The organism is Aeromonas sp. FDAARGOS 1409 (genome assembly GCF_019048705.1).
Taxonomy (GTDB): Bacteria; Pseudomonadota; Gammaproteobacteria; order Enterobacterales; family Aeromonadaceae; genus Aeromonas; species Aeromonas sanarellii.
In genome coordinates, this window is record NZ_CP077395.1 from 1,822,666 (window position 1) to 1,877,424 (window position 54,759).

Annotated in this window: 54 protein-coding genes, 7 tRNA genes and 2 pseudogenes (2 of these 63 cut by a window edge); 32 read left to right on the forward strand and 31 right to left on the reverse strand. The window is 62.4% G+C overall.

Annotation, left to right across the window (positions count from 1 at the left end; translation table 11 throughout):
• Positions 1-932, forward strand: partial view of a DNA topoisomerase IV subunit A gene (parC, locus tag I6L39_RS08665; RefSeq protein ID WP_216991563.1) — the 3' end only. The gene continues 1,363 nt to the left of window position 1, outside the view; 932 of the gene's 2,295 nt are visible here — the last part of the coding sequence; its start codon lies off the left edge, out of view; its stop codon occupies positions 930-932.
• 169 nt (positions 933-1,101) lie between these two features.
• Here parC and I6L39_RS08670 read toward each other — a convergent pair whose 3' ends face one another.
• On the reverse strand, positions 1,102-1,794 hold the full coding sequence (locus tag I6L39_RS08670) for a hypothetical protein (protein ID WP_216991564.1): 693 nt from the start codon (positions 1,792-1,794) through the stop codon (positions 1,102-1,104).
• A gap of 250 nt (positions 1,795-2,044) precedes the next feature.
• Here I6L39_RS08670 and I6L39_RS08675 point away from each other — a divergent pair, with 250 nt between their 5' ends.
• On the forward strand, positions 2,045-2,257 hold the full coding sequence (locus I6L39_RS08675) for a hypothetical protein (protein WP_216991565.1): 213 nt from the start codon (positions 2,045-2,047) through the stop codon (positions 2,255-2,257).
• A gap of 117 nt (positions 2,258-2,374) precedes the next feature.
• Here the strand turns inward: I6L39_RS08675 and I6L39_RS08680 are convergent, their stop codons facing one another.
• The 6 genes from I6L39_RS08680 to I6L39_RS08705 form a co-directional block, all read right to left on the reverse strand.
• Entirely contained in the window at positions 2,375-2,749 is a 375-nt protein-coding gene (locus I6L39_RS08680; protein WP_216991566.1) for a hypothetical protein, read from the reverse strand.
• 55 nt (positions 2,750-2,804) lie between these two features.
• Entirely contained in the window at positions 2,805-3,056 is a 252-nt protein-coding gene (locus tag I6L39_RS08685) for a hypothetical protein (RefSeq protein WP_216991773.1), read from the reverse strand.
• 179 nt (positions 3,057-3,235) lie between these two features.
• Entirely contained in the window at positions 3,236-4,138 is a 903-nt protein-coding gene (locus I6L39_RS08690) for a hypothetical protein (RefSeq protein WP_216991567.1), read from the reverse strand.
• An 11-nt stretch (positions 4,139-4,149) separates the two neighbouring features.
• Positions 4,150-4,917 (reverse strand): hypothetical protein, encoded by a 768-nt coding sequence (locus I6L39_RS08695; protein WP_026035107.1) that lies wholly within the window; start codon positions 4,915-4,917, stop codon positions 4,150-4,152.
• 12 nt (positions 4,918-4,929) lie between these two features.
• A complete protein-coding gene (locus tag I6L39_RS08700) occupies positions 4,930-5,460 on the reverse strand; it encodes a hypothetical protein (RefSeq protein WP_216991568.1) in 531 nt (176 codons plus the stop codon).
• A 23-nt stretch (positions 5,461-5,483) separates the two neighbouring features.
• On the reverse strand, positions 5,484-5,768 hold the full coding sequence (locus I6L39_RS08705; RefSeq protein WP_042079392.1) for a DnaJ domain-containing protein: 285 nt from the start codon (positions 5,766-5,768) through the stop codon (positions 5,484-5,486).
• Positions 5,769-6,041: 273 nt separating this feature from the next.
• Between I6L39_RS08705 and I6L39_RS08710 the strand changes: the two genes are divergently transcribed.
• Positions 6,042-6,473 carry an EF-hand domain-containing protein gene (locus tag I6L39_RS08710; protein WP_216991569.1) on the forward strand — a complete coding sequence of 144 codons (432 nt, stop codon included), beginning with the start codon at positions 6,042-6,044 and terminating at the stop codon, positions 6,471-6,473.
• 72 nt (positions 6,474-6,545) lie between these two features.
• Here the strand turns inward: I6L39_RS08710 and I6L39_RS08715 are convergent, their stop codons facing one another.
• The 6 genes and pseudogenes from I6L39_RS08715 to I6L39_RS08740 all read right to left on the reverse strand — a co-directional run bounded on the left by I6L39_RS08715 (position 6,546) and on the right by I6L39_RS08740 (position 10,626).
• A complete protein-coding gene (locus I6L39_RS08715; RefSeq protein ID WP_216991570.1) occupies positions 6,546-7,070 on the reverse strand; it encodes a protein disulfide oxidoreductase in 525 nt (174 codons plus the stop codon).
• A 3-nt stretch (positions 7,071-7,073) separates the two neighbouring features.
• Positions 7,074-7,223, reverse strand: a pseudogene (locus I6L39_RS08720) (DsbA family protein); the annotation flags it as partial.
• Positions 7,224-7,237: 14 nt separating this feature from the next.
• Positions 7,238-7,387: pseudogene (locus I6L39_RS08725) on the reverse strand (DsbA family protein); the annotation flags it as partial.
• A 14-nt stretch (positions 7,388-7,401) separates the two neighbouring features.
• On the reverse strand, positions 7,402-8,142 hold the full coding sequence (locus I6L39_RS08730; protein WP_216991573.1) for a DsbA family protein: 741 nt from the start codon (positions 8,140-8,142) through the stop codon (positions 7,402-7,404).
• Positions 8,143-8,152: 10 nt separating this feature from the next.
• Positions 8,153-10,192 carry a protein-disulfide reductase DsbD gene (locus I6L39_RS08735; RefSeq protein ID WP_216991574.1) on the reverse strand — a complete coding sequence of 680 codons (2,040 nt, stop codon included), beginning with the start codon at positions 10,190-10,192 and terminating at the stop codon, positions 8,153-8,155.
• A gap of 53 nt (positions 10,193-10,245) precedes the next feature.
• A complete protein-coding gene (locus tag I6L39_RS08740; protein ID WP_216991575.1) occupies positions 10,246-10,626 on the reverse strand; it encodes a hypothetical protein in 381 nt (126 codons plus the stop codon).
• Positions 10,627-10,790: 164 nt separating this feature from the next.
• On the opposite strand from I6L39_RS08740, the gene I6L39_RS08745 reads away from it, so the two are divergent.
• The 4 genes from I6L39_RS08745 to pspG all read left to right on the forward strand — a co-directional run bounded on the left by I6L39_RS08745 (position 10,791) and on the right by pspG (position 12,855).
• Positions 10,791-11,519: a 1-acylglycerol-3-phosphate O-acyltransferase gene (locus I6L39_RS08745; protein WP_119197261.1), complete on the forward strand. Its 729-nt coding sequence runs from the start codon at positions 10,791-10,793 to the stop codon at positions 11,517-11,519.
• A 203-nt stretch (positions 11,520-11,722) separates the two neighbouring features.
• Positions 11,723-12,385 carry a phage shock protein PspA gene (pspA, locus tag I6L39_RS08750; protein WP_216991576.1) on the forward strand — a complete coding sequence of 221 codons (663 nt, stop codon included), beginning with the start codon at positions 11,723-11,725 and terminating at the stop codon, positions 12,383-12,385.
• 2 nt (positions 12,386-12,387) lie between these two features.
• A complete protein-coding gene (locus I6L39_RS08755) occupies positions 12,388-12,594 on the forward strand; it encodes a PspC domain-containing protein (protein ID WP_119197263.1) in 207 nt (68 codons plus the stop codon).
• 42 nt (positions 12,595-12,636) lie between these two features.
• Positions 12,637-12,855 carry an envelope stress response protein PspG gene (gene pspG, locus I6L39_RS08760; RefSeq protein ID WP_216991577.1) on the forward strand — a complete coding sequence of 73 codons (219 nt, stop codon included), beginning with the start codon at positions 12,637-12,639 and terminating at the stop codon, positions 12,853-12,855.
• A gap of 50 nt (positions 12,856-12,905) precedes the next feature.
• Here pspG and I6L39_RS08765 read toward each other — a convergent pair whose 3' ends face one another.
• Positions 12,906-13,241 (reverse strand): GIY-YIG nuclease family protein, encoded by a 336-nt coding sequence (locus tag I6L39_RS08765; RefSeq protein ID WP_119197264.1) that lies wholly within the window; start codon positions 13,239-13,241, stop codon positions 12,906-12,908.
• Complete coding sequence (gene rarD, locus I6L39_RS08770) at positions 13,238-14,131, reverse strand: EamA family transporter RarD (protein ID WP_216991578.1); 894 nt, start codon at positions 14,129-14,131, stop codon at positions 13,238-13,240. The genes I6L39_RS08765 and rarD overlap by 4 nt, the downstream gene beginning before the upstream one ends.
• A gap of 102 nt (positions 14,132-14,233) precedes the next feature.
• On the opposite strand from rarD, the gene I6L39_RS08775 reads away from it, so the two are divergent.
• On the forward strand, positions 14,234-14,824 hold the full coding sequence (locus I6L39_RS08775) for a uracil-DNA glycosylase family protein (protein WP_216991579.1): 591 nt from the start codon (positions 14,234-14,236) through the stop codon (positions 14,822-14,824).
• Here I6L39_RS08775 and I6L39_RS08780 read toward each other — a convergent pair.
• Positions 14,821-15,678 (reverse strand): DMT family transporter, encoded by an 858-nt coding sequence (locus I6L39_RS08780; RefSeq protein WP_216991580.1) that lies wholly within the window; start codon positions 15,676-15,678, stop codon positions 14,821-14,823. The two genes, I6L39_RS08775 and I6L39_RS08780, sit on opposite strands and share 4 nt — an antisense overlap.
• A gap of 91 nt (positions 15,679-15,769) precedes the next feature.
• On the opposite strand from I6L39_RS08780, the gene I6L39_RS08785 reads away from it, so the two are divergent.
• Entirely contained in the window at positions 15,770-16,687 is a 918-nt protein-coding gene (locus I6L39_RS08785) for a LysR substrate-binding domain-containing protein (protein ID WP_216991581.1), read from the forward strand.
• 96 nt (positions 16,688-16,783) lie between these two features.
• Here I6L39_RS08785 and znuB read toward each other — a convergent pair whose 3' ends face one another.
• Together znuB and znuC are read right to left on the reverse strand one after the other, a co-directional pair.
• On the reverse strand, positions 16,784-17,563 hold the full coding sequence (gene znuB, locus I6L39_RS08790) for a zinc ABC transporter permease subunit ZnuB (protein WP_216991582.1): 780 nt from the start codon (positions 17,561-17,563) through the stop codon (positions 16,784-16,786).
• A 21-nt stretch (positions 17,564-17,584) separates the two neighbouring features.
• On the reverse strand, positions 17,585-18,349 hold the full coding sequence (gene znuC, locus I6L39_RS08795) for a zinc ABC transporter ATP-binding protein ZnuC (RefSeq protein WP_216991583.1): 765 nt from the start codon (positions 18,347-18,349) through the stop codon (positions 17,585-17,587).
• Between the two features lie 94 nt (positions 18,350-18,443).
• Here znuC and znuA point away from each other — a divergent pair, with 94 nt between their 5' ends.
• Together znuA and I6L39_RS08805 are read left to right on the forward strand one after the other, a co-directional pair.
• Positions 18,444-19,367, forward strand: coding sequence for a zinc ABC transporter substrate-binding protein ZnuA (gene znuA, locus I6L39_RS08800; protein WP_216991584.1), 924 nt, complete (start codon positions 18,444-18,446; stop codon positions 19,365-19,367).
• 75 nt (positions 19,368-19,442) lie between these two features.
• Entirely contained in the window at positions 19,443-20,117 is a 675-nt protein-coding gene (locus I6L39_RS08805; protein WP_216991585.1) for a transglutaminase-like cysteine peptidase, read from the forward strand.
• Here the strand turns inward: I6L39_RS08805 and I6L39_RS08810 are convergent.
• A complete protein-coding gene (locus I6L39_RS08810; RefSeq protein ID WP_042079373.1) occupies positions 20,112-21,053 on the reverse strand; it encodes a TAXI family TRAP transporter solute-binding subunit in 942 nt (313 codons plus the stop codon). The genes I6L39_RS08805 and I6L39_RS08810 overlap by 6 nt on opposite strands.
• Positions 21,050-22,348, reverse strand: coding sequence for a LapD/MoxY N-terminal periplasmic domain-containing protein (locus I6L39_RS08815; protein ID WP_042079372.1), 1,299 nt, complete (start codon positions 22,346-22,348; stop codon positions 21,050-21,052). Before I6L39_RS08815 ends, I6L39_RS08810 begins: the two co-directional genes overlap by 4 nt.
• Before the next feature lie 270 nt (positions 22,349-22,618).
• On the opposite strand from I6L39_RS08815, the gene mepM reads away from it, so the two are divergent.
• Positions 22,619-23,956 (forward strand): murein DD-endopeptidase MepM, encoded by a 1,338-nt coding sequence (mepM, locus tag I6L39_RS08820; protein ID WP_042079371.1) that lies wholly within the window; start codon positions 22,619-22,621, stop codon positions 23,954-23,956.
• A gap of 66 nt (positions 23,957-24,022) precedes the next feature.
• Here the strand turns inward: mepM and I6L39_RS08825 are convergent, their stop codons facing one another.
• Positions 24,023-24,967 carry a D-2-hydroxyacid dehydrogenase gene (locus tag I6L39_RS08825; RefSeq protein WP_209793678.1) on the reverse strand — a complete coding sequence of 315 codons (945 nt, stop codon included), beginning with the start codon at positions 24,965-24,967 and terminating at the stop codon, positions 24,023-24,025.
• A 160-nt stretch (positions 24,968-25,127) separates the two neighbouring features.
• Between I6L39_RS08825 and I6L39_RS08830 the strand changes: the two genes are divergently transcribed.
• Entirely contained in the window at positions 25,128-25,709 is a 582-nt protein-coding gene (locus I6L39_RS08830) for a YjaG family protein (protein WP_042079369.1), read from the forward strand.
• 60 nt (positions 25,710-25,769) lie between these two features.
• Here I6L39_RS08830 and I6L39_RS08835 read toward each other — a convergent pair whose 3' ends face one another.
• On the reverse strand, positions 25,770-26,249 hold the full coding sequence (locus tag I6L39_RS08835; RefSeq protein WP_041212322.1) for a MarR family winged helix-turn-helix transcriptional regulator: 480 nt from the start codon (positions 26,247-26,249) through the stop codon (positions 25,770-25,772).
• A 163-nt stretch (positions 26,250-26,412) separates the two neighbouring features.
• On the opposite strand from I6L39_RS08835, the gene I6L39_RS08840 reads away from it, so the two are divergent.
• Together I6L39_RS08840 and I6L39_RS08845 are read left to right on the forward strand one after the other, a co-directional pair.
• A complete protein-coding gene (locus I6L39_RS08840; protein ID WP_209793677.1) occupies positions 26,413-26,940 on the forward strand; it encodes a hypothetical protein in 528 nt (175 codons plus the stop codon).
• A gap of 11 nt (positions 26,941-26,951) precedes the next feature.
• A complete protein-coding gene (locus I6L39_RS08845; protein ID WP_209793676.1) occupies positions 26,952-28,550 on the forward strand; it encodes a BCCT family transporter in 1,599 nt (532 codons plus the stop codon).
• Positions 28,551-28,628: 78 nt separating this feature from the next.
• On the opposite strand, the gene mutS is transcribed toward I6L39_RS08845, so the two are convergent.
• A complete protein-coding gene (gene mutS, locus I6L39_RS08850) occupies positions 28,629-31,199 on the reverse strand; it encodes a DNA mismatch repair protein MutS (protein WP_216991586.1) in 2,571 nt (856 codons plus the stop codon).
• Between the two features lie 248 nt (positions 31,200-31,447).
• A complete protein-coding gene (locus I6L39_RS08855; RefSeq protein WP_042079365.1) occupies positions 31,448-31,855 on the reverse strand; it encodes a Spy/CpxP family protein refolding chaperone in 408 nt (135 codons plus the stop codon).
• A gap of 198 nt (positions 31,856-32,053) precedes the next feature.
• Here I6L39_RS08855 and pncC point away from each other — a divergent pair, with 198 nt between their 5' ends.
• The 12 genes from pncC to I6L39_RS08915 all read left to right on the forward strand — a co-directional run bounded on the left by pncC (position 32,054) and on the right by I6L39_RS08915 (position 39,539).
• Entirely contained in the window at positions 32,054-32,545 is a 492-nt protein-coding gene (pncC, locus tag I6L39_RS08860; protein ID WP_216991774.1) for a nicotinamide-nucleotide amidase, read from the forward strand.
• Positions 32,546-32,625: 80 nt separating this feature from the next.
• Positions 32,626-33,690, forward strand: coding sequence for a recombinase RecA (gene recA, locus I6L39_RS08865; protein WP_042079364.1), 1,065 nt, complete (start codon positions 32,626-32,628; stop codon positions 33,688-33,690).
• Between the two features lie 40 nt (positions 33,691-33,730).
• On the forward strand, positions 33,731-34,231 hold the full coding sequence (locus tag I6L39_RS08870) for a regulatory protein RecX (protein WP_042079363.1): 501 nt from the start codon (positions 33,731-33,733) through the stop codon (positions 34,229-34,231).
• A gap of 268 nt (positions 34,232-34,499) precedes the next feature.
• Positions 34,500-37,124, forward strand: a complete 2,625-nt coding sequence (gene alaS / locus I6L39_RS08875; protein WP_216991587.1) for an alanine--tRNA ligase — start codon at positions 34,500-34,502, stop codon at positions 37,122-37,124.
• Positions 37,125-37,140: 16 nt separating this feature from the next.
• Positions 37,141-38,388 carry an aspartate kinase gene (locus tag I6L39_RS08880; RefSeq protein ID WP_216991588.1) on the forward strand — a complete coding sequence of 416 codons (1,248 nt, stop codon included), beginning with the start codon at positions 37,141-37,143 and terminating at the stop codon, positions 38,386-38,388.
• 93 nt (positions 38,389-38,481) lie between these two features.
• Positions 38,482-38,670, forward strand: a complete 189-nt coding sequence (csrA, locus tag I6L39_RS08885) for a carbon storage regulator CsrA (protein ID WP_005315760.1) — start codon at positions 38,482-38,484, stop codon at positions 38,668-38,670.
• A 214-nt stretch (positions 38,671-38,884) separates the two neighbouring features.
• Positions 38,885-38,977: transfer RNA gene (locus I6L39_RS08890), tRNA-Ser, on the forward strand.
• A 3-nt stretch (positions 38,978-38,980) separates the two neighbouring features.
• Positions 38,981-39,057 (forward strand) — tRNA-Arg (locus I6L39_RS08895).
• A 94-nt stretch (positions 39,058-39,151) separates the two neighbouring features.
• A tRNA-Arg gene (locus I6L39_RS08900) sits at positions 39,152-39,228 on the forward strand.
• Between the two features lie 26 nt (positions 39,229-39,254).
• Positions 39,255-39,331 (forward strand) — tRNA-Arg (locus I6L39_RS08905).
• A 27-nt stretch (positions 39,332-39,358) separates the two neighbouring features.
• A tRNA-Arg gene (locus I6L39_RS08910) sits at positions 39,359-39,435 on the forward strand.
• A gap of 27 nt (positions 39,436-39,462) precedes the next feature.
• A tRNA-Arg gene (locus I6L39_RS08915) sits at positions 39,463-39,539 on the forward strand.
• A 240-nt stretch (positions 39,540-39,779) separates the two neighbouring features.
• On the opposite strand, the gene pbpG is transcribed toward I6L39_RS08915, so the two are convergent.
• The 6 genes from pbpG to pepA form a co-directional block, all read right to left on the reverse strand.
• The gene (gene pbpG, locus I6L39_RS08920) at positions 39,780-40,607 is read right to left on the reverse strand and encodes a D-alanyl-D-alanine endopeptidase (RefSeq protein WP_216991589.1); all 828 of its coding nucleotides are present in this window, start codon (positions 40,605-40,607) and stop codon (positions 39,780-39,782) included.
• A 135-nt stretch (positions 40,608-40,742) separates the two neighbouring features.
• Entirely contained in the window at positions 40,743-41,408 is a 666-nt protein-coding gene (locus I6L39_RS08925) for a DedA family protein (RefSeq protein WP_042079359.1), read from the reverse strand.
• A gap of 18 nt (positions 41,409-41,426) precedes the next feature.
• Complete coding sequence (locus I6L39_RS08930; RefSeq protein ID WP_042079358.1) at positions 41,427-42,719, reverse strand: hemolysin family protein; 1,293 nt, start codon at positions 42,717-42,719, stop codon at positions 41,427-41,429.
• Between the two features lie 244 nt (positions 42,720-42,963).
• On the reverse strand, positions 42,964-45,816 hold the full coding sequence (locus I6L39_RS08935) for a valine--tRNA ligase (RefSeq protein ID WP_216991590.1): 2,853 nt from the start codon (positions 45,814-45,816) through the stop codon (positions 42,964-42,966).
• A gap of 65 nt (positions 45,817-45,881) precedes the next feature.
• Complete coding sequence (locus I6L39_RS08940; RefSeq protein WP_216991591.1) at positions 45,882-46,337, reverse strand: DNA polymerase III subunit chi; 456 nt, start codon at positions 46,335-46,337, stop codon at positions 45,882-45,884.
• A gap of 262 nt (positions 46,338-46,599) precedes the next feature.
• Positions 46,600-48,111: a leucyl aminopeptidase gene (gene pepA / locus I6L39_RS08945; RefSeq protein ID WP_216991592.1), complete on the reverse strand. Its 1,512-nt coding sequence runs from the start codon at positions 48,109-48,111 to the stop codon at positions 46,600-46,602.
• A 172-nt stretch (positions 48,112-48,283) separates the two neighbouring features.
• On the opposite strand from pepA, the gene lptF reads away from it, so the two are divergent.
• Positions 48,284-49,396 carry an LPS export ABC transporter permease LptF gene (gene lptF / locus I6L39_RS08950; protein WP_216991593.1) on the forward strand — a complete coding sequence of 371 codons (1,113 nt, stop codon included), beginning with the start codon at positions 48,284-48,286 and terminating at the stop codon, positions 49,394-49,396.
• Between the two features lie 25 nt (positions 49,397-49,421).
• A complete protein-coding gene (gene lptG, locus I6L39_RS08955) occupies positions 49,422-50,492 on the forward strand; it encodes an LPS export ABC transporter permease LptG (protein WP_209793667.1) in 1,071 nt (356 codons plus the stop codon).
• A gap of 180 nt (positions 50,493-50,672) precedes the next feature.
• Here the strand turns inward: lptG and I6L39_RS08960 are convergent, their stop codons facing one another.
• Positions 50,673-51,194, reverse strand: coding sequence for an RDD family protein (locus tag I6L39_RS08960; RefSeq protein WP_042079352.1), 522 nt, complete (start codon positions 51,192-51,194; stop codon positions 50,673-50,675).
• Between the two features lie 143 nt (positions 51,195-51,337).
• On the opposite strand from I6L39_RS08960, the gene I6L39_RS08965 reads away from it, so the two are divergent.
• From I6L39_RS08965 to rlmD, 3 genes are all read left to right on the forward strand, one after another.
• A tRNA-Leu gene (locus tag I6L39_RS08965) sits at positions 51,338-51,422 on the forward strand.
• Positions 51,423-52,023: 601 nt separating this feature from the next.
• Positions 52,024-53,451 (forward strand): ammonium transporter, encoded by a 1,428-nt coding sequence (gene amt / locus I6L39_RS08970; RefSeq protein ID WP_216991594.1) that lies wholly within the window; start codon positions 52,024-52,026, stop codon positions 53,449-53,451.
• A 210-nt stretch (positions 53,452-53,661) separates the two neighbouring features.
• Positions 53,662-54,759 carry the 5' portion of a 23S rRNA (uracil(1939)-C(5))-methyltransferase RlmD gene (gene rlmD, locus I6L39_RS08975; RefSeq protein ID WP_216991595.1) on the forward strand. The gene runs 255 nt beyond the window's last position, so only the first 1,098 of its 1,353 coding nucleotides appear in the window; it begins with the start codon at positions 53,662-53,664; its stop codon lies off the right edge, out of view.

Genomic DNA, 54,759 nt, shown 5'->3' on the forward strand with positions numbered 1-54,759 from the left:
AACAGATCCTGGGTTCCGAGCGTCGTCTCAGCACCCTGCTCAAGAAAGAGATCCTGGCGGACGCCGAGAAGTACGGCGACGATCGCCGCACCCCGCTGGTGGAGCGAGCCACCGCCGTGGCCCTGACTGAGAAGGAACTCACCCCGAGCGAGCCGGTCACCGTGATCCTCTCCGACAAGGGCTGGGTGCGCGCCGCCAAGGGCCACGACGTGGACGTGGAAGGCCTCTCCTACAAGGCGGGGGACGGCTATCTTGCCCACGCCCATGGCCGCAGCAACCAGCAGGCGGTGTTCCTCTCCACCCTGGGGAGAACCTACTCGCTGGAGGCGCACACCCTGCCCTCCGCCCGCAGTCAGGGCGAGCCGCTCACCGGCCGCTTTGCGCTGGGAGCCGGGGAAGAGGTACGCCATCTGGTGATGGGCAACGAAGGCGAGCCGTACCTGATCTGTTCCGACGCCGGTTACGGCTTCGTCTGCCAATACGACGACCTGACGGCCAAGAACAAGAACGGCAAGGCGCTGCTCACCGTGCCGGAAGGGGGCATCGTCATGGCGCCCCAGAGGATAGGGGCGCCGGACACGGATCTCTGCATGGCCATATCCAACGAGGGGCGCATGCTGCTGTTCCCGCTCAATACCCTGCCGGTACTCGGCAAGGGCAAGGGCAACAAGCTTATCAGCATCCCTTCGGCACGGGTGAAGGCGCGGGAGGAGTTTGTGGTGATGGCCGCCATCATCCCCCAGGGCCAGTCGGTGACCCTGTTCGCCGGCAAGCGCAAGCTGACCCTCAAGCCAGCTGACCTTGACTACTACCGCGGCGAGCGCGGTCGCCGCGGCGCCAAACTGCCCCGCGGTTTGCAGCGCGTCGATCGCATCGAGATTGAACCCGTCGCCGGCGCCGAGCCGGTAGCAGGGGAAAATCAGGAAGGGTAATTCATAAGAAGGGAGAGAACTATTTGCTCCCTTCTTTATTCACAACTTATATAGATAGTGATCTTATTGTCATTATTATTAGGCATTGCACACACCATCTGAATTTGCCGTTAAAATAAACCTTATTACATTAAGATAATACCTGCTATTTTTGATGGCGTTACTTTTATCATTTTAATAACGCGCATGAATCAACGGTTTTATAAGAACGTAAATCAGTGCTTATCTCCATGCTGTCTTTATACATGTCAATTATTTTTGCTATATCTTGATCACGGATATGTCGGTGTTTTTCATTGTATGATTTTTCTTCGCCACTGATAGAAAGTTGATCTATCCATGCCTGTTCCTTTTTATATAAAGCAGCATCTAACCTAAATTGTTCAACAATTTTTTGCAGATTTTCTCCTATGATCTTTTCGCTAATAAAATCAATCTGATGCTCGTATGGGACATATTCACCGCTTTTGATTTTATAAAAATATCTTCCGGCACTCCTTGTGATGCCAAAGTTATCATTATTAAAAATTGGTATTAGAGTATCAAAGTTGTACTCAGTCATCGGTAGTCCTCCTTCTCTACCTAGTCCATAAAGCACGACGCCGGTATCTTTAAAGTCAACCATATCTAACTCAACCCATTGAAGACCTGAACGCCAAAATAATTTAGGACTGCCTATTATCCCTGATGTTATTTTGAACATTGTGTCACCACATTGAAATGTTATCTCACCACCTAGAAATGATTCCGTAATACGCTGAAACTCTGTGTTTAGCGTTTTGTTATTAGCTGAGTCGGCGAAAATATAATTTCCATGCATAAGCATTATTAATGCAAGTAATAAAGTGAGTGCCTTTCCCATTTTGTACCCCATATTTTCCCTGTGTTTTTTTATTGTTTACCTATGTGTCATTGTAGAGCTGTTTGATTAGCGAATCGTAATCAGACGATCGCGTAAACCGGTTGCAGCTGTTTTGCAGGCAACCTCTCTTCTTGTCCCTTTTCCACTCACCACGGTGCCGATGGCACGGACTATTACGCTTCGCTAATCGACCCTACTCCTCCCCGCTCGCTAAGCTTAAAGGGAGCAGCACAGTGCCAGGAGGCCAATCATGGAGATCGACAAAGCCATCGATCTGATCGAGGCGCACGGAACCTTTCACGGGGATCACTACAGCTTCAACAGCGGTGAGTTTGTGCAGTGGTGCCGGGAGGACAGTCATCAGACCCTCAGCCTGGAGCAGGCCAACAGCGAGTTGGCCCCCTTCTGCACCAGAGTGGGTTATTCGGAGCCGATCAGGGCGTGGCGTTACTATCTGACCTGAGCGCCCGAGTGAGGCGAGCTGGGTCAAGGATGGGAAAGGGCAGGGGCCGGGCTCCTGCCCTTGTTGCATGGATCGCGGGGGCGTTGGCGGCCCGAGGCACCGACTCCCCCAATAGCCTTATTTATTGAAATTCCAGGCGATGGGCAGCTCGACGTCGAAGATCAGCAGATCCCCGTTCAGGCTGAAGGGCACCTCGATCCGGTGCCGCTCATAGACGTCGACGATCAGGCAATCCTCGAAGTAGTTGGATTCGTAACCGAGGCGAGCCAGGCCCCGGGTGCCGTCTTGCTCGAGCTCGATGCCCAGCACCCGGGGCGGGTGCTCCTGGCTGAGGTGGACGCCGGGATTGCCCTCATCCACCAGCCGCTCCAGCAAGGGGAAGAAGTCTGGCCTGTGGGCCTCTATCACCCGGGTGATGGCCTGTTCCAGCTCGGCGCGGCTGGCAAAGGGGCCACCTAGGGGGTAGCGGGTCTGGATCCTCTCCTGGTTCATGGTCTGCTCCTTGACGCTATTGCCGGCCTGGGGTGAGCGCCCCCTTGGTGGCCGCTCAGGCGGGGATGCGGCCGTTCTTCACCAGCGCCCGGCGGATGTTCCTGCACATCTTGCCAAAACTATAGAGCTCGTCGAAGGTGGGCGAGATGCCGCGCTGGATCTGGTATTGCCAGTAGCAGAGCTCGCTGTCGACCAGCTCCATCAGTTTCTTGGGGCAGCCGATGCAGCTGTTGTCCGGCCCGCACCTGAAGGTATCCGGCTGATAGAGTGGAAATTCCGCCTTCACGGCGTCGATGATCTGCTGCATCGCGGTAATGCGGTCCGGCTTTCTGCTCACGGCCTTGCTCCCCGGCTCTGGTATGGGGGAGTCATTATATCCCTGACAAAATGTGGGCCAATGACGCTTAGGGGGTAGTCAGGCCTGAATGGATAGCACAACGCCCGGCAAGCCGGGCGTTGGAATACGCAGAAGGGAAAGACCCGTCATCAGAAGTCGTGATAGAGCGGCCAGCCGAGCAGGGGGTGCTTGAGACCGGCGCGCATCTCCATGTTGTCGAGCTTCTCCGGGGAGGCGTCCTCTTTTTGCAGCAGCTGGTACTGGCGCACAAAGCCCAGGGTGTGCAGCAGGTTGGGCACGAAGCCCGGGCTCAGCTCCTGGCGCAGGGCGGCCGCCATGTCGGCGGGCAGTTCGCTCAGCATCAGGGCGAGCTGGGCGGCGAGGTAGTCGGTGTCGTACCAGCCCTCGTCGAGCTCAAGCTCCCGCGCAAGCCTGCGCTTGAGATCCTGCTTCACCTTGAGAGGGGCGGCGCCGCTGCCCTTGCCACAGAGGATGCGGTAGAGCAGAGCCTCGGCCAGCTTGTCCTCCATGGTGGGGTGGTCGCTCTCGCTGGCGAAGAAGTGCTGATCGATGAGCTCCATCAGGCGGCTCTTGTTGTGCTCGGCCAGCGCCTTTTCGTACTCCTGCCACCCTTGCCACTCCTCGATATCGGGCGGGCTCGAGATCTTGTCCAGCAGGCGGGCATCCACGTCACCGTAGAGGCTGTTGCCAGCCTGCTTGGGGCTGACGGTGATGAGCATGGACCAGCCCTTCTGGAACGGCTTGATGGGGCCTTCCTGTGCCTGCAACAGGGCCAGCGCCTTGGCCGGATCCCGCTGGGATAGCTCCTGCAACCCTAAGCTCACCACGCCGATGACGTCGTGGGCGGCCTGCTCCAGCAGGTGCATCTTGTACTTGTTGTAGTACTTGTCGGCGAATTTCAGGCTCATCAGCACCGCCTTGCCCTTGATGGCGGCCAGCTGTTGCTCGCTCAGCCGTTCATTGTCGCGGCCAAAGCGCAGCACCTGGGTCAGAAAGGGGCCCTGGTTGGCATCGCGAATGACTAACTGCATGAATGGGCTCCTTAATCCAGAAAGCTGAACATGTCGTCGACGTCGCCGTACTCGTCTTCCTCGACCTTGTTCTTCTCTTTGGCCTGCATCACCAGCTCGGCGGCAAACTTGTTGATGATGCCGTCCCAGGTCGAGTGCTCGTTGCGCAGCAGCGACTTGATGGACTTCTCCACCTCGGGGGCCAGCTCGCGAATAAGCATCAAGAGGCTGCGCGGGTCGTCCAGGGCGTAGTCGTGGCTGTCTTCGGCCTGCTGGCGCTCGCTGTAGCGCAGGGACTCTTCGAGATCCTCCTCCTCGGCGTGCAGCACGTCGCGATAGCCTTCGTCCTCTTCATAGCGATCGCCGCGATAGAACTCGATAAAGGGGATGGCGAGGTAGAAGAGGCCGGCCGGGTCTTCGGCCACGCATTCGAGGATCTCCCGCTGCTTGGCTTCGCTATCCTGGGTGCGGATCAGGTAGTTGAGGAAGTCGAAGGTGTGCTGCTGCAGCTCGTCGGCGTTGTTCTTGATCGCCTCTTCCCAGTAGAGCGGCTGCTGGCAGACGATGTCGCGGATCCGCTCCGGGGTCATCAGCTCGGAGATGATGGAGGGGAAGGAGATGTCGTGCTGGCCGTTGATCTGGGTCAGGGTAACGATATCAATGTTTTCAATCACTTCTGCCAGCTGGTCGTCAGACATGGTCTTGGCGATCAGCTCGAACTTCTCGCTGGCCTGCTTCGGCTCGATGACGGCCAGCTCTTTGATCTCGATGGCGGTAATTTCTATCAGACTGTTGCTCATGCCTTGCCCCAATTAGAAACGGACTTCGTCGTACATGTCCTGATCGTCTTCTTCGCCCTGACCGCCATGATAGTCGGCGTCGGCATCTTCCCCGTCATCTTCGTCCTCGTCCCGCAGCTCGTAGTCGTCATCGGCACTGTGGCTGCCGCGGGGCTGCGGGTTATCGAGCAGAAACAGCACGGCGCAGGCTTCCATCAGCTGATCTTCGCTCTGGGCCCGTACCGCCTTGACCAGCGGCAGGGCGGCGTTGTTGAAGCCGACGCTCACCTTGAACTCGTCCCAGGAGGGCTGCTCGCCGCTGGCGAGCCACTTGTTCCACTGCCCCTTGGCCTTGGGGGGGAACTGCACCCGGCCATAGAGGGCGAGCGGCAGGTATTCGGGCATGAACTCCAGCATGCTCATGTCGGCCAGCAGCAGGGCCTTCATCTGGTCGGTGAACTGCTCGAGCCCCTTGGGGTCGTCCTGATCCCGGTAGGATTCGATGTTCTCGCTGGCATCGCTTTGCAGGGCCTTGAGCCGTGCCTGGTCCCATTTTTTTTGCATAGTCGCTCTTCTTGCCTGGTGGCTCAGGGGTAGAACTGGTCCCACATCTCCTGCATGGCAGCAGCGGGATCGGTCACGATGACGTTGTTGAAATCCTTGATAAAGGCGGCCCGCTGTTTCGGATCGGACAGCACTTCATAAGCCTGCTTTACCTGGTGCAGCCTGAGGGCTGCCTGCTCTTTCTCTTCTTCGCTCGCCCCGTGCAGCTTGTCGGGATGGTACTGGTTCGACAGCCGACGATAGGCTTTTTTGATGTCGTTTTCACTGGCGTTGGACTTGACGCCCAGCACCCGGAAGTAGTTGTTCATGACGGATCCTGCCTCACTGGCATGGTGGAATTCATCCTGTGTCGGCCTGGTGGCGGAACGTCGGCAAACCAGGCTCGGCAAAAACCGGAGATTTTAACGGAAACCGCCCTCCATCGCCATGAATAGGAAGAAAAGTAACCAGAGGAATGCGCGGCGGGTGCGCCTTGGGATCCACCTTCCGGTGGGGGACGGCCCCGGGACTACACTACAGGAGGCGTCGGGCCGTCCCGGGGAGCGGGGCCCGGCTCAGACCATCACAAGGAGTAGACAGCCATGTTCAAACAGTATCTTCTGTCCCTGGCGTTGTTGAGCGGCGCCGCCCTGGCCGCCGAGGAGCCCCTCGACGAGCCCATGATGTTCATGAAGGGGGACATTACCAAGGCCCAGTTCATGGAAAGAGCCGAGCAGCGTTTCGCCCGGCAGGACACCGACAAGGATGGCACCCTGTCGGTGGCCGAGAGAGAGGCCGCCATGGCCAGGATGCACGAGGCGATGCAGGAGTCCGGCAAGGCCATGCCGGGCAAGATGGGGAACATGGGCAACATGAGGCCGATGCAGGACACCACCAAGGCACAGTTCATGGAGCGTCATGAGGCCGTCTTCACCAAGATGGACAAGAATGGCGATGGTGTGCTCGACGAGGCCGAGCGGGCCAGCGCCAGGGGGAGACTCGGGCAGGGGATGATGGCGCCCGCGCAACAATAGGCTTGCCAGCCTCAAGATGAAAAAAGAGCCCGGTAGCGACCGGGCTCTTTGCATTCCTTGCGTGGCGACGGCTTACCAGCGGGCCCACAGCAGCCGCAGCTTGAGCCCCCAGCGGCTGCTCCAGCCCGTGGTGCTGCTCACCAGCTCCCCATCCCTGATGATGAGAAAGTTGGGGGTGACTCCCACCTGCCAGCGGGCAGCCAGATCCCCCGACTCGTCGTTGTGGGTCGGGAAGGTCAGCCCCTTCTTGCCCATCCCCTGACTCAGCTGTTCAGCGTTGCCGGAGCGCAGGGCCACCGTCAGCACGTTCTCGCCTTCCTGCCAGAGCTGCTCAACCGTGGGGGTGGTGAAGCGGCACACGCCGCACCAGCTGGCCCAGTAGTAGACCAGCAGCGCCCTGCCCCGGCTCTGCTCGGCCAGGCTGGTGGTGGTGCCATCCTGCAGGGTGAGGGGGGCCTCCATGGCCCCCGCCGGCAGGCTGGGGCCGCGCCAGAGATCCAGCAGGGTGGAGACGACCAGCGCCATCAGCATCAGCCAGAGCGCCTCCTTGCCCCAGCGTCGCCAGCGCGGTGCCTTTACAGCGACATCCTCAACCATGGTTTAGCTCCGCCTGGCCAGCTCGGCCTTCACCAGCCGTTCCAGTTCGTCATACGAGATGGCGCCAGGCACCAGCTGGTTGCCGATCAGGGTCGCCGGGGTGCCCTGTACGCCCAGCAGGGTGCCGATGCGAAGTCGGTGTGGTCGCAGCTCCATCCATGGCCTCCTCATGCCCGTTTGGCCAGCTCGGCTTTTACCAGCCGTTCCAGCTCGTCATAGGGAATGGCACCAGGCACCAGCTGGTTGCCGATAAGCGTCGCCGGGGTGCCCTGTACGCCCAGCAGGGTGCCGATGCGCAGTCGGTGTGGTCGCAGCTCCATCCATGGCTTCCTCATGCCCGTTTGGCCAGCTCGGCCTTGACCAGCCGTTCCAGCTCGTCATACGAGATGGCGCCAGGCACCAGCTGGTTGCCGATCAGGGTCGCCGGGGTGCCCTGCACGCCCAGCAGGGTGCCGATGCGAAGGCTGTTGCGCAGCTCCTCGGTGGCCTTGCCTTCCGGCTTGAGGGTCAGGTTGTCGGTGGCAGCCAGCGCCTTGTTGATGTCCGCCTCGGTCAGCATCCCCTGCTTGCTCATCAGCTTGTCGTGCAGGGGGAGGAAGCGGGCCGGATCCTGCTGCCACAGGGTGAGGCTGTACTGGGCCGCCTTGGCGGAGGTCTGCCCCTTGAACGGCAGCAGCTTGATCACCAGCCCCAGATCGTCGGGATAGGCCTCGAGCAGCCGGGTCAGCTGGGGATCGAACTGCTTGCAGTAGGGGCAGTTGTAATCGGTGAACAGCACCAGGGTCAGTTTGGGGTTCCTGGCCCCGAGGCGCGGGCTGGTGGCGCTGTTGAACAGCACCTCCTGGTTGCTCTTGATGAAGTCGCCGAGCTGGGCCTCCTGGGCGGCGGCGTTCTGCTTCTCCCAGGACTCGGCGGCCTCGTCCAGGATCTTCGGGTTCTGCACCAGAGTCTCGCGAATGAGCTCCTTGATGCGGGCCTCCTGCTCCGGGGTGAAGGGGGCGGCGTGCAGCAATGGGGCGCTCAGGCCGCCGGCAACCAGGGCGGTACACAGGGTCAGGGTACGCAGGTTCATGGCATTCTCCTTAGAAATGGGGGCCGGGCTGGATGAGGCCGGCCTTGTTCAAGACGTTGAGCAGCTCGGCCTTGTCCAGCAGGGGGGAGAGGGTCTCCCCTTCGGGCAGGCCGGGCCCGTAGATCTGGTTGAAGGGGACGGCGGCGGCGCCGCGCTGGCGCAGGAAGGCGGCGATGGCATCGCTCGGCCGGCTCCAGTCGCCGCGCAGGGCCACCACGTCCGGGGCGGACAGGGCCTCCTGCACCTCGTCTCGCAGCAGCACGTTGTATTTGTTGGCTTTGCAGGTGACGCACCAGTCGGCGGTGACGTCCACGAAGACCCGCTTGTGCTGGGCCAGGGCCTCGACGATGGCCCGCTCGGAGAGGGGCTGCCAGGCGACTCTGTCTATGCTGCCCGACCCCTGCACCGTGAGGGCGCCCCCCAGCAGCAGGGCGCCGCCGATGAGTGCCGAGAGGGAGAGGGCCAGCGTGAAGCCGCGCATGCCATAGCGCCAGAGGATGCCAATCGGCAGCGCCAGCACCATGGCCACCATCAGCCAGCCGGTCGCCGTGCTGCCCAGATGGTTGCCGAGCAGGCTCGCCAGCCAGAGGCTGGAGCCCAGCATCATCAGCCCGAGCAGGATGCGCAGGTGCCCCATCCAGCGGCCCGGTTTGGGCAGCCAGAGGGCGAGGCGCGGCAGGGCCGCCACCAGCAGCCAGGGCAGGCTCATGCCAAGGCCGAGGGCCGTGAAGATGAGCCAGAGCTGGCCGAGGGGCGCCGCCAGTGCAAAGGCCACCGCGGTGCCGAGGAAGGGGGCCGAGCAGGGGGTCGCCAGCAGGGTGGCGAAGCTCCCCTGCAGGAAGTGGCCGCCCAATCCGTTACCGCCGCGGGTGGCGAGACGGGTGCTGAGACTGCTCGGCAGCCTTATCTCGAACAGCCCCAGCAGGTTGGCGCAAAACAGCAGGGTCACCGCCACCATGAAGCCGATGAAACCGGCGCTCTGGAACTGGATCCCCCAGCCCACAGCACCCTGGCTGGCGCGCAGCAGGCTGCTCATGGCCGCCAGCACCCAGAAGGAGGCGAGGATGCCGGCGCTGGCGGCCAGGAACTGCCTGCGCACCCGGCGTTGTTCGCTCTCCTGCCGTTGCAGCACAGAGCCGAGCTTCAGGGCCAGCACCGGCAGCACGCAGGGCATCAGGTTGAGGATGAGGCCGCCGAGCAGCGCCGCCCCCAGCAGCCAGAGGAGGGGCTGGTGCTGGGTCGGCAGGGCGATGGGCCCGGCGATGGGGGCGCGGGTCTGCCAGGCCTGATCGCCGCTGGTGAGCAGCAGGCCGAGGGACTGACCGCGCAAGTCGGGCGCATCCCCCTGCCAGCCGTCGCTCACCGGGACCCGGGCGATCAGGACATTGCCGTTTACCTCGAGCGCGGGCTTGCCAAACTCGGCCCCTTCCAGCGCATCGATGAAGAGGGTGGGCGACTGCCAGCCATCCGCCCGTTCGGCCCGCAGCTGCAGCTGGTTGTGCTGGTAGCCGAGCTCGACCCGGGTGTCGGCAGGCAGCGTCTGTGGCAGGGTGCTCATGGCCTGGGCCCAGCCGAAGTCGAAACCGGCCGGCGCCTGCCCATCCACCGCCAGGGTGAAGGGGTAGTCGGTCAGGATGCAGACGTTGCTGCAGGTGGAGAGGCGCAAGGTGCCCTTGAGCGTCAGCCCGGCCGGGTAGTCGAGGCTCAGGGGGAAGCGCACCTGCTCCTGATAGCCCTGGGTGCTGAGCCCGGCCACCTCGAAGGGGCGCGGCGTGGGCCAGTGCCACTGGAAGTCGCCGACCGGCTGATCCCACAGGATCCGGGGCGCTATGCCCCCTTCACCCGGACTGCGCCAGTAGGTTTTCCAGCCGGATTCGAGGGCCACCTCGAGCAGGATGCGGGTGTGGTCAGGGGCGCTACGGTCGGCTTGCAGCCGGACCCTGGCGTGATCGTTCCGGGGGCTGGTGAGCCACCCCGTATCGCTGGCCAATCCACTGGATTGCCACAGCAGGCAGCCCAGTAGCAGGACCGCCTTGAAGAGAGTTGACATGTTTTGGGTCTCGCAAAAAATGAGTGACAGCTAACGAAACAACGCGGCTGAACTCATTCCCGCCAGACACAGAGGGTGAGGTGGAGTCGTCGTTCCGGGGGCGAGACGGCCCGTGGCGGCGGCAGTGGCGGCGTGTAACGCCAGAGCGGCGCCAGCAGGGCGATGAGCAGCGCCACCGCGAAGAACAGCTGCTCGACGCAGAGCAGGCTGGCGGCACTCAGCCACTTGCCGTTGAGCTGGCAACCGTTGGGCTGGGGGCTGGAGGTGCTGGCCTTGTCGGCCTGGTCTTCGGCCGTCACGGAGGAGGGCAGGGCCTGGCAGCTGATGGCATGATCGAGCAGGGCGAGTCGGGCCAGCGGCTGGGCCGCGCAATTGAGCACCAGCAGGCAGACCAGCAGCAGGAGTCGTTTCGCCACGCGTTGTTGGTGAATCATGCTCGCCCCGTTCATCAAGATGGGCACATCCTAACGACCAACGGCGGGTGGGGCAAGCCGGAAGGCGAGGGGGACGTGCGAGGCTGGTCGGTTCTGTCTGGCGAACGCTTGTTCGCTAAAAGGGGGGCCAGTATACTGCGCCGAGTCAAATTCCGAGGTGTTCGATGCTCAAACTTGCCCGTGTGCTGCTGCTGGCCCTGCTGCTCGTCTTCTGGTTCGTCTTCGGCCTGTTGCTCTGCCTGGTGCGCCCGCGCCACCCCAACAACGTCTATGTCTTCGCCCGCATGTACCACGCGGTCTGCCCGCTGATTGGGCTCAAGGTACGGGTGATCATTCCGGAGGAGGTCAAGTCGGTGGGCCCGGCCGTCTACGTCTGCAACCATCAGAGCAACTACGACATCTTCACCGTGACCGGTGCCGTGCGCCCCGGCGTGGTGGCGGTGGGCAAGAAGAGCCTGCTGTGGCTGCCTTTCTTCGGCCTCATCTTCTGGCTCTCCGGCAACGTGCTGATCGACAGATCCAACCGCTCCCGCGCCATCGGCACCATAGGCCAGGTGGTGGATCGCATCAAGCATCGCGGCACCTCCATCTGGATGTTCCCGGAAGGGACCCGCTCCCAGGGTCGCGGCCTGCTGCCGTTCAAGGCCGGGGCCTTCCATACCGCAGTGCAGGCCGAGGTGCCCGTGGTGCCCATCGTCTGCTCCAGCTACTTCGGTCAGATCGATCTGAACCGCTGGGACAACGGCGAGGTGCTGCTGGAGATGCTGCCCCCCCTGTGCAGCAAGGAGCACGGCGCAGCCGGGATCCGCGAGTTGTCCGACACCTGCCGGGAGAAGATGGAAGCCAAGCTGGTGGAGCTGGATGGCAAGCTGGGCCATAGGCCGGCGGCTTGAACCCGGTTGCAGAGAGAGGGAGCCGCTGGCTCCCTTTTTTATTGGTGAAAATCACCATGTAGTTGGCTTTTTTCGCCATATCGCGTCCCTTCAATTCTCGTCATCAAGAGTCATCTATATGTAATAAAAGGAAAAAATATTCTGGCACGGCTCTTGTAATGTCATGGGAAGAGAGTGACACCCCATCAACAAGGAGCCAGACCATGAGCGTATTCAGCCGCCTGACCGACGTGATCAATGCCAACCTGCACAGCCTGCTCGACAAGAGCGAAGAGCCGGAGAAGATGCTGCGTCTGATGATCGAGGAGATGGAGCAGGTCCAGATCGAGATGAGGACCCAGGCCGCCCGCGTCATCGCCGAACAGAAACAGCTGGAGCGCCATCAGCAGGCGCTGCGCCACCGGATCCAGGAGTGGACAGCCAAGGCCGAACTCGCCATCCAGAAGGGCCGCGAAGATCTCGCCCGTGCCGCCCTCACCGAGAAGCTGGCGGAGATGAAGCAGTGCGAGCGGCTGGAAGAGGACAAGGCGCGGGTGGCCGAGGTGTTGGCCCAGCTCACCGCCGACAGCGAGCGACTGGCGGCCAAGCTGACCGAGGCGCGGGAGAAGCAGAAGATGCTGACCCTGCGCGAGCAGACCGCCCATAGCCGCATTCGTGCCCGTGCCCAGGTGGACAACCAGCGCATGCACGAGCTGGTGGCCCGCTTCGACGGCTTCCAGAACCGGGTGGATCAGCTGGAGGCCCAACTGGAGGCGGCGACCCTGGGGCAGAATCCCTCCCTCGAGGCCCAGTTCCGCGAGCTGGAGCTGAACGACGAGATTGAGCGGGAGCTGGCCCGTCTGAAAGGCCACAAGGCGGAGGCATAATCATGACACCCTGGCCCAAGGATCTCGCCCATCGCAAGCTGACCGGAGTCTGCGCCGGTCTTGCCAAGGGGCTGGGGGTGTCCAGGGTGACGGTGCGGGTCGCGGCCCTGCTGGCGCTGATCCTGATGCCGCCCCTGGCGCTGGCCGCCTATCTGCTGGCGGTGCTGATCATGCCGCCCCGCCGTGAATTGAAGCGCTGGCTGGATTGACCCCGGGTCACTCAGCGGCATTAACCCAGTGAGGAGCACAACATGCTGGAATTTATCGTCTTGATCCTGGTGCTGATCGGCATGGCGCTGACCGGATTCACCGTGTTGGCCATGCTGCTGGTGAGCGGGGTCTTCGTGCTGTTTGGCGCCCTGGCTGGCATGTTTGCCCTCATCATCAAGCTGGCGCCCTGGTTGCTGCTGGTGCTAGTGGTGTGCTGGCTGCTTGGCAACAGGCGCAGGCAGTCGAGCACCTACCGTTAAGCCTCCCTGATCTCGCATCCTTCCTTGGCCACTGCTTGCAGTGGCCCTTTTTATGGGCGCGACACGGGTTCGGTGTGCGGGGTGGCAAGCCAGGAAAGGCTCCAGTCGTGCCACAGCGCCGGCTCTTGCACCAGGCGCTCCTTGAACGCCTTGCTCTGCTGCTTGAGGCGGTACTCGAGGCGCAACGCCTCGCGTTTGCCGGGAACCTCCTGCTGCCACGCCAGCGTCAGGGGCCCCTTGCCGCGCAAGGCTCTGGCCCCCTTGCCGCTCTGGTGCTGACGCAGGCGCCGCTCGGGATCCGTGCTGATCCCCGCATAGAGTGCCCCGGCGCCGGTGCGCACCAGATAGACAAACCAGGGGGAGGGCGTGCCGGTGGCGAGGGTCACGAGGTGCGCCACCTTGCCCGCCGACCCCCGAGCCGGTGCAGGGGCAGCAGGCTCACCAGCAGGCCGGCCCAGACGAAGGCAAAGCCAACGGATTTCACCGGATCCGGTATCTCGCCAAACCAGAAGAGAGCGAGCAGGAAGGCGAGGCTGGGCTCTATGTATTGCAACAGGCCCACGGTGCTCATGGGGGTGCGCGCCACCGCGTAGCAGAACAGCCCCACCGGCAGCAGGGTGGCGGGCGCACTGCCCATCAGCAGCAGCTTGTCGGCCCAGTCTCCTGCCATAAACTGGCTGGTGCCTTGCAAGGTCAGCCAGCCGATGACGAGCAGGGCGACGGGCAACTGCACCAGGGACTCCAGATAGAGGCTGGTGCCGGCGTCCAGTCTCACCTTCTTCTTGATGAGGCCGTAGAGGGCAAAGTTGGCCCCCATCACGAGGGAGAACCAGGGCAGCTCGCCGTAGGAGAAGAGCATGTAGGCGAGCCCCGCCAGGGCGAGCGCCACCGCCAGGTGTTTCTGCGGGGTGAGCCTCTCTTTCAGGAAGAGCACCGCAAAGGCGATGTTGAAGAGCGGGGTCATGAAGAAGGCGAGGCTGGTGGCCAGCACCTGGCCCGTGGTCAGGCACCAGGTGAACATGCACCAACTGATGGACATCACGGGGCCCGCCAGCAGCACGAGGCCGAGCTGCCGGGGATCGCCGCGCAGGGCCGCCCAGGGTACCCGGTGGCCGAGCAGCAGCAACAGGCCCCCCAGCAGCACCACGGACCAGAGCACCCGGTGGGAGAGCAGTTCCCACATGTTGACCTCGGGCATGAACTGGTAATAGAGGGGCAGCATGCCCCACAGCACGAATGAGAGGGCTGCGCTGCCGGTGCCCATCCAGTTCTTCATCTCTCTCCGTTTATTAAACTAAACAATGACGGCTGCATGATAAGTATCCGCCGCCACTTTCACAAGCGGGAGCGGGGAGAAAACTCTGGTACTATCGGGTCCATGAACCGACTCGATATCCTGTTTGAACAGATCCGGGCCTGCCGCCTGTGCGAGGCCTACCTGCCGCTCGGCCCAAGGCCGGTGATCCGTGGCAACGAGCGCGCCCGTCTGCTCATCATCGGCCAGGCGCCGGGGACCCGGGTGCACGCCAGCGGCATCCCCTGGGACGACCCCTCCGGCGATCGGCTGCGCCAGTGGCTCGGGGTGGACAAGAGCGTCTTCTACGACGAATCCCGCATCGCCATCATGCCCATGGGGCTCTGTTACCCGGGCCGGGGCAAGTCGGGGGATCTGCCCCCCAGGCCGGAGTGCGCCCCCACCTGGCACGACAAGGTGCTGATGCTGTTGCCCAACATCGAGCTGACCCTGCTCATCGGCCAGTATGCACAGGCTTACTACCTGCGGGAGGTGGCGAAAGGATCCCTCACCGAGACGGTGCGACACTGGGCGGACTATGGCCCGGCCTGGTTGCCGCTGCCGCACCCGTCACCGCGCAACACCCTCTGGCTCAAGAAGAACCCCTGGTTCGAGCAGGCCGTGATCCCCCATCTGCAACAGAGGGTCGCCCCCCTGCTTGACCCTGCCGGCTAGAGTGCCGGCTCGGCCTGCGGCTTGGGCTTGCTGCGGGCCATGGCGACCAGCGGCAGTATGATGCACAGGCACCCCAGCAGCAGCGGCAGCCCTGGCTGCTCGTCAAACAGCCAGACCCCGATGGCGACTGCCATCAGCAGCCCGGTGTACTCCGCCGAGGCGATCTTGCTCGCCTCCGCCTTGCGATAGGCCATCACGCACAGCCCCGCATAGACCATGATGAGCGCCGAGGAGCCGAAGGCGGGCCACCACATCTGCCACTGCCACTCGCCCCCTTCCCACCAGGCCAGTGCCAGGATGAAGGGCATGCTCAGCACGTTGGTGAAGAACAGGGTCTGGGCGATGGGCTGCTGGAGCGGGATCCGCTTGATCAGCAGATTGTTGACCGCCAGGGAGAGCGCCACTCCCAGGGCCGCAAGGGCGGCCCAGTTCACCTCGGTGGGGCGCAGCACGATGAGCACGCCGACGAAGCCGAGCAGCGCCGTCAGCACCTTCTGGCGCGACAGCGCTTCCCCCGCCAGCCAGACCGCGAGCGGCACCATCAGGAGCGGCGCCGCATAGAAGAGGGCGTTGGCGGTGGCGAGCGGCAGCCGGGTGAGGGCGACCACCATCAGGCAGACGCCGATGGCCCAGATGTGGGCCCGCAGCAGGTGCCACTTGAGCGCCACCGGCGGGTTGCGCCGCCAGGACCAGAGCAGCCAGGGGGCGAGCAGCAGGGCAGCGGAGAGCTGGCGGAAGAAGACGAACTGGAAGAGGGGCTGGTCCGGCTCCAGCACCTTGACCAGTGCATCGGAGAAGACCGCCACCATGTTGCCCAGCACCAGATAGAGGATGCCTATTCCGACTGCATTCATACCACCTCCAGATTCAGATGAGGGGAGGGTAGCCCGCGGCCCGTTATCCAGTAAAATGATAAAAAGTCACCATGCATGAGAATTTTGGATAATGAAGCTGCCCCCCCTGCGTGCCGTTCGATATTTCGAGGTGGTGGCCCGCCTGCTGAGCTTTTCCCGTGCGGCCCTGGAGCTCAATGTCAGCCAGAGCGCGGTGAGCCACCAGATCCGCCTGCTGGAGGATTTCCTCGGGGAGCGGCTGCTGCTGCGCCAGGGTCGACTGCTCTCCCTGACGCCCCAGGGGGAGACCTATTTCGAGGGGATCTCCGCCGGGCTGGTCCAGATAGCCCAGAGCAGCGAGCAGCTGCGCGGCGGCGGCGAGATGCGGGTGCGGCTAGCTGTCTACAGCTCCTTTGCGGTGAAGTGGCTGATCCCCCGCCTGGCCGGGCTGCGCCAGCTCCATCCCGAGCTGGATCTCAGTCTGGAGATGGTGGCGGAAGACCCCGAGCTCTCCGACAGGGTGGCGGACGGCTTCATCACCGTCTCCCCCGAGGGGCCCGGGTACCTGCACGATCTGCTCTATCGGGAGCGGCTGATGCCCGTCTGCAGCCGGCGCCTGTGGCAGCAGGTGGAGGGGGAGTGGCCCGCGACCCTGTGGCAGTTGCCGCTGCTCTCCATCCAGGCGATCTACAAGGAGAAGGGGGAGGACTGGCGGCGCTGGGCCGAGGTGGGGGGCCTGACCATTCCCCCCGAGGCGAGGGTGCACCATTTCAGCCATATCCTGCTGGCGCTGGAGGCGGCGAACTGGGACCAGGGGATGGCGCTCATCAACGACTACATGCTGCAGCCGGAGGACCCTCGCCTGGTGCGGCTGCCGCTGCACGCCCTCGAGACCGGCGACAACTTCTATTTCGTCTGCAAGCGCTCGCGCGCCCATGAACCCGCCATCAGCCGGCTGCGCCAGTGGCTGTGGCAGGAGTCGCAGGCGAGCCTGAGGCCCGGGGAAAACGAGCTCCTCAGGCGCGTCTGAACCGACTTGGTACGAAGAGGCTGGCGGCGCAGACCACGACGGACTGGCCTGGATTGCGGGGGCTGATGGCGCTGGCGATACCAGCGCCATCGATCTTCACGTTCGCTTGAACTGGCTCAGTACAAACAAGGTGGTGGCGCAAACTACCACAGATGGACCCGCCGGGGTGTCCTGATACCAGGAGAGGGTGAGGCCCCCCAGCACGGCGAGGCAGCCGATCAGCGCCGCAAGGCCGGCCATCTGCTCCGGGGTCTGGCTGAAGCGGCGGGCGGTGGCGGCGGGGATGATCAGCAGGGAGGTGATGATCAGCGCGCCGACGAACTTCATCGCCACGGCGATCACCAGTCCGATCAACAGCATCAGCACGCAGCGCAGCACATCGACCCGCACTCCCTCCACCCGCGCCAACTCTTCCGAGATGGTCATGGAGAGCAGCGGGTCCCAGAGCCGCCACAGGGTGAGCAGCACCAGGGCGCCGCCGCCGTAGATCCAGAGCAGGTCCATGGGTTGTACCGAGAGCAGGTCGCCGAACAGGTAGGCCATCAGATCCACCCGCACATTGTCCATGAAGCTCAGGGTGACCAGGCCGAGCGACAGGGCGCTGTGGGCCAGGATGCCGAGCAGGGTGTCGGTGGCCACCTGCTGGTTGCGGCTCATGATCACCAGCAACATGGCCATGGCGAGGCAGCAGACCACCACCGCCAGGGTGAGGTCCACCTGCAGCAGGATGCCGAGGGCGATGCCGAACAGACAGGCGTGGGAGAGGGTGTCGCCAAAATAGGCCATCTTGCGCCACACCACGAAACTGCCGAGGGGGCCGGCCAGCACGGCGATGCCGAGCCCGGCCGCGAGGGCGTATAACAGAAAGCTGTCCACTTGATGATCCTGTTGCGTGCGTTACGGGTTGCGGGAGGGCAGGCGGATGACGGGAGCCTGCGGTTCATGGTGGTGATGCTCGCCATCGCAGTGGTGATGGTGGGTGTAGACCGCCAGCACCTCCTGCTCCGGCCGCCCGAACAGGCGGGCAAATTCCGGGTGGCGTGCCACGCTCTCCGGCTCGCCGTGACAGCAGACGTGGCGATTGAGGCAGATCACCTCGTGGGTGCTGGCCATCACCAGGTGCAGGTCGTGGGAGACCATGAGCACGGCGCAGTGGAATTCGGCGGCGAGCTGGCCGATGAGGGCGTAGAGCTCGATCTGCCCCGTGATGTCTACTCCCTGGACAGGTTCGTCCAGCACCAGCAGCTCGGGCTTGACCAGCAGGGCGCGGGCCAGCAGCACCCGCTGCATCTCGCCGCCGGAGAGCTTCTGCATCCGGTTGTCCAGCAGATCCTGGGCGCCGACCCGGCTGAGGGCCTCCTCGATGGAGAGGCGGCTGTTCTTGCCGAGCTGCAGGAATCGGCGCACCGTCAGCGGCAGCGTGGGGTCCAGGTAGAGGCGCTGCGGCACATAGCCGACCCGCAGATCGCGGCGGCGATTGATTTCGCCCGAGTCCGGATTGAGCAGGCCCAGCACCAGCTTGCTCAGGGTGCTCTTTCCCGCTCCGTTGGGGCCGACCAGGGTGGTGATTTTGCCTTTGTTCAGGGTAAAGGAGACCTTGTCGAGCACGAGTCGTCCGTCAAATGAGAGACAGACCTCTTTCAGCTCCACCAGTTGGGTCATGACAGCTCCGGGGTTTACAGCCTGTGGAAGTTATAATATAACAGCGACGTTGGTTTGTTATATTATCACACACACACTCCCTGACGAGACCTCTATGCGAATTCTTGCCCTGATCACTGCCCTGCTGGCGGTGAGTCTGCCTGTCCGTGCCCTCGAGGTGCTGACCACCATCAAACCCCTTGGCTTCATCGCGGCGGCCATCACGGAGGGAGTGAGCGAACCCAAGGTATTGCTGCCGACGGGGGCTTCCCCCCACGACTATTCCCTGCGCCCCTCCGATATGCGCAGCATCAACGAGGCCGATCTGGTGGTCTGGGTAGGTCCCGAGCTGGAAAGCTTCATGGCAAAGCCGCTTGCAAAGCATCCCCATGCACTGACCCTGACTCTGGTGCCGGGCATGCCCTTGTTCAACTACGCAACCCAGGCGAGCCACGACGACCACGATCATGAACACGAGGCCCACGAGCACGGTGATCAGGATGATGGTCATGAAGGGCACCATCACGAAGGTGTGGATCCCCATCTCTGGCTGGGCCCGGCCCAGGCCAAGGTGATCGCCACCGCGATCGCGACTGAGCTTGGCAAGCAGGATCCGGCCAACCAGGCGCGTTATGCCGCCAACCTTGCTGCTTTCAAGGGCAAGGTCGATGCCCGGGACAAGGTGATCGCCGAGCAGATGAAGGCGGTGAACGAGAAGGGCTACTTCGTGTTCCACGAGGCTTATGGCTACTGGGAGCGTCACTACGGCATGAGTTCCAGGGGACACTTCACCGTGAGTCCTGAGCGTCGTCCCGGCGCCAAGACCCTGGTGGAAATCCGCAAGGCGCTGGAAGAGAAGCAGGCGAGCTGCATCTATGCCGAGCCGCAGTTCTCGCCAGCGGTGATCGAGTCGGTTGCCCGCAACACCGGGGCCAGAGTGCTGCTGCTGGATGAGGTCGGCGAGCAGGTGCCGCTCGGCCCGGATGCCTATCTGCAATTCATGCAGCAACTGGCCGAGGCCTTTGCCCAGTGCCGTTGAGCTCTTCCCGGCTTTCCGATGGGGCTGGCAGCGCCAACTATACTGACCTCCAGCATCTGATATGGAGTGTCTGCCATGAAATGGTTGTTCGCCCCCATCTGCATGCTGGCCCTATCCGGGGTCGGCGTGCAGGCGTCCCGCCTCTCTGAACACATCGCCAGCCCCGATCTGAGGGCAAAAATGCAGGCTGTCTACGGTGCCAGGGCGATCCAGCGCGCCGAGGCCTTCTCCCGCCTGCTCGCCCCGAGGGCCGGCACGACGGATCAGCAGAAGCTGGAGCTGGTCAACAACTACTTCAACAATCTGACTTACAGCGAGGATCCCAGACTCTGGGGTGACGAGGATTACTGGGCCAATCCCCTGGAATTCATCGGGGCCCGGGGCGGGGATTGCGAGGATTACAGCATCTCCAAGTACTACACCCTGATGGAGCTCGGCGTCGACGAGAAGAAACTGCGGCTGGCCTATGTGAAGGCGATCCGCTACAACCAGTTTCACATGGTGACGCTCTATTTCCCGAGCACCAAGTCAGATCCCCTGGTGCTCGACAACATCAATGGCCGCATCCTGCCGGGTAGCCAGCGCAATGATCTGCAACCCGTTTACAGTTTCGATGCCAAGAGCATCTGGGTCATGAAGTCGCGTCGCGAGGGAACCCTGGCGGGGAGCGCCGATCGCCTGACCCAGTGGACCTCGATGCAGAGCCGGTTCTCCAGCGAGCACCTGCGCGTCCCCCGCCGTCAGCTATAGCTTGCCCGCGCTTTTCAACTCTTCGAAGTATCTTGCCGCCCCCGGGTGCTGCGGGACGCTCAGCACCGGGCCCGTCTTGTTGCGCGCCTTGTGGAACAGGTTGGCATAGCCATATGTCTGTTCGTTGAAACCGGTCTGCTGGCTCAGCATCGCTTTGGTCAGACGATAGACGTCTTCGTCTGGTGTAGCGGCATTGGTCACCAGAGTGGCGGCAATGGCGAAGGTCGGTGTCGCCTTGAGGTTGCCGGGATAGATACGAGCGGGTACCTGGCTGCGCTGATAATACTTGACCCCCTTGAGCAGTCGCTCCCGCGTCTCCCCCTCGATCGGCAGGAAGCGGATGGCGCAGCGCTTCGCCGTGGCCAGCACGATCCGGTTGGGGTGGCCCATCACCAGGCCATAGGCATCGATCTGCTTGCTGCACAGCGCCTCGGAGAGATTGGCCACGCTCTTCAGGTCGAGGTCCTGCTCTCTGGTGCCCAGTGCGTGGAACAGGGCCAATGCCGTCTGGCGGGTGCCCGAGTGCTTCAACCCCATGTCGATGGGGGACAGCTTGAGTTGCGCCAGGGTGGTGATGTCGCCATCGGCTCGCACCACTATGGTGAAAGGTTCCGCATGGGTGGCGAAGAGGGTTCTCAGCTCGGGTTGGGGTTGCTTGGCGAACGGCCCGATCCCCTGGCTGGCCTGATAGAGCCAGTCGGACTGGACGAGGGCATAAGGGGTCTCCCCTGCCTGCAGTATGCGCAGATTCTCGATGGAACCTGAACTGGCTTGCGGCTTGCATGACAACGTGGGGTCACTCTTGTTGGCCAGCCGGCAGAACTCCTTGATGACCTGGTAATAGATGCCCTGCTCACCGCCCGTGCTGATGGCCAGGGAGGCGGCGTGTGGAGCGGGTTGCCACAACAGGGCAAGCAACAACAGCGGGGTTCTCATGATGCCTCCTGAGTGGCGTAGCCATCGATGCCCCAGTTGCGCAGGGTGTCTACGTCGCTCACCTCGCTGGCTTCGGCCAGCAGGGTGTAGCCGGAAGCATGGAGGCACTGGGAAAGCAGATTCCAATAGAGGGGAGCCTGGGTCAGCTGGCAGCTGATGAAGACAGGCCTGATGGGATCGAGCCTGGCCAGGTTGTCGTTGTTCATCGGGACATTGCTGAACGCCATCTCGATCCCCTGGGTCTGAAGCGCCGTCAGCCGCTCTTCGGCGAGGGGGGGCAGGCTGGCCAGATCCCAGCGCCAGTCCAGGGTCTTGCCTCTGGCATTGGCCAGAGAGGGGGCGAACTGTGCCCAGTCGGGATGGTTCAGCAGGCTGAGGGGCAGCTGAAGCCCTTCCGCTTTCTCGACAAGAAAGTCGTTGAACAGGGCCCTGATCTCATCGGGCGAACTGTCCGTGGTGGGGGGGTGCTTGGGCAAGAGCCGGCTGTAGAGTCTGATGTTGCCCTGAGTGGAGACGAAATGCTGCAGGTACATGTCACCTGCGGTATCGGTCAATCCCGTCAGCTTCTGGTGAGCCAGGGGGACGTCGAGCCTGCCGAGCTGGGTGATTTTGAGCCGTTGCTGCAGCAGATCCCGCTTGCGTTCGGACACCAGTTGATTGATGGAGGTGGCGACCTCCTGCAACTCGCGAAGCCAGGGGAGAGGCAGGTTGCCGCTGAACTGACGTTTGCGGATCTGGGTCAGTTGCTGGCTGATCTGTTCAAGCGGACGCAGCAGGCGACGGCATACCCAGGTGATGACCAGAGTAAAGACCAGTAGTCCGGCGAGCAGGGCAAGCCCGGTACGGCTGATGGCGTTCCACAGGTGCTGGTAGGCATACCCCTCGTGCCCTTCCAGCGTGAGAGTCCCAAGGATGCGCCAGCCATCGGTCAACTCCTGCTCAATCTTGACCGGGGGCATGTCGATAACCGAGGGAAGCCAGGTGGGGACGTTTTGTTGTGCGGTGTGGAAGACCTTCTGGAACAGCAGTTGACCGTCCGGATCCAGCAAGACCACCGAGCTGACGAAGCCGCCGTCGAACATGGCATTGACGATGGTTTCCGCGAGAACCTTGTCATCATTGAGCAGGGTGCCCTGGAGTACCAGACCCAGGGCAGTGATGGCGGTCTCAAGATTGGCCGACATCTGGTCGAGAATGGATTGTCGTACCGTGGTGATCTCCAGCATGAGCAGCAGGACGGCACCGATGGCGAACAGGATTAGGATGATCACATTTAACAATTTTGCCAATGACATACCCACTCCATGGTGATGTTTTTGCAACATTTGCGGATCCGGAGCGCCAAACAACCGGACTAGGTTCTTAAAAATAGAAAAAAATGGCTAAAAACGACGATCATTTCTGCCCATGCTGGAAGGTTATGCATAAAATGTGAGTTTCGTGCATGTAGCTATGAACTTTTTGTAAGTATTTAGGTCTAAAAGCCAGATATTCGGTTTTCATAATAAAAAATCATAAAAACAGACCCACAAACACCACCCTTAGATCTAATAACAGGATAGCGGATGAAACGTCTCCGTCCCTTGGTAGCACAGGCTGCCAATTGGGAACCCCCGGTTCCCCGCAAACACTTTTACGCCATGCTATTGCTCACGGCCATGACGCTGTCAGCGGTAGCCGTATTGCCAGCCCCGGGTGACATCCTGGAGCGGCCACTGCGTCTGGAGTTGCCGATCGCCACCACGGGCACCGCAACCAACGAAGACAATACCGACTTCAACGACATCCCGGATCACGAGCTGGTGGAGGCCGCAGCTCCGGAGGACGACATTCCGGCCGATCCCACGCCCCAATGGCAGGACTACCGGGTACGCAACGGCGAAAACCTGACCACCATCTTCAACACCCTGGGCCTGTCCACCACCACCCTCTACAAGGTGCTGGATGCGGACACCAAGAACCATCTGGCCCGCCTCAAGCCCGGCCAGACCATAGAGCTGCTGATCGATCAGGACAACATACTGCAGCAACTGAAGATCCGTCTGAACATCAAGCAGACCCTGGTACTGGAGCGCACCGATGACACCTACAGTGCCAACATGCTCAACGAAGAGGTGGAGTGGCAGAAGAAGAGTTATGAAGGCGTCATCAACGGCAGCTTCTACGTCAGCGCCCGCAACGCGGGGATCCCGGCGAACCACATCCAGAAGATTGCCAACCTGTTTCAGTGGCGCCTGAACTTCGCTAAGGATCTGAAAAAAGGGGATAAATTCAAGGTATTGGTGCGCCAGGAGACGGTAGAGGGCAAGAGCACGGGCAACACCCAGCTGCTCGGGGTCGAAGTCTTCAGCCAGGGCAAGGCGGCGTCGGCCTGGTTGTCTGAGGATGGCAACTACTATGACGGCCAGGCGAACAGCCTGGAGCGGGGTTTCCGCCGTTACCCGACCCACAGCCGCTATCGGGTCAGTTCCAACTTCAACCCGGCACGGCGTCATCCCATCACGGGCCAGGTGCGTCCCCACGAGGGCACCGACTTCGCGCTGCCGGTCGGGACGGCCGTCATGGCCACCGGGGACGGCGTGGTGCTCAAGGCCACCCGCCACCCGCTGGCCGGTACCTATGTGGTGATCAAGCACGGCCGGACCCTGACGACCCGTTACCTGCACCTGAGCAAGCTGCTGGTGAAACCGGGCCAGAAGGTGAAGATGGGGGACAAGATAGCGCTCTCCGGCAACACGGGCCGCTCCACCGGTGCCCACCTGCACTACGAGGTGCGGATCAACAACCGGCCGGTCGATGCCATGAAGGTCAAGCTGCCGATGGCGGAGCCCCTGAGCGGCAAGGAGAAGCGCCAGTTCCTCGCCAAGGTGAAGAGTTACCGCAAAGAGATGGAGGCGGGTTGATCCTCCCTCTTTCCCTGATAGCAAAAGGCCCCGCCATGATGGCGGGGCCTTTTTCATGGACCGGGCTCAGTAACCCTTGTCGAAGTCAATCCGGCCATCGAGCTGCTGGCCGTCGATGAAGCGGATGTAGTTGCGGATGAAGATCTGGGCCACATCTTCCGGGAAGCTGTAGGCGCTGTTGTGGGGGGTGATGACGAGATTGGGCTGATGCCAGAGCGGGCTGTCGGCGGGCAGGGGCTCCTGCTCGAACACGTCCAGCACCGCAGTGCCCAGCTTGCCGCTGCGCAATGCCGCCAGCAGGTCGCCTTCGTGCACGGCATTGCCCCGGCCGACGTTGAAGAAGATGGCCCCCGGCTTGCAGTGGTTGAAGCGATCGGCGGTGAACAGGTGACGAGTCTCGCGGGTTGCCGGCAGCACGCTGACGACGACATCGGCCTGGGCCAGCATCTTGTTGAGTGCGGGCAGTTGATACACCTGATCGAACCCTGCACGTTCGCGGCCGCTGTGGCTGATGCCGAGCACCGTCATGCCGAAGTGCTTGCCGGTGTGGGCGATGTGCTGGCCTATGCTGCCGGTGCCGAGCAGCAGCAGGGTCTTGCCCTTGAGCCCCTGATAGGGGTGGCTCTGCCACAGCGTCTGCTGCTGTTGCTCCCGATAGAGCGGCAGCTGGCGGCTGAGGCTGAGCAGGTGGCCGAACACGTATTCGCTCATCAGCGGGCCGAAGATGCCGCGGACATTGGTCAGCAGGTAGTCGCGACGGCAGCTGGCATCCAGCAGCACGTCGACTCCGGCATAGGTGGATTGCAGCCAGACGAGCTTGCCAGCCTTGGCCAGCAGCGGCCTGGCGCGGGCCGGTTCGGCCATCAGGATGTGCGCCTCGCCGATCAGTTTCTCGGCCTCGTTCTGGTTGTCGGCCCGCAGTATGTGCAGATGGGGGAGGTGGGCCGCCTTGAGCAGGCGTTCATAGTGATTGTTGTCCTGGCTGAGCAGAAGCAGGGTACGTTGGCTCATACTCTTGTTCCTTATCGTGTTTACGGCAGGGCTAAGGGGGTACTCTCCCCATCTTACCCCAGTTGATCGGGCAAGAAAGTCGAGTGGGGCGCTTTTTCATTTTCGCCGCGCCCCTCGTGGGCTACAATCTGCCCCACATTTTGCAAAGGACCCGACTCCAGTGTTTGGTGACAAGTTTTATAAGCGACTGGCCGAGCTGCAGCCCTGGCAGCAGACGGTCTACACCCTGGCGCTGGCAGAGCGCATGTACCCCAACTATGCGCTGTTTACCCAGGCCGCCGGCTTCGGGGATGCGAAGGCGTTTCGCCACGCCCTGGATCAGATGTGGAACTACCTGACGGTGAAGGGATCCCGCGTCAATCTGGGCGCCATTCTGGAGGCGTTTGAAGTCTATATTCCCGATCCCCGCAAGTTTGAATCCTACGGCGCCTATCCGGCACTGGATGCCTGCGTGGCGCTGGGCTGCGCCTACAACTCGGTGATCTGCCGGGTGGGCGAGGAGGCGAACGATGCCAGCCACGCGTCCGTGGGGACGGTGGCAGGGTTCATCGACATGCTGGAAGGTCGTGAGCTGAGCGACGAGGAGCTCTACGAGCACGAATACATGGAGGCCGAGCTGGAGTTCCAGGTCGAGCTGCTCAAGCGGGTGGCTCATGAGCGAGACAGCGATCGGATCCTTGCCATTCGCACCTTTGCGGCCCAGGACGGGGTCTCCAACATCGGCATCAGCCTGGAAGAGTGAGCCTTTCGCTCGGTTCCCATAAAAAAAGCTCCCAATGGGAGCTTTTTTTATGCCTGGCGATCAGGCCCGCTCTTCGGTCAGGGGGCGGACGCTCAGCACGGGGGCGGCATCGATGCCGTCGGCGTTCATCATGGCCGAAATGCGCTGCAGTGAGGAGAGCAGCAACCCCTGCTCCCAGTTTTCCAGGGCCTGGAAGCGCTGGATGAAGCTCTCCTGCAGCGGAGTGGGGGCCTGGGCCAGCAGGGCGCGTCCCGCGTCGGTGAGTGTCGCATGGACCTTGCGTTTGTCGGTTTCGCTGCGAATGCGCTGCACCAGTTGACGGCTCTCCAGCCGGTCCATGATGGTGGTCGCGGTGGCCTGGCTCATGTTGGTGTGATCCGCCAGCTGGCGCATGGAGATCTGGCCCAGTTCGTCTATCCCCTTGAGCAGCAGGAGCTGCGGCGACGTCAGTCCGGCCTCCTTGATCAGGCGCTTGGAGTGCATGTCGATGGCACGGATGATCTGGCGCAGGGCGATCAGCACTTCATCATGTTTTTCCATGGGGTCTGGGTCATCGCAGGGCAGTGGAGAGGCGCAAAATTCTCCGCCTAATTCACCACCAGGTCAATATGGTTTTCACTGTAATGATTTATGCTCTAATGAATTTTGTGATAGGTTATTGGGCAATAGCCCCATTAAAACCCGATATTTGAGGAGTGACATCATGAATGACGACCTGGATATCAAGTCCCTGGTTGCCGACCTTCGCGTGGTCAGAGTGCGCTATGAACTGCCTGATACCTCGGCTTTCGTGCGTTATCAACCCGCCTATGACGAGGACCCCAACAACCTCAAGGTACATCACTACGATGGGGAGTTGCCCCTCTCCTGCAGCAACACAGGTTCTTTCAGTCTAAAGGAGTTGGTCAATGAGTTGCGCTACGCCTATGTGCTGGTGCACCTCTTCCCCGACGAGAGTGCCATGCACTTCTACCTCGCCGGCCTCGACAACGGCCTGGCCCAGCTGGAGTTCATCGGCGGCTCCTACGACTTCAACCGCCTCTGGATCACCAGCGGTGTCTCAGGTCTGGGAGTGCCCATGGCCATCTTCCTCGGCAAGCGCCACGCGGTGAACGGCCAGCCTTCGGTCAGCCTGGTGGATCACCGTGAGCAGGCCGCCGGTCGCCTGGTCTATCGCGCCATCGGCGGCGCCGGCGATCACGTGGGCGAAGACTTCTTCAACAACGACTAAAAGGAGGCCAGATGAGAGCAACCAAAGGGCTTTTGAAAGGCCTCAACCCCACCATGGCCATGACGGCCCTCACCGTCGTGACCCTCTTCCTGCTGTTCGGCGTCTTTGATCCGGATACGGCGGGCACCTGGTTTACCGGGGCCAAGGACCACATCATTGCAGGTTTCAAGTGGTACTACATCCTGGTGGTCGCCCTGTTCCTGTTCTTCGCCGTCTACCTGATGTTCAGCCGCTTTGGCAGCATCCGGCTGGGCGACGACGACCAGGTACCGGAGTTTGGCTACTTTGCCTGGTTCTCCATGCTGTTCAGTGCGGGCATGGGCATAGGCCTGGTGTTCTGGAGCATCGCCGAGCCCATGAACCACCTGCAGGGCAACCCCTTCGTCACCGAAGGCATGACGCCGGAAGCGGCCCAGATCGCCATGCGCCTCACCTTCTTCCACTGGGGCCTGCACCCCTGGGCCATCTATGTGATCGTCGGCCTGTCGCTGGCCTTCTTCAGCTATCGGCGCAAGTTGCCACTGGCCATCCGCTCCGTGCTTTATCCCATCCTCGGGGATCGCATCTACGGCTTCTGGGGCCATGCCGCCGACGTGCTGGCGGTGTTCGGCACCGTGTTCGGGGTGGCGACCTCCCTCGGCCTCGGGGTCTCCCAGATGAACACCGGCCTGAACCAGATGTTCGGGATGGAGGTATCCCAGGTGAACCAGCTCTGGCTCATCGGCGGCATCAGCCTGATCGCCACCCTGTCGGCCATCTCCGGTGTCGGGCGCGGGGTGAAGATCCTCTCCGAGCTCAATATCTGGCTCAGCGTCTTCGTGCTCGCGCTCTTCCTGGCGCTGGGGCCCACCACTTACATCCTCAACGCCTATGTGCAGAACATAGGTGACTACCTGCAGAACATCGTCCGTCTGAGTTTCTGGACCAACACAGAGGCCAACGGCACCTCGGCCTGGCAGTCGAGCTGGACGGCGTTTTACTGGGGCTGGTGGATCGCCTGGGCACCCTTTGTCGGCATGTTCATCGCCCGCATCTCCAAGGGGCGCACCATCCGCGAATTCGTGCTCGGTGTCCTGCTGGTGCCCTCCCTGCTCGGCATGCTCTGGCTCACCGTGTTCGGCGGGACTGCCATGAACCTGGAGCTGTTCGGTGGCGGCGGCGTGGTGGAAGCGGTCAACCAGGACGTCACCCTGGCGCTCTACAAGACGGTGGAGCTGCTGCATTGGGAGACCTTCGGCTGGATTGCCAAGGGGGTGCTGACCCTGCTCATCTGCACCTACTTCATCACCTCCAGCGACTCGGGCACGCTGGTGATTACGACGCTGCTCTCCATCGGCGATCAGGATCCTCCCGTGCTGCACCGCGCCATCTGGGGGCTGGGCCAGGGGCTGGTGGCGGCCATCCTGCTGGTCTCCGGCGGCCTGGCCGCCCTGCAGGCCGCCAGCATCATAGCCGCGTTGCCCTTCTCGGTGATCATGCTGGCCATGTGCTACTCCCTGATGCTGGGTCTGAAGCAGGAGAGCCGGCGCCAGTTCGAGTACCGGCAGAACCTCAAGCGCCACGACGGTTCAACCCACATGAGCCTGCTGGAACGCATAGGGCCGGCCTGACGGGTCACGCGCGCCATGTGCAACGAAAAGGGGAACCTCGCGGTTCCCCTTTTTGCATGTCTGAGCGACGGTCGGTGCTTACAGCATCTGCTTGAGGCGATAGAGCAGGTCGAGCGCCTGACGTGGGCTGAGCTCGTCCGGGCGCACCGCTTCCAGCTCATCGACTACCGGATGGCTCTGGGGCGCCATGGCCACCGGGGCCGGGCGAGATTCGCCGGCGGGGGCCAGGGTGGCGCTTTCCAGCTCCGCCAGCTTGTGGCGGGCCTGATGGATCACCGATTTCGGCACCCCCGCCAGCGCCGCCACCTGCAGGCCATAGGAGCGGCTGGCCGCCCCCTCCTGCACCGCGTGCATAAAAGCGATGGTGTCGCCGTGCTCCACCGCATCGAGGTGGACGTTGGCCAGCCCGCTCATCAGCTCCGGCAGCCGGGTCAGTTCGAAGTAGTGGGTGGCGAACAGGGTGTAGGCACCGATCTTGCTCGCCAGCTGTTCGGCGCAGGCCCAGGCCAGCGAGAGGCCGTCGTAGGTGCTGGTGCCGCGGCCGATCTCGTCCATCAGCACCAGACTGCGGGCGGTGGCGTTGTTGAGGATATTGGCGGTCTCGGTCATCTCCACCATAAAGGTGGATCGGCCGGAGGCGAGATCGTCCGACGCTCCGATGCGGGTGAAGATCCGGTCGATGGGGCCGATGCGGGCGCTGTCGGCGGGCACGAAGGCGCCGATATGGGCCAGCAGCACGATGAGCGCGGTCTGGCGCATATAGGTGGATTTACCGCCCATGTTGGGGCCCGTGATGATCAGCATCCGCCGATCCCGCTCCAGCCGGATGGGGTTGGCAATGAAGGGGTCGGTCATCACCTGCTCCACCACCGGATGGCGCCCCGCCTCGATCAGGATCTGATCCTCGTCGATGAGGGTCGGGCAGCGGTAGTCTAGGGTCTCGGCCCGCTCCGCTAGGTTCGCCAGCACGTCCAGCTCCGCCAGGGCGGCGGCGGACTCCTGCAACTCGCCAAGGTGGGGCAGCAGGGCATCGAGCAGTTCCTCGTAGAGGCGCTTCTCCAGCGCCAGCGCCTGGGCCTGGGCGGTGAGCACCTTGTCCTCGTATTTCTTGAGCTCATCGATGATGTAGCGCTCGTTGTTCTTGAGGGTCTGGCGGCGGATGTAGTGGGCCGGCACCAGGTGGCTGTTGGCGCGGCTCACCTCGATGTAGAAACCGTGCACCTTGTTGTAGCCCACCTTGAGGGTGTTGATGCCGGTCAGCAGCCGCTCGCGCTCCTCGATGCGGGCCAGGCTGGCGGTGGCGCCGTTGGCCAGATCCCGCAGCTCGTCCAGCTCGGCGTTGAACCCTTCACGGATGACGCCGCCATCGCGGATCAGCACGGGCGGCACCTCCATCACGGCGCGCTCCAGCAGGTCATGCAGCTCGGGGAAGGTGCTGGCCCGCTCGCGCAGTTGCTGCACCGCCTCGTGCTCGCTGCCCGCCAGCAGGCTCTGCAGCTCCGGCAACTGGGCGAAGGCCTGACGCAGACGAGTCAGATCGCGCGGGCGGGCCGAGCGCAGGGCCAGGCGCGCCAACACCCGCTCCACGTCGCCGACCTGGCGCAGCAATCCGCCCAGCTCGTCGTAGAGGTTCTGCTCGATAAGCTCCTTGATGGTGCTCTGGCGGCCTTTGAGGATCACCCGATCGCGGATCGGCTGGTGGATCCAGCGCTTGAGCAGTCGGCTGCCCATGGGGGTGGCGGTGCAGTCGAGCACGGCGGAGAGGGTGTTGTCGTGACCGCCGGCCAGATTCTGGGTCAGCTCTAGGTTGCGGCGGGTGGCGGCATCCATGATGACCGCATGATCGGGCTGCTCGAGGCGCACGCCGCGGATGTGGGGCAGGGCGGTGCGCTGGGTATCTTTCACGTACTGCATCAGGCAGCCGGCGGCGCACAGGGCGGTCTCGCTCTGCTCGACGCCAAAGCCCACCAGATCCTGGGTGCCGAACTGCTGGCAGAGCAGCTTGCGGGCGGTGCCAAGCTCAAACTCCCACTCCGGGCGGCGGCGCAGACCGCGGCGACCCTCGACATGGTGCAGGAAGGCGAAGGATTCGGGGTAGAGGAGCTCGGCCGGATTGGTGCGTTGCAGCTCGGCCAGCAGGGTCTCTTCTTTCTCGAACTGGTTGATGAAGAAGCGGCCGGAGCCGATATCCAGGGTGCCGTAACCGAAGCGGCGGCCATCGTGGTAGACGGCGGCGATCAGGTTGTCCTGCCGCTCGCTGAGCAGCGCCTCGTCGGAGACGGTGCCCGGGGTGATGATGCGAATGACCTTGCGCTCCACCGGCCCCTTGCTGGTGGCGGGATCCCCCACCTGTTCGCAGATGGCGGCAGATTCACCGAGCTGCACCAGCTTGGCCAGATAACCCTCGATGGCGTGATAGGGCACCCCGGCCATGGGGATGGGGCTGCCGGCCGACTGGCCGCGCTTGGTCAGGGAGATGTCGAGCAGCTGGGAGGCCTTGCGGGCATCGTCATAAAACAGCTCGTAGAAGTCGCCCATCCGGTAGAACAGCAGGATCTCCGGGTTCTCGGCCTTGAGGGTCAGGTACTGCTGCATCATGGGGGTGTGGGCGCTGAGGGCTGCGCCTGGCGCCTGGTATTGTGCTGTCATGTGCTATTCCAGAAGGTGTTCTTGCGGGCAAGCCTGTGCCGCAATGGTCTGAATCTGGGGGCCATTCTACATGGTCGGGCCGGGATGGTGAGGGGTTATCTCGGTTTTGGGGGGCGGATTTTGCGACATGCCGGGTGCCGTGAAGAAGGGATCTGATGAGGCGCCGGGGGATGCGGTCAAGAGTGTGCGGGTCATGGAAGAAAGCAAAATCCCCGCCTTGACGCGGGGATTCTGGTCAGGGCAAGGACTCAGTACATGGCCTCGCTGCCGGTCAGCATCTCGTGCAGCTTGGCTTTCTGCTCGGCGGTCAGCACCTTGCTCACCTCGAACAGGTAGTGGGCGCGGTAGTAGCGGGCCTGCGCCTGTACGTCGCTGATGGTCTGCAACTGCTTCTTGGCCGCCGCCTCGTCCCACTTGCCGGACTTGATCATGTTGACGATCACGTCCTGGCCGATGGCGTCGAGCTTGACCGAACTCAGCTCCTTGGTCGCCTGTTCGCGCAGTCCCTTGATCTGTTCCACCTGGGCGCTGGACAGGTTCAGCTCCTGTGCCAGGGTGGTTTCGCTCTGCAGCTCGGCGTTGCTCTCGGTGGCGAAGGCACTGGTGGCGATGCACATTGCCAGGGCTGTCATGGCGACTTTGAACGGATGCTTCATCTGACTTTCTCCTTGTTCTCATCGGATAGAAACCGCACGCATGGCGGTGCCTGCTGATTATAGGGAGCCCCCATGTACTGGAGCTTAAGCGGTGACAACTTGCTGACGCAGCCTGCCCCCGGTCGGTTGCCCGGGGGGCAGGGCAATTGCATAATGAGCGCCATATTTCGCCCGAGAGGGCCAGCGGAGGGCACTATGATGGGACTTGAGACGGAGATAGCCCGGTTATCCCAGGAACTGGGGGACGCCCTGATGGCGCGAGGCTGGCTGGCCGCCACGGCGGAGTCCTGTACCGGGGGCGGCGTCGCCACCGCCATCACGGATATCGCCGGCAGCTCGTCCTGGTTCGATCGCGGCTTTGTGACTTACACCAACGAGGCCAAGCAGCAGATGCTGGGGGTCAGCATCGACAGCCTGCTGCGCCACGGCGCCGTCAGCGAGGCCGTGGTGCTGGAGATGACCCGGGGCTGTCTGGCCCGCTCGGATGCGGGGATCTGCGTGGCCGTCAGCGGCATCGCCGGGCCAGGTGGCGGCAGCGACGAGAAACCGGTCGGCACCGTCTGGTTCGCCTGGGCGGATCGCACCGGCCGTCACCACTCCCTGCTCGCCCGGTTCGACGGGGATCGCCATCAGGTTCGCCAGCAGGCGGTCAGACAGGCCCTGTCCGGACTCCTGGCCCTGCTCAAATAAATTGGGCTTGATACTGTATGCATAAACAGTATACTTAGCCCAACTTCACTTCTTATTCACGATTCCCAGCGGAGATTGGCATGGATCAGAACAAACAGAAGGCACTGGCGGCTGCGCTGGGCCAGATCGAAAAGCAGTTTGGCAAAGGCTCCATCATGCGTCTGGGCGACAGCAAGACCATGGACATCGAAGCCATCTCCACCGGCTCCCTCTCCCTGGACGTGGCGCTCGGGATCGGCGGTCTGCCGTGCGGTCGCATCGTCGAGATCTATGGCCCGGAATCTTCCGGCAAGACCACGCTGACCCTGCAGGTGATCGCCGAGGCCCAGCGCAAGGGCAAGACCTGCGCCTTCGTCGATGCGGAGCACGCGCTGGATCCCATCTATGCCGCCAAGCTGGGCGTTAACGTCGATGACCTGCTGATCTCCCAGCCGGATACCGGCGAGCAGGCCCTGGAGATCTGCGACATGCTGGTGCGCTCCAACGCCGTCGACGTCATCATCGTCGACTCCGTGGCCGCCCTGACCCCGAAAGCGGAAATCGAGGGCGAGATGGGGGACTCCCACGTCGGCCTGCAGGCCCGCCTGATGTCCCAGGCCCTGCGCAAGCTGACCGCCAACATCAAGAACGCGAACTGCCTGTGCATCTTCATCAACCAGATCCGGATGAAGATCGGCGTCATGTTTGGCAGCCCGGAGACCACCACGGGTGGTAACGCCCTCAAGTTCTATGCCTCCGTTCGCCTCGACATCCGCCGTACCGGCGCCATCAAGGAAGGGGACGAAGTGGTCGGCAACGAGACCCGCGTCAAGGTGGTCAAGAACAAGGTGGCCCCACCCTTCAAGCAGGCCGAGTTCCAGATCTTCTACGGTGCCGGCATCTCCAAGGAAGGCGAATTGGTGGACCTGGGCGTCAAGCACAAGCTGATCGACAAAGCCGGTGCCTGGTACAGCTACAACGGCGAGAAGATCGGCCAGGGCAAGGCCAACGTGATGAAGCTGTTCTCCGAGAACAAGGCGCTGGCCGCCGAGGTTGAAGCCAAGCTGCGCGAGCTGCTGCTCTCCGGTGCCGCTCCTGTGGAAGAGAAGGCTCCCGCTGCCGAGTACGACGAGTACGAAGCCGAAAACGAACAAGAGTTCGAATAAGGAACAGGAAAGGCCGGGTGGATACCCGGCCTTGTCATTTATGGTTGATGAATCCGTTACCGAGCCGGTCGAACCGACCTTTGAAGAGCAATTGGCGGCCGCCCGTGCCTATGCCATGCGCAGCCTGGCCCGACGGGAGAGCGCCGAGTCTGAACTGGCCAGGCGCCTGCGTCAGCAGGGCTACCAGGAAGAGGTGATCGAGGCGGTGCTCGACTACTGCCGCGGTTACAACTGGGTCAATGACGAGCGCTATGGCGCCATGGCGGTGCGGGCCGGTGCCGCCAAGGGACAGGGCCCCCTCAAGATCCGCTTCGACCTGCGCCGCAAGGGGCTGGACGATGGCCAGATCGATGCTGCCTTCGAGCAGCCCGAGCTGGATTGGTTCGAACTGGCGTTCGCCCTGCTCGAGCGGCGTGCCAGCGTCGCCGAACTGGATGACTTCAAGCTGCGGATGAAGTGGCTCAAGTATCTGCTTGGGCGGGGCTTTACCCAGGATCAGGCGCGTTATGCCATCTCTGCCATGCAGCAGGGGAGCGAATGAAGGGCTAGTCCTGGTTAGGGGGGAGCCTGTGTCCCGTGAAGAAGGGAGAGGGCATTTTCCCTGTTTTATCCTGTCTCTGATGACAAGGGGGCCATGATCCGCCACCCAGCCGACTCCCCTCACCGCCTGCTCCTGTCTGGCGTGCTGCCGCAGTCCCGAACCTTGGGGGCTTTTTCACCCGCGACGGGCCCGCGCGTTTTACTTTACCCGGCAGAAAACTTACATTAATGCGGTTAAAAGTCCGTATTCGAATCAAGCAGGATTTTCCATGTATATGTCCACGTCAGAGATACGCGCCGCGTTTCTCGAGTATTTCCGCACCCAGGGGCACCAGGTTGTCTCTTCCAGCTCGCTGGTACCGCACAATGACCCGACCCTGCTGTTCACCAACGCAGGGATGAACCAGTTCAAGGACGTGTTCCTTGGCGCCGACAAGCGTGCCTACAATCGCGCCACCACGGCCCAGCGCTGCGTGCGGGCCGGCGGCAAGCACAACGACCTGGAAAACGTCGGCTATACCGCGCGTCACCACACCTTCTTCGAAATGCTGGGCAACTTCAGCTTCGGTGACTACTTCAAGCAGGACGCCATTCGTTTTGCCTGGGAATTCCTGACCGGTACCCTCAAGCTGCCCAAAGAGCGCCTGCTGGTGACCGTGTATGAGACGGACGACGAAGCTTTCAACATCTGGGCCAACGAGATCGGCGTACCGACCGATCGCATCGTGCGCATCGGTGACAACAAGGGGGCCGCCTTTGCATCCGATAACTTCTGGCAGATGGGTGATACCGGTCCTTGCGGCCCCTGCACCGAGATCTTCTATGACCACGGCGACCACATCTGGGGCGGCCCTCCCGGTTCCCCGGAAGAAGATGGTGACCGTTATATCGAGATCTGGAACGTGGTCTTCATGCAGTTCAACCGTCAGGCTGACGGCACCATGGAGCCGCTGCCCCGTCCGTCCGTGGACACCGGCATGGGGCTGGAGCGTATCTCCGCCATCATGCAGGGGGTGCACTCCAACTACGAGATCGACATCTTCCAGGCGCTGATCAAGAAGGCGGCCGAGATCGTCGGCACCACGGATCTGAGCAACCAGTCCCTGCGCGTCATCGCGGATCACATCCGCTCCTGCGCCTTCCTGGTGGCTGATGGCGTGATGCCCTCCAACGAGGGCCGTGGCTATGTGCTGCGCCGCATCATTCGCCGTGCCGTGCGTCATGGCCGCAAGCTGGGGGCCACCGAGATCTTCTTCTACAAGCTGGCCGCCGAGCTGGCGGTGCAGATGAAGGACGTGGCTGCCGAACTCATCGCCCAGCTGCCGCTGGTCGAGCGCGTGCTGCGCATCGAGGAGGAGCAGTTCGTCCGCACCCTGGACCGCGGCCTGCTGCTGCTGGAAGACGTGCTGGCGAACCTCGGCGATGCCAAGGTGATTCCGGGGGAGGTGGTGTTCAAGCTGTATGACACCTATGGCTTCCCGGCGGACCTCACCGCCGATGTGGTACGTGAGCGCGAGATCGGTATCGACGAGGAAGGCTTCAAGGCCGAGATGGAGAAGCAGCGCGCCCGCGCGAAAGAGGCCTCCAGCTTCGGCGTGAACTACAACGACGTCCTGAAGATCGACTTCGAGACCCCGTTCACCGGTTACAAGCATCTCAGTGAAAAGACGACTGTGGTCGGCATCTACAAGGATGGCGTCGAGGTGAACGGTCTCATCGCCGGTGAAGAGGCCGTGGTGGTACTGGCCGAGACCCCCTTCTACGCCGAGTCCGGTGGTCAGGTGGGCGACAGCGGCATTCTGAAAGTGGATGACGGCATCTTCGCCGTGACCGACACCCAGAAAGCGGGCAAGGCCATCATCCACAAGGGCTATCTGGAACTGGGTACCCTGGAGAAGGGCGCCGAGGTGGAAGCCGTGGTCGACGGGGATCGCCGTCAGGCCATCGCCCTGAACCACTCGGTCACTCACCTGCTGCACGCCGCCCTGCGTCAGGCGCTGGGGGACCACGTGACCCAGAAAGGCTCACTGGTCGGGGCCGAGCGCATGCGCTTCGACTTCTCCCACTTCGAAGGCCTGACCATGGCCACCATTCGCCGGGTCGAGGAGCTGGTCAATGCCCAGATCCGGGCCAACCACGACGTCAGCACCGAGCTGATGGACCTGGAAGCCGCCAAGTCGGCGGGCGCCATGGCCCTGTTTGGCGAGAAGTATGAAGATGACGTGCGCGTGGTGCGCATGGGGGATTACTCCACCGAGCTGTGCGGCGGCACCCATGCCAAGCGCACCGGCGACATCGGCTTCTTCAAGATCATCGCCGAGAGCGGCATCGCCGCCGGTGTGCGTCGTATCGAGGCGGTCACCGGCAAGGGTGCCATCGATTTCATGCACCAGCTGGGGGAGCAGATCGAAGAGGCGGCCGCCCTGGTGAAGGGGGATCAGTTCTCCATCGCTGACAAGGTGCGCCAGATGATGGACAAGGCCAAGCTGATGGAGCGCGAGCTGGAACAGCTCAAAGCCAAGCTGGCGGCCCAGGCTGGTAGCGACCTGCTGGGCCAGGTGATCGAGATCAAGGGTCAGAAGGTGCTGATTGCGGCGCTGGAAGGGGCCGATCCCAAGTCCCTCCGCGGCATGCTGGACGAGCTGAAGAACCAGATGAAGTCCGGTGTCGTACTGCTGGCAACCAGCAGCGATGACAAGGTCAACCTGATCGCCGGCGTCACCAGCGATCTGACCGCCAAGGTCAAGGCCGGCGAGCTGGTCAATCTGGTGGCCCAGCAGGTGGGTGGCAAGGGCGGTGGTCGTCCTGACATGGCGCAGGCGGGGGGAACCCAGCCCGAGGCGGTGCCGGCGGCCCTGCAATCCGTTCACTCCTGGCTGGAAGAGCGCCTGTAATCGGGCGAGGTGATCTGTGGCACTCTATGTACAGAAGTACGGCGGCACCTCGGTCGGCACGCTGGAGCGGATCGAGGCGGTAGCTGATCGCGTTCAGCTGAGCCGCGCCCAGGGGCATGACGTGGTGGTGGTGGTCTCCGCCATGTCGGGCGAAACAAACCGGTTGCTGGGCATGGCCCAGCAGCTGGATCAGGATGCCAACCGGCGCGAGATGGATGTGCTGGTCTCCACCGGTGAGCAGGTCACCATAGCGCTGCTGGCCATCGCGTTGAACAAACGGGGTTGTTCGGCGGTCTCGATGACCGGTGATCAGGTTCGCATCCACACCGATTCCGCCCATGGCAAGGCGCGCATCACCCACATCGACACCGAGCAGGTTCAGGCCGAGCTGGGTGCGGGCAGGGTGGTGGTGATCGCCGGCTTCCAGGGTCGTGATGAGCACAATGCCATCACTACCCTGGGACGGGGCGGGTCGGACACCACGGCGGTTGCCGTGGCGGCAGCCATCAAGGCCGATGAATGCCAGATCTTTACCGATGTGGATGGGGTCTATACCACGGATCCGCGCATCGAGCCCAAGGCACGCCGCCTCTCCACCATCACCTTCGAGGAGATGCTGGAGATGGCGAGTCTGGGGGCCAAGGTGCTGCAGATCCGTTCGGTGGAATTCGCGGGCAAGTACCGCGTACCGCTGCGGGTGCTGTCGAGTTTTGTCGACGGAGAGGGAACCTTAATCACATATGGAGGTGAGAGGATGGAAGCACCCCTGGTATCCGGCATTGCGTTCAATCGCAACGAGGCCAGCCTGACCATTCTGGGTGTGCCGGACAGGCCGACGGTGGCCGCGCAGATCCTGAATCCGATCAGCGACGCCAACATAGATGTCGACATGATAGTGCAGAACACCATGGGGGATGGCACCGCCGACTTCACCTTCACGGTGAATCGCGATGACTATCGCCGGGCCCGCGCCCTGCTGGAGCAGACCGCCACCGAACTGGGGGCCGCCTGTGTGCAGGGCAACGGGGAGATCGCCAAGGTCTCCATCGTCGGGGTCGGCATGTGGAATCATCCCGGCGTCGCGCGCACCATGTTCAAGGTATTGGGCGAGGAGGGGATCAACATGCAGTTGATCTCCACCTCTGAAATCAAGATATCCGTGGTGATTGACGAGAAGTACCTGGAGCTGGCCGTGCGGTCGTTGCACTCGGCCTTCGGGCTGGATAATGAGCCTCATGAGCAGCCCTTGGGGAACAATCCCTGATTGATTTAGTTTCAACCATTTACCATATCGGTATCTTTGTAAGATAATGGCGCATATCGATATAAATACAAAACAGGATACAGGAGCAAGCGAATGCTTATTTTGACTCGTCGTGTAGGGGAAACCCTGATGATCGGTGACGAAGTGACTGTCACCGTGCTGGGCGTTAAGGGTAACCAGGTTCGTATCGGTGTGAATGCACCCAAAGAGGTCTCCGTGCATCGCGAAGAGATCTATATGCGGATACAGGCCGAGAAAGTCCCGGGCCAACCAAATTTCTAAGCCGTCTGATCGACAGCTGCCAAGGCGACATCCCAGGTGTCGCCTTTTGTTTTTCCGGGCCTTGCCAATGGGCCTGCAGGGCGCGGCCGTACTGGGTAAGTGTTGATATTGCTTGAATATTCCACGCTTTGACCAAATGCTGAGCGAACACGCTGTTTTCTCCAAAAAAGTGTTTGACTAAAAATCCCTGTGAAGTATTATCAGCCCCGCAAACGGAGAGGTGGCCGAGAGGCTGAAGGCGCTCCCCTGCTAAGGGAGTATGCGGCTTATACCCGCATCGGGGGTTCGAATCCCCCCTTCTCCGCCATTAGCGCCCGTAGCTCAGCTGGATAGAGTACCTGGCTACGAACCAGGTGGTCAGAGGTTCGAATCCTCTCGGGCGCACCATATTTGACTCTTGGAGTCATGTGTTGACCATCAGCAAGTCGGCACTAAAGAAGGCTTACTGTTGAGTAAGCTTTTTTTATCGTTTGAAAACAGGGCGCCCGTAGCTCAGCTGGATAGAGTACCTGGCTACGAACCAGGTGGTCAGAGGTTCGAATCCTCTCGGGCGCACCATTTCAAGCGAATACAATGATTTATGAGCGCCCGTAGCTCAGCTGGATAGAGTACCTGGCTACGAACCAGGTGGTCAGAGGTTCGAATCCTCTCGGGCGCACCATGTTTCAAGCAGTGCAACAAGTTGTGAGCGCCCGTAGCTCAGCTGGATAGAGTACCTGGCTACGAACCAGGTGGTCAGAGGTTCGAATCCTCTCGGGCGCACCATATATCAAGCAGTGCAACAAGTTATGAGCGCCCGTAGCTCAGCTGGATAGAGTACCTGGCTACGAACCAGGTGGTCAGAGGTTCGAATCCTCTCGGGCGCACCATACAGACAGCCTCGACTTAGGTCGGGGCTGTATTTTTATGGGCCGGATCCACACTGTATCCATTTCCACCTCATTCCTGCCTCACCCTCCTTATCCCGTGCCGCATCAGCGCCTTGCAGGCCACTCACCATAGAGCACATGCGGCTCGTCACCATCACCGCGCTGGCAGCCGTCAGGCGCCCTTCGGCGGCCAATAAAAAAGGATGCCGCAGCATCCTTTCAGGTCTTGATGGGACGAACTCAGCTCTTCAGCCACTTGCGGATACGGTTGGCGTCGCCGACCGGGGTGCGCTTGCCCACCGAGTTGAGCAGTACGATGGCGAGCTCCTGGCGGTCCGGCTTGGCGCGCATCAGCAGGCAGCGGCCCGCCTCGTCGGTGTAGCCGGTCTTGGAGAGGCGCACGTCCCAGTCCGGGTTCTTCACCAGCGGGTTGGTGTTGTTGAACATCAGGCTGTAGGCAGGCTTGGTGAAGCGCATCTCCTTGCTGGTGTCCTGGGTGAATTGGCGGATCAGCGGCTGGCGATAGGCGGCGGCGATAAGCTTGGCCAGATCCCGGGCGGTGGAGACGTTGCGGGTCGACAGGCCGGTGGAGTCATAGAAACGGCTGTTGCGCATGCCGAGCTGTTTGGCCTTGTTGTTCATGGCGCGGATGAAGGCGGAGCGGCCACCCGGATAGTGTCGGGCCAGCGCCGAGGCCATGCGGTTCTCGGAGGACATCAGCGCCAGATGCAGGGCGTCGCGGCGGGTCACCTTGGTGCCCATGCGCACCCGGGAGTAGGTGTGCTTGATGTTGTCCCTGTCGTTCTGATCTATGGTCAGGGTCTGATTCAGGTTCTGGCGGGCATCCAGCACCACCAGGGCCGTCATCAGCTTGGTGAGGGAGGCGATGGGCCTGACCTGGGCAGGGTTCTTCTGGTAGAGCGTCTTGCCGGTGTTGATGTCCATGACCAGGGCGCTGCCCGACTTGAGCTGCAGCTTGGCCGGGTTGGGGGCCGCCATGGCTGCGGGCAGCCCCTGCATTCCGATCAAGCCACACAACAGCGCGATTGCGCGAATCCAACACCTCATACAACCGACTCCATCCACAGCGAAAAAAGGCGCTAGATTCACTCATTTTTGCCCCCGCTTTACAAGAGCGGCCTGGCGGAATTCGTCACTATTTCCATAAAAAAGGGCCGCCTGACGGCGACCCTCCTCTTGGTCTCACTCTCTGGAGACGCTGGCCCTGCGTTTGCTCCACCAGCGCCAGACCAGGGCGATGAGGCCGCCCACCAGCAACACCACGGGCAGATAGAGGATGATGCTGAGAAACTGGGACTCATACTGCGCGGCCAGCTTGGTGTGGCTCAGGTAGTAACCCAGCCCGACCAGGGGGCAGATCCACATGATGGAGCTGATGAGGTTGACCACCAGGAAACGCCCTTGCGGGATCTCGTTGGCACCCACGATATAGGGGTAGGCGGTACGCACGAAGGCGATGTAGCGGGCGGTGATCAGGGTGATGATGCCGTACTTGTTGAGCAGGTAGTGCACCTTCTCCTTGTGCTTGTCATCCAGGTGGGACATCAGCCTGTGGTACATCTGGGTATGACCGAGGAAGCGCCCCTGCATGTAGCCAAGCCAGGTGCCGAAAAAGGTGGCCAGGATCAGCAGCGGTACGACCGCCAGCGGCAGCACCCCCTGATAGATCAGCACGCCGGTCAGGATCAGCAGGGTGTCCCCTGGCAGGAAGGCGGTCGGGATGAAGCCATTTTCCAGCACCAGAAAAGTCAGCAGGACGACATAGACCATGAAGACCATATTGGGATTGGAAAGGGTCGCCAGATCCTGATTAATGAAGGCGTGAGCCAGGTGGTAAAACTGCTCCATACATGCAAACTCCGCAGGTTAGCTGGGTTGGTCGGTCAAGGGCATGGCAAGCACCTTGTCGATGCGCAGGCCGTCCATATCCACTATTTCCAGTTGCCACTGTTCCAGGGTGACCAGGTCTCCGGTCTGGGGAAGGCGGCCAAGGAGCAGCATGATAAGCCCTCCGAGGGTGTGATAGTGATGTTTTTCTTCTTCCGGCAGTCGAACCAGCTCCAGGCAGTCCTTCAATTCGGGCAGCGGGATCAGGCCGTCGAGCAGCCAGCTGCCGTCGGCGCGCCGGAAGGCCCAGTTGTCCTCGCCCCCCTCCTGCTGGAAGTCGCCGGCCAGGGTTTCCAGCAGATCCTGCTGGGTGACCAGTCCCTGCAGCTCGCCATATTCGTCCACCACCAGCACCATGTGCTCGGCGTGGGTACGGAAATGGTTGAGCAGCTCCAGGCCGTTCAGGGTCTCCGGCAGCAGGCTGCCATCCTGGGTCAGGGCCGCGAGATCGATGGGCTCCCCCTTGATGTAGGCGTGCAGCACCTTGCCGACGTTGAGGATGCCCACCAGATCCGACAGGCTGCCGTCACAGACCGGGAAGAAGCTGTGGCGATACTCCACCAGGCGCTGCAGGTTGGTCTCCAGCGGCAGCGACAGGTCGAGGTAGCGGATGTCGCTGCGCGGCACCATCAGGGAGGCCAGGCTGCGCTCGTCGAGGCGGAACACGTTCCGTAACATAGTGTGCTCGTGATCCTCGATCACCCCGGCCTCTGAGCCCTCCACCAGCATGGCGTGGATCTCCTCCTGGGTGACGTTGGCACCGCTGCTCTGATCGACCCGCATCAGGCGCAGGCTGGCGTTGGTAGAGGCCGAGAGCAGCCAGACGAAGGGGCGGGTCAGGGTCGCCAGCCACAGCATGGGACGGGCCACCAGGCAGGCGATGCGCTCGGCGCTGAGCTGGCCGAGGCGCTTGGGCACCAGCTCCCCCACGACGATGGAGAGATAGGTGACCAGCACCACGACGATGACGGTGGCGAGCAGGCTGCTGCTCTTGGGGGAAAGCCCCCACTCCTGCAGCCAGAGGGCGAAGGGTTGCGCCAGCAGGGATTCGCCGTAGATACCGTTGAGCAGGCCTATGCTGGTGATGCCGATCTGGACGGCAGAGAGGAAATGGGTCGGATCCTCGCCCAGCTTGAGGGCGATGGCGGCACCGCCGCTGCCCTCGCTGGCCATCTTGGCAAGACGCGCCTTGCGGGCGGTGACGATGGCGATTTCCGACATGGCAAAGACACCATTGAGCAAAATCAATCCAAGCAGGATCAATATTTCCATACTGCAGCAGCACTCCCGGTAGAAAAGGTCGCTGGCAGTGTAATGAATTTGCGGGCGATGCGCTTGTGAAAGGAAGTGATTTGGCTCGTGAATTTTTCAATACGCCTCCCGGGTTGGCGGCGTTGCTCCGCGAGGGGGCTTCCCCCGGTTGCGGCAGCGGGACAGGGCCAGGCCCGCTTCGGTGGGGACCGGACAAGATAAAGCCCCCGATGGACGGGGGCTTGTGGCGAGCAGGGTGGATCGCTTAGAGCGCCGCGATCTCGGCCTGCTGGGCCTCCAGCTTGGTCAGCTGGAGACGGTAATCGTCCAGCTTCTCGCGCTCCTTGGCGATGACGGCGTCCGGCGCCTTGGCGACGAAGGCCTCATTGCCGAGCTTGCCTTCGATGCGGCCGCACTCGCCCACCAGACGGGCTACCTCTTTGGCCAGACGGGCCAGCTCGGCTTCCTTGTCGATGAGACCGGCCATCGGGATCAGCAGCTCGGTGGCACCGATCAGCTTCTTCACCGACAGGGGGGCGGTTTCACCTTCGCCAAGCACGCGGATGGACTCCAGACGGGCCAGCGACTTGAGGAAGGCCTCGTTGTCCTGGGCGCGCTCGGCATCCTTGGCATCGCACTGGAGCAGCACGTTGAGGGGCACGCTCGGTGCCACGTTCATCTCGGCGCGGATGTTGCGAATGCTGACGATGAACTCCTTCACCCACTCCTGATCCGCCATCGCGGCTTCGTCCACCTTGGCGGCGTCGAATTCCGGGAAAGCCTGAATCATGATGGTGTCGGCGTGTACGCCAGCCAGCGGGGCCACCGATTTCCAGATGGTCTCGGTGATGAAGGGGATGATGGGGTGCGCCAGACGCAGCAGGGTTTCCAGCACGGTCACCAGGGTGTGGCGGGCAGCGCGCTGCTCGGCCTCGGAACCCTTGGTCAGCACCGGCTTGGTCAGCTCCAGATACCAGTCACAGAACTGGTTCCAGATAAATTCGTACAGCACGCCTGCCGCAATATCGAAGCGGTAGGTATCGAGCGCGGTGCGGAAGTCGCGGATGGCCACTTGCAGCTGGGACTGGATCCAGCGATCCGCCAGGCTGAACTGCATCTCGCCACCGGCAAAGCCGCAATCCTGATCTTCGGTGTTCATCAGCACATAGCGGGAGGCGTTCCACAACTTGTTGCAGAAGTTGTTGTAGCCATCCAGGCGCTTCATGTCCCAGTTGATGTCACGACCGGTAGAGGCCAGCGCCGCCAGGGTGAAGCGCAGGGCGTCGGTACCGTGGGCGTCGATCCCTTCCGGGAACTGCTTGGCGGTACGCTTGGCGATCTTCTCGGCCATCTGCGGCTGCATCATGTTGCCGGTGCGCTTCTCCAGCAGATCTTCCAGGGAGATGCCGTCGATCATGTCGAGGGGGTCCAGCACGTTGCCCTTGGACTTGGACATCTTCTGGCCTTCTTCGTCACGGATGAGGCCTGTGATGTAGACGGTCTTGAACGGTACCTGCGGCTGGCCGTTCTCGTCCTTGATGAAGTGCATGGTCATCATGATCATCCGGGCGATCCAGAAGAAGATGATGTCAAAGCCGCTCATCAGCACGTCGGTGGGGTGGAAGGTCTTGAGCGCCTCGGTGTTGTTCGGCCAGCCCAGGGTGGAGAAGGTCCACAGGGCGGAGCTGAACCAGGTGTCGAGCACGTCTTCGTCCTGACGCAGCACGGTCACGGACGGGATGCTGTGCTTGGCGCGCACTTCGTCCTCGTTGCGGCCCACGTAGACGTTGCCGGCATCGTCATACCAGGCCGGGATGCGGTGACCCCACCACAGCTGACGGGAGACGCACCAGTCCTGGATGTCGCGCATCCAGGAGAAGTACATGTTTTCGTACTGCTTGGGCACGAACTGGATGCGGCCATCTTCCACCGCCTCGATGGCGGTCTTGGCCATGGGGGCCACGCGCACGTACCACTGGTCGGTCAGCATGGGCTCGATGGGCACGCCGCCGCGATCGCCATAAGGCTGCTGCAGCACGTGATCCTTGATCTCGGCCAGGAGGCCCAGCTCGTCCAGCTTGGCGACGATGGCCTTGCGGGCGGCGAAGCGCTCCATCCCGGCGAACTCGGTCGGCAGGGTGGCGTCATAGGCGGTGCTGGGGTTGCCGTTGGTGTCGACCACTTCGGCCTCGGCACGCACGTGGGCGTCCAGGGTGAAGATGTTGATCATCGGCAGGTTGTGGCGCTTGCCCACCTCGTTGTCGTTGAAGTCGTGGGCCGGGGTGATCTTCACACAGCCGGTGCCCTTCTCCATGTCGGCGTGTTCGTCGGCGACGATGGGGATCAGACGGTTCACCAGCGGCAGCAGGATGTGCTGGCCGATCAGCGCCTTGTAGCGGGGGTCTTCCGGGTTTACCGCGACCGCGGTATCACCCAGCATGGTCTCGGGACGGGTGGTGGCGACGATCAGGTGTTCCTGACCCTCGGCGGTTTTGGCGCCGTTGGCCAGCGGGTAGCGCAGGTGCCACATGTGGCCCTTGATCTCGCGGTTTTCCACTTCCAGGTCGGAGATGGCGGTGTTGAGCTTGGGATCCCAGTTCACCAGACGCTTGCCACGGTACATCAGGCCATCTTCGTACAGGCGGACGAAGACTTCCTGCACGGCGGCGGAGAGGCCTTCATCCATGGTGAAGCGCTCGCGCTCCCAGTCCACGGAGTCGCCGAGGCGGCGCATCTGACGGGTGATGGTGCCGCCGGACTCTTCCTTCCACTGCCAGATCTTGTCGATGAAGGCTTCACGACCGTAATCGTGGCGGGTCTTGCCCTCTTCGGCGGCGATCTTGCGCTCCACCACCATCTGGGTGGCGATACCGGCGTGGTCGGTGCCCGCCTGCCACAGGGTGTTCTTGCCCTGCATGCGGTTGTAGCGGATCAGGGTGTCCATCAGGGTCTGCTGGAAGGCGTGACCCATGTGCAGGCTGCCGGTGACGTTCGGCGGCGGGATCATGATGCAGAAGGAGTCTTTGCTGGTGTCGCCGTGGGGCTTGAAGTAACCCTGGGCTTCCCAGTGCTGATAGAGCGCCTGTTCGATGGCGTTGTGATTAAAAGTCTTTTCCATGGTCTCGCCGTATTCTGGATGGATGGATTCTGGTGTTGATTCGTCGTGGATCGAGGGTGGCGCAGTCAGGGCTGCGCCGGATCCGGTGCGGCAAGGACGGGCTGATCCCTCATCTCGAGGGTGTGGCCCGCCTGGCGATAGTGCTTGTAGCGCTCGCGGGCTTGCTGCTTTTGCGTTTCGTCAGTGGGGACAAAATCTACCACTTGAGCGAAGTGTCCTGCAAACAAAGGTGTCTGCCGGGCCAGGTTGATGAGGCAGGCATAACGCCGCTTCGGCGGCTGATGGCCGATCTCCACCGGGGCCTGACCGCTCTCCCCCTGCAACTGGTGCGGCACGAAGCGATCGGGCGGCAGCTGCCACAGCAGCTCGTCCAGTCGCAGGGCCTGGGCCTCGTCGTCGCAGAACAGATAGAGGTGGCCGCCACTCCAGCCATCGGCCGCGAGCTGGCAGACGAGGCGCTCGATGGCGGAGGCATCCGCGTCATCGGGCTGGCTCATCAGGTAAAAGGTCACTTGGCTCATCAGGTGGGTCCCGTTTGGCTGTGACGGACAGCGATTGGCCGTCTGCGGGAGCCGCGCCGGACACGGTCTTCCCGGATTCTATCAATGAAACAAGGAAGAGGCAGGCCTCTTCCTTGTGGTACAGAGTAACGCCTTTGCGCATCGCTCATCGAGTCGATGGGGAAGGGCATCACTCCTTGTCTTCGACGTCCGCCACGCCGGCCCGATTGAGCAGGAAGATGCTGGCTCGGCAGGGGCAACGGACTGTCGGGCAAGGATGGTTTTACTCTTTATCCTCAACGTCTGCCACGCCGGCTCGATTGAGCAGGAACTGGGTCAGCAGGGGCACAGGACGGCCGGTGGAGCCCTTCTCCTTGCCGCTCTTCCAGGCGGTCCCGGCGATATCCAGGTGGGCCCAGTTGTACTTCTTGGTGAAGCGCGACAGGAAGGCGGCGGCGGTGATGGTGCCGGCCGGGCGACCGCCGATGTTGGCCATGTCCGCAAACGGGCTCTCCAGCTGCTCCTGATACTCGTCGAACAGCGGCAGGCGCCAGGCGCGATCCCCGGCCTGCTCGGAGGCGTTCAGCAGTTCGTGGGCCAGGGGGTTGTGGTTCGCCAGCAGGCCAGAGGTGTGGTGGCCCAGGGCGATGATGCAGGCCCCGGTCAGGGTTGCCACGTCGATCACGGTCTCGGGATCGTAGCGGTCCACGTAGGTGAGCGCATCGCACAGCACCAGGCGGCCTTCGGCGTCGGTGTTGAGCACCTCGACGGTCTGGCCGGACATGGTGGTGAGGATGTCACCTGGGCGGTAGGCGTTGCCCCCCGGCATGTTCTCGCAACCCGCCAGTACGCCGATGACGTTGATGGGCAGCTGCAGCTGGGCCAGGGCGTGCATGGTGCCAAGCACGGAGGCGGCGCCACCCATGTCGTACTTCATCTCGTCCATGCCCTCGGCCGGCTTGATGGAGATGCCGCCGGAGTCGAAGGTCAGCCCCTTGCCTACCAGCACGATGGGCTTGGCGTCGGCGTTGCCCTTGTACTCGATGATGGCCATCATGGCCTCGTTCTCGGAGCCGCGGGCCACCGCCAGGTAGGAGTTCATGCCGAGCTCGGCCATCTCCTGCTCGCCGATCACCTTGGTGGTGATGTTGTCATAGGCATCCGCCAGACGACGGGCCTGGGAGGCGAGGTAGGCCGGGTTGCAGACGTTGGGCGGCATGTTCGCCACGTCGCGGCAGACGCGCACGCCCTTTGCCACGGCCAGGCCGTGGGTGATGGCTCGCTCGCCTATGGTCAGTTCCCGACGCGTCGGCACGTTGAATACCAGCTTGCGCAGCGGGCGGCGCGGTTCGGCCTTGTTGGTCTTGAACTGATCGAAGCTGTAGAGGCCCGCCTTGGTGGTTTCCACCGCCTGACGCACCTTCCAGTAGGTATCCCGTCCCTTGACGTGCAGTTCGGTCAGGAAGCAGACCGCTTCCATGGAGCCGGTCTCGTTCAGGGTGGTGATGGTCTTGTTGATGATCTGCTTGTACTGGCGTTCGTCGAGTTCCCGCTCCTTGCCGCACCCGACCAGCAGCACGCGCTCGCTGAGCACGCCCGGTACTTGGTGCAGCAGCAGCATCTGGCCTGGTTTGCCTTCCAGATCGCCGCGGCGCAGCAGCGAGCTGAGGTAGCCGTCGCTGATCTTGTCCAGCTGTTCGGCAACCGGAGAGAGGCGGCGAGGCTCAAAAACGCCGACCACGACGCAGGCGCTGCGTTGCTTCTCAGGACTGCCACTCTTTACACTGAACTCCATGGAATCTCCTACATCCTAAAGACAAAAGGCACCATTTATTGAATAATGCGGTGCTTGTTGGGGTATCAGAGGCGGAGCGAACAGCCACAGGCTCCGCAGTTCAAACTGGTAAAAATCCAATATAGGGCCCTATTTTTCAGGCATTCGACTAAAAACACAAGTTTACTTGGGAATGACTGTGATCGTTTTCCGATATTTGTTCAGGGAGACCCTGAAAACCCAGCTGGCGGTGCTCTTCGTGCTGCTGCTCATCTTCGTCAGCCAGCAATTCATCCAGATCATCGGTGATGCCGCCGATGGCGAGGTGCCGACGCGCCTGGTTTCCACCCTGCTGCTGCTCAACCTGCCGAATATGGCGCTGTTGATGCTGCCTATCAGTCTGTTTTTAGCCATTCTGTTTGCTCACGGCCGTTTGTATGCGGAAAGCGAGATGACGGTGATGCATGCGGTGGGATTCAGCCACCGTTTCATCATGGGCAGCGCCATGGTGCTGGCCCTGCTGACGGCGGCCGTCGCGGCGTTCAACACCGGTTGGATCGCCCCCCAGGCCAAGGAGCGCGAGTATCAGGTGATCGACGAGTTCAAGGCCGATCCGGGCATCTCCTTCCTGCAGGCCGGTCGTTTCATGGAGCTCGACAAGGGGCGTCTGGTCGCCTACATCCAGGATCTCAACGACAAGGGGTCCGAGCTGCAGAAGATCTTCGTGCTGCAACGGGCCGAGGGCACCTCGCCGCCCTCGGTGGTGGTGGCGACGGAAGGGGTGGTCACGGTCGACAACAACGGACTGCAGTGGCTGACCCTGAAGGACGGTTCCCGCTACGAGGGGCACTTCAATACCCGCCAGTTCCAGATCTCCCAGTTCGACGAATACAGCCTGGTGATCCGCCAGCAGGAGATGGAGCGCTCCAACCGCAAGGCGGCGGCCAAGCCGACCATGGCGCTGCTCGGCACTCAGGACAACCAGCTGATGGCGGAGCTGCAGTGGCGCCTGTCGCTGCCGCTGTCCATCCTGGTGCTCACCTTCCTGGTGGTGCCGATGGCGCGGGTCAACCCCCGTCAGGGGCGCTACGCCAAGCTGCTGCCGGCCATTCTGCTCTACCTCTCCTACTTCCTGCTGCTCAGCGCCGCCCGGTCGGCCATCGACAGCGGGCGTCTGCCCCACTGGCCCGGCATGTTCCTGGTGCCCCTGGTCTATCTGCTGCTGATCGGCCTGCCGCTCAACCTGCAGGGCACCAGCTGGTGGAACGGGATGAAGGGGCACTTCTTCCGGAGAAAGTCAGCATGATGCTGCAACCTAGGAGTTTCTGCTGATGTTCGGCATTCTCGATAGATACATAGGCAGGGTCATCTTCATGTCGATCCTGCTGTGCGAGCTGACCCTGGTGGGGCTGGCGGCGCTCATCAAGTACGTGGAGCAGTTGAAGGCGGTCGGGGAAGGCAACTACGACATGCTCAATGCCCTCTACTTCGTGCTGCTCTCCATGCCGAAAGAGGCGGTGCTCTTCTTCCCGCTGGCGGCCCTGCTGGGCGGCCTGATCGGGCTGGGCCAGTTGGCGACCAGCTCCGAGCTGGTGGTGATGCAGGCGGCGGGCCGCTCCAAGATCAGCATCGTCATGGCGGCGCTCAAGACGGCGATCCCCCTGATGTTGCTGGTGGGGCTGATGGGAGAGTACGTGGCCCCGGCTGCCAAGCGGATGGCGGACGACATCAAGGCGGGCGCCATGTCGGAAGGGCGGCTGACCGTCTCGGCCTATGGGGTCTGGGCCCGCGACGGCAACAACTTCGTCAGCATCAACGGGGTGCGCAACGACGGCGCCCTGACCGGCATCACCCTCTACCGCTTCACGCCGTCCCGCAACCTGATCGACGTGGTCCAGGCGCAGGAGGGGGTGTTCGAGCAGCATCACTGGCTGCTCAAGGGGGTGCATGTCACCCGCTTTGACGACCCCACCCGAGTCCTTGATGAAAAGCATGCCCAGATGGAGTGGCAGTCCGAACTGACTCCCAAGCAGCTCGGGGTGGTCAGCATAGACCCCGAGAACCTCCCCATCTCGGGTCTGATGGACTATATCGGCTATCTGGACGCCAACAAGCAGGACGCCGGTCGTTACAAGCTGGAGATGTGGCGCAAGCTGCTGTCGCCGCTCTCCGTGGTGGCCATGATACTGCTCGCCTCCTCCTTCATCTTCGGTCCGCTGCGCTCGGTGAGCATGGGGGCGCGGATGCTGATGGGGATCATGACCGGCTTCGCCGTCTACGTCAGCGATCGGGTATTCGGCCCCGTCAGCCTGGTCTATGCGGTGCCCCCCATACTGGCGGCCATCGCGCCCAGCCTGCTATTTGGCGGCATCTCCTTCTACATCCTGAGCCGCAAGCAGTAGCGGTCTGAGGGGCGGTGGCGTCGCTGGCAAAAGGCGGCTATCGCTCCCGATGTGCTGCTGTCTGGCGGCATCTCCTTCTACATCTTGAGCCGAACGTAGTGACACTCGTTGTGGTGTGAGGCGACAAGATGCAAAGAGGGCACCCATGGGTGCCCTCTTTTATTGCGTCAGGTGCGTCGTTCACTTGTTCAGCTGTTCCAGATTCTCTTCTTTGCTCAGCACCACGACCTCGCACTCGGCCCAGATATCCTGGAAGGCGCGCGGCCGCTCGCGGTTGAACACGCAGAGCAGGTTGCCGAGGCCGAAGGCCGAGGTCGCGAGCCGGATCAGTGCCTGAGTGATACGGATATTGCTGCCGTCCACATTCTGGATGCGCAGCCGCCAGGCTCGCATGCCGATGGTCTGGCCGGCACGGGTCCAGAACCAGGTGTAGAAGCCGCAGATCACCAGAGCCAGCCAGGCGCTGTAGAGGGGGCTGGTGAGCAGCCAGGCCGCATCCTTGCCTTCGGGCACGGTCGCCATGCCGGTGGCCAGCAGCAGGTGCGCCACCCCCATGCCGATGAAGCCGGCGATGATCAGCAGGGCGATGACCACCAGATAGTCGTAGAGCAGGGCTCCCAGGCGCCGCAGCAGACCGGCTGACGGGTGTCGATGCTGGGGGGCGGGGGGCTGAAGGGAGGAGGGGGTCTTGCGCTTGGCCATGGTGATTATTCCATTAATATGATGCGGGCATTCTATGTAACTGATCCTGCATCGGCAAGGCGTTGAATAAATGAGCAAACGACGGTGGGTGAAAGAAAAACACCTTGCATGCCCAAACGCCATTCGTATAATCCCTCGCAGCTGCCCGGGTGGCGAAATCGGTAGACGCAGCGGATTCAAAATCCGCCGTAGCAATACGTGTCGGTTCGAGTCCGACCCCGGGCACCATCAGATTACAAAACAAAAGGCCATCCTCGCGGATGGCCTTTTGTTTTGCCGCGCATACCCTTGTCAGTCGATATTCTGAGCGATCCGCCGCCGCACCCCTGAGCGATCGCAGAGGCTGAGCGCCTTCATGTGACGGCCGGGGTCAAACCCGGTGATCCCGACGCCGTAGCGACCTACGACCTGCCTCGCCCCTTCTCCCCGCACGGGGCACAAAACACATCTGCGCTCTTCATGGCGCCGGCCTTTTCATTCGTTTCGCAAATGCCTTGGCGAGGGGCACAGGCTCCCTGTCGCCCCGTGCACGGCATGCCATTGAGCCATCCTGGTGCAGGTGTCCGGCGCTGCACAGCCGAAGTGCGAATTCCCACCCGTCGCGGGGCATCATGCTCCAATATGGTGCGGTGCCGATGGAGGTTGATGATAACCAATTGAAAATAATCAATTATATTTTCTGGCCTGCTTTATGCTTTACATCTTCCATGTCGCCATGACGAGCCCGTGACATCGTCTCCTGATGGCGGCGAGGATGCGGGCAGTGAGCAGGTTTGAGATTCATATCAGGAAATGGACCCGGATGCCGGGACGACAAGGAGAGGGCTGTATGTTCAAGAGACTCGTAATGACTGGCCTGCTGGCGTTGAGCGCTACCATGGCCCCCCCTGGCTGGGCCGAAGAGGTGGCCGCACAGGCGGATGTGGTACAGGCTGCCGCGACCGTGACGATCAACAAGGGGGACAACACCTGGCTGATGGTGGCGTCGGCCCTGGTGATCCTGATGTCCATCCCGGGGCTCGCCCTGTTCTACGGTGGTCTGGTGCGCGCCAAGAACATGCTGAGCGTGCTGATGCAGGTGTTCACCCTGTTCTGCCTCATCACCGTGCTCTGGGTGGTTTACGGCTATTCGCTGACCTTCACCGAGGGGGGCGCCTTCTACGGTTCGTTTGACAAGGTGCTGCTGGCCGGGGTGACGCCGGATTCCATCGCCGCCACCTTCAACAAGGGGGTGGGGATCAGCGAGTTCATCTATGTGGTGTTCCAGGGGGCCTTTGCCGCCATCACCTGCGGGCTCATCGTCGGCGGTTTCGCCGAGCGGATGAAGTTCTCGGCCGTGCTGCTGTTCGCGGTGATCTGGTTCACCTTCGCCTACATTCCGATGGCGCACATGGTGTGGTACTGGGCCGGCCCGGATGCCTATACGGATGCCGCAGCCGCCGAGGCGGCCGGTGCCACCGCGGGCTATCTGTTCCAGCATGGCGCCCTTGATTTCGCCGGCGGTACCGTGGTGCACATCAACGCGGCGGTTGCCGGTCTGGTCGGTGCCTTCATGGTCGGCAAGCGGGTCGGGTACGGCCGGGATCCCATGACCCCCCACAGCCTGACCATGACCATGATTGGTGGCGCCCTGCTGTGGTTCGGCTGGTTCGGCTTCAACGCCGGCTCCTCCCTGGAAGCCAACGGCACGGCGGCCCTGGCCTTCGCCAACACCTGGCTGGCGCCAGCCGGTGCCGCCCTCTCCTGGACCTTCGCCGAGTGGGCGATGAAGGGACGTCCCTCCCTGCTGGGGGCCGTGTCCGGTGCCGTGGCGGGCCTGGTGGCCATCACCCCTGCCGCCGGTTTCGTCGGCGTGGGCGGCGCCCTCGTCATCGGCCTGCTGAGCGGTGTGGCCGGTCTGTGGGGCGTGCACGGTCTCAAGCGCCTGCTAGGAGCCGATGACAGCCTGGACGTGTTCGGCCTGCACGGGGTGTGCGGGATCCTGGGGGCCGTGCTGACCGGCGTGTTTGCCAGCCCGGATCTGGGCGGCACCGGGGTCTGGGACTATGTGACCAACCAGGTGGCCGAGGGTTACTCCATCCTGGCCCAGGTGAAGGTGCAGGTGATCGGCGTGGGGGTGACCGTGGTCTGGACCGCCCTGGTCTCCGCCGTGGCCTACAAGCTGGTGGACCTGCTGATCGGCTTGCGGGTGAAGGAAGATGCGGAGCGGGAGGGTCTGGACGTGACCAGCCACGGCGAGAAAGCCTACAGCCTGTGATTCCCTTCCCCTGACTCGAGACCGCCGGCATTGCCCGGCGGTTTTTTTATGGTGCCACGGGGCGGGGAAGGGGCACCGTCGTTATTTGCATGAAGAGGCGGTTTAGTGCCTGCATTTTGGGCGGATCTTCGCTAAACTCTGCCACCCTTTATTCGGGGTCGCCGGGTCAGCCCTGCCGCCACCCTTTCTTCTACGCCTTCGGAGCCGCTCATGCCGTTAGTGGGACACCAACATCGGATCGATATTCTGGAACTGACCGACAAGGGGGATGGCAAGGGTCGCCTGTTCGATCGCCCACTGTTTGTCGAGGGTCTGCTGCCCGGTGAGCAGGCGCTGGTCGAGTTGACCGAGGTCAAGCCCAACTACCTGCACGGCAAGCTGGTCGAGCTGACCGGGCCCTCTGCCGATCGGGTGCCCGATTTCTGCCCCAACACAGAGTGCGGTGGCTGCCAGGTGCGCCCGCTGGCCTACCCGGCCCAGCTCGCTCTCAAGCAGACTCTAGTGCAGAGCGCGCTGGAGCAGGTGGGGCTGGGCGAGGCCATCGTCAATCCCATCCTCGGCATGGACAGCCCCTTCGCCTATCGCAACAAGGCACAGTATGCCGTGCGCGGCAGCGAGGCGGGGGCCGAGATCGGCTTCTATCGCAAGCACTCCCACGATCTCATCACCGCCGACGATTGCGCGGTGCAGGACTCGCTCCACGTCGAGCTCAACGCCCGTGTGCGCCAGTGGATGCGCGAGCACGAGGTCGTGGCCTACGACGAGGTGGCCCACACCGGCTGCGTACGCAACCTGATGACCCGCAAGGGCTTCAAGAGCGGCGAACTGATGGTGGTGCTGGTGACCCTGGGCGAGGAACTGCCGTTCGAGGCCGAGTTGCTGGCGTGCTTAAGCGATCTGCCCATCACTACCCTGGTGCAGAACATCAATGGCGAACGCACCAACCGCATCCTGGGCGACAAGAACCGGGTGCTGCTGGGTAGCGGGGTGATCCGCGACAAGATCCACGAGCTCGAGTTCGAGATCTCGCCCCTCTCCTTCTTCCAGAACAATCCGGGCCAGACCGACGTGCTCTACTCCAAGGCGCTGGAATATTGCGAGCTGACCGGCAGCGAGACGGTGTTCGACATCTATTGCGGCATCGGCACCATCTCCCTGTTCCTGGCGGGCAAGGCCGCCAGGGTGGTGGGGATAGAGTCGGTGGAGAGCGCCATCAGCGACGCCCGCCGCAACGCGGCCCTGAACGGCATCGAGCACACCGAATTCCACGTGGGCAAGGCGGAGCAGCTGATGCCCGTGTTGCATGCC

Bases quoted from the DNA above. Each gene is read 5' to 3' on its own strand.
- I6L39_RS08775 (WP_216991579.1), top strand. From the start codon at position 14,234: ATGAACCGACTCGATATCCTGTTTGAACAGATCCGGGCCTGCCGCCTG.
- I6L39_RS08840 (WP_209793677.1), top strand. From the start codon at position 26,413: ATGAATGACGACCTGGATATCAAGTCCCTGGTTGCCGACCTTCGCGTG.
- I6L39_RS08705 (WP_042079392.1), bottom strand. From the start codon at position 5,768: ATGAACAACTACTTCCGGGTGCTGGGCGTCAAGTCCAACGCCAGTGAA.
- I6L39_RS08675 (WP_216991565.1), top strand. From the start codon at position 2,045: ATGGAGATCGACAAAGCCATCGATCTGATCGAGGCGCACGGAACCTTT.
- I6L39_RS08715 (WP_216991570.1), bottom strand. From the start codon at position 7,070: ATGGTTGAGGATGTCGCTGTAAAGGCACCGCGCTGGCGACGCTGGGGC.
- I6L39_RS08680 (WP_216991566.1), bottom strand. From the start codon at position 2,749: ATGAACCAGGAGAGGATCCAGACCCGCTACCCCCTAGGTGGCCCCTTT.
- I6L39_RS08815 (WP_042079372.1), bottom strand. From the start codon at position 22,348: ATGTCATTGGCAAAATTGTTAAATGTGATCATCCTAATCCTGTTCGCC.
- I6L39_RS08835 (WP_041212322.1), bottom strand. From the start codon at position 26,249: ATGGAAAAACATGATGAAGTGCTGATCGCCCTGCGCCAGATCATCCGT.
- mepM (WP_042079371.1), top strand. From the start codon at position 22,619: ATGAAACGTCTCCGTCCCTTGGTAGCACAGGCTGCCAATTGGGAACCC.
- I6L39_RS08930 (WP_042079358.1), bottom strand. From the start codon at position 42,719: ATGGAAATATTGATCCTGCTTGGATTGATTTTGCTCAATGGTGTCTTT.
- I6L39_RS08925 (WP_042079359.1), bottom strand. From the start codon at position 41,408: ATGGAGCAGTTTTACCACCTGGCTCACGCCTTCATTAATCAGGATCTG.
- I6L39_RS08825 (WP_209793678.1), bottom strand. From the start codon at position 24,967: ATGAGCCAACGTACCCTGCTTCTGCTCAGCCAGGACAACAATCACTAT.
- I6L39_RS08700 (WP_216991568.1), bottom strand. From the start codon at position 5,460: ATGCAAAAAAAATGGGACCAGGCACGGCTCAAGGCCCTGCAAAGCGAT.
- pspA (WP_216991576.1), top strand. From the start codon at position 11,723: ATGAGCGTATTCAGCCGCCTGACCGACGTGATCAATGCCAACCTGCAC.
- pspG (WP_216991577.1), top strand. From the start codon at position 12,637: ATGCTGGAATTTATCGTCTTGATCCTGGTGCTGATCGGCATGGCGCTG.
- recA (WP_042079364.1), top strand. From the start codon at position 32,626: ATGGATCAGAACAAACAGAAGGCACTGGCGGCTGCGCTGGGCCAGATC.
- I6L39_RS08685 (WP_216991773.1), bottom strand. From the start codon at position 3,056: ATGCAGCAGATCATCGACGCCGTGAAGGCGGAATTTCCACTCTATCAG.
- znuC (WP_216991583.1), bottom strand. From the start codon at position 18,349: ATGACCCAACTGGTGGAGCTGAAAGAGGTCTGTCTCTCATTTGACGGA.
- I6L39_RS08735 (WP_216991574.1), bottom strand. From the start codon at position 10,192: ATGTCAACTCTCTTCAAGGCGGTCCTGCTACTGGGCTGCCTGCTGTGG.
- pepA (WP_216991592.1), bottom strand. From the start codon at position 48,111: ATGGAGTTCAGTGTAAAGAGTGGCAGTCCTGAGAAGCAACGCAGCGCC.
- I6L39_RS08745 (WP_119197261.1), top strand. From the start codon at position 10,791: ATGCTCAAACTTGCCCGTGTGCTGCTGCTGGCCCTGCTGCTCGTCTTC.
- I6L39_RS08810 (WP_042079373.1), bottom strand. From the start codon at position 21,053: ATGAGAACCCCGCTGTTGTTGCTTGCCCTGTTGTGGCAACCCGCTCCA.
- pncC (WP_216991774.1), top strand. From the start codon at position 32,054: ATGGGACTTGAGACGGAGATAGCCCGGTTATCCCAGGAACTGGGGGAC.
- I6L39_RS08740 (WP_216991575.1), bottom strand. From the start codon at position 10,626: ATGATTCACCAACAACGCGTGGCGAAACGACTCCTGCTGCTGGTCTGC.
- I6L39_RS08785 (WP_216991581.1), top strand. From the start codon at position 15,770: ATGAAGCTGCCCCCCCTGCGTGCCGTTCGATATTTCGAGGTGGTGGCC.
- I6L39_RS08670 (WP_216991564.1), bottom strand. From the start codon at position 1,794: ATGGGAAAGGCACTCACTTTATTACTTGCATTAATAATGCTTATGCAT.
- alaS (WP_216991587.1), top strand. From the start codon at position 34,500: ATGTATATGTCCACGTCAGAGATACGCGCCGCGTTTCTCGAGTATTTC.
- I6L39_RS08755 (WP_119197263.1), top strand. From the start codon at position 12,388: ATGACACCCTGGCCCAAGGATCTCGCCCATCGCAAGCTGACCGGAGTC.
- amt (WP_216991594.1), top strand. From the start codon at position 52,024: ATGTTCAAGAGACTCGTAATGACTGGCCTGCTGGCGTTGAGCGCTACC.
- znuA (WP_216991584.1), top strand. From the start codon at position 18,444: ATGCGAATTCTTGCCCTGATCACTGCCCTGCTGGCGGTGAGTCTGCCT.
- I6L39_RS08935 (WP_216991590.1), bottom strand. From the start codon at position 45,816: ATGGAAAAGACTTTTAATCACAACGCCATCGAACAGGCGCTCTATCAG.
- lptG (WP_209793667.1), top strand. From the start codon at position 49,422: ATGTTCGGCATTCTCGATAGATACATAGGCAGGGTCATCTTCATGTCG.
- I6L39_RS08960 (WP_042079352.1), bottom strand. From the start codon at position 51,194: ATGGCCAAGCGCAAGACCCCCTCCTCCCTTCAGCCCCCCGCCCCCCAG.
- csrA (WP_005315760.1), top strand. From the start codon at position 38,482: ATGCTTATTTTGACTCGTCGTGTAGGGGAAACCCTGATGATCGGTGAC.
- mutS (WP_216991586.1), bottom strand. From the start codon at position 31,199: ATGACAGCACAATACCAGGCGCCAGGCGCAGCCCTCAGCGCCCACACC.
- I6L39_RS08695 (WP_026035107.1), bottom strand. From the start codon at position 4,917: ATGAGCAACAGTCTGATAGAAATTACCGCCATCGAGATCAAAGAGCTG.
- I6L39_RS08855 (WP_042079365.1), bottom strand. From the start codon at position 31,855: ATGAAGCATCCGTTCAAAGTCGCCATGACAGCCCTGGCAATGTGCATC.
- I6L39_RS08940 (WP_216991591.1), bottom strand. From the start codon at position 46,337: ATGAGCCAAGTGACCTTTTACCTGATGAGCCAGCCCGATGACGCGGAT.
- I6L39_RS08845 (WP_209793676.1), top strand. From the start codon at position 26,952: ATGAGAGCAACCAAAGGGCTTTTGAAAGGCCTCAACCCCACCATGGCC.
- I6L39_RS08870 (WP_042079363.1), top strand. From the start codon at position 33,731: ATGGTTGATGAATCCGTTACCGAGCCGGTCGAACCGACCTTTGAAGAG.
- lptF (WP_216991593.1), top strand. From the start codon at position 48,284: ATGACTGTGATCGTTTTCCGATATTTGTTCAGGGAGACCCTGAAAACC.
- I6L39_RS08690 (WP_216991567.1), bottom strand. From the start codon at position 4,138: ATGCAGTTAGTCATTCGCGATGCCAACCAGGGCCCCTTTCTGACCCAG.
- rarD (WP_216991578.1), bottom strand. From the start codon at position 14,131: ATGAAGAACTGGATGGGCACCGGCAGCGCAGCCCTCTCATTCGTGCTG.
- I6L39_RS08780 (WP_216991580.1), bottom strand. From the start codon at position 15,678: ATGAATGCAGTCGGAATAGGCATCCTCTATCTGGTGCTGGGCAACATG.
- I6L39_RS08730 (WP_216991573.1), bottom strand. From the start codon at position 8,142: ATGAACCTGCGTACCCTGACCCTGTGTACCGCCCTGGTTGCCGGCGGC.
- pbpG (WP_216991589.1), bottom strand. From the start codon at position 40,607: ATGAGGTGTTGGATTCGCGCAATCGCGCTGTTGTGTGGCTTGATCGGA.
- I6L39_RS08710 (WP_216991569.1), top strand. From the start codon at position 6,042: ATGTTCAAACAGTATCTTCTGTCCCTGGCGTTGTTGAGCGGCGCCGCC.
- I6L39_RS08805 (WP_216991585.1), top strand. From the start codon at position 19,443: ATGAAATGGTTGTTCGCCCCCATCTGCATGCTGGCCCTATCCGGGGTC.